The 53,817-nt window shown below is 41.2% G+C and carries 53 protein-coding genes and 1 tRNA gene; 34 read left to right on the plus strand and 20 right to left on the minus strand.

Features of this window, described 5'->3' with window-relative positions; genetic code table 11:
• Positions 1-566 precede the first annotated feature (566 nt).
• The 8 genes from H5183_RS15810 to H5183_RS15845 all read left to right on the plus strand — a co-directional run bounded on the left by H5183_RS15810 (position 567) and on the right by H5183_RS15845 (position 10,037).
• Positions 567-1,772, plus strand: a complete 1,206-nt coding sequence (locus H5183_RS15810; RefSeq protein WP_149980483.1) for an aspartate aminotransferase family protein — start codon at positions 567-569, stop codon at positions 1,770-1,772.
• 88 nt (positions 1,773-1,860) lie between these two features.
• Positions 1,861-2,877: an arginine N-succinyltransferase gene (gene astA / locus H5183_RS15815; protein ID WP_145238033.1), complete on the plus strand. Its 1,017-nt coding sequence runs from the start codon at positions 1,861-1,863 to the stop codon at positions 2,875-2,877.
• Between the two features lie 15 nt (positions 2,878-2,892).
• A complete protein-coding gene (gene astD / locus H5183_RS15820) occupies positions 2,893-4,362 on the plus strand; it encodes a succinylglutamate-semialdehyde dehydrogenase (RefSeq protein WP_145238036.1) in 1,470 nt (489 codons plus the stop codon).
• 140 nt (positions 4,363-4,502) lie between these two features.
• Entirely contained in the window at positions 4,503-4,850 is a 348-nt protein-coding gene (locus tag H5183_RS15825; RefSeq protein WP_149980484.1) for a DUF3802 family protein, read from the plus strand.
• Positions 4,851-4,931: 81 nt separating this feature from the next.
• Positions 4,932-5,345 carry an OsmC family protein gene (locus tag H5183_RS15830; RefSeq protein WP_145238042.1) on the plus strand — a complete coding sequence of 138 codons (414 nt, stop codon included), beginning with the start codon at positions 4,932-4,934 and terminating at the stop codon, positions 5,343-5,345.
• An 88-nt stretch (positions 5,346-5,433) separates the two neighbouring features.
• Positions 5,434-6,246: an adenosylmethionine decarboxylase gene (gene speD, locus H5183_RS15835; RefSeq protein WP_145238045.1), complete on the plus strand. Its 813-nt coding sequence runs from the start codon at positions 5,434-5,436 to the stop codon at positions 6,244-6,246.
• A 220-nt stretch (positions 6,247-6,466) separates the two neighbouring features.
• Entirely contained in the window at positions 6,467-7,957 is a 1,491-nt protein-coding gene (locus H5183_RS15840; protein WP_182732157.1) for an NAD(P)H-hydrate dehydratase, read from the plus strand.
• A 187-nt stretch (positions 7,958-8,144) separates the two neighbouring features.
• Positions 8,145-10,037 carry a methyl-accepting chemotaxis protein gene (locus tag H5183_RS15845; protein WP_259397354.1) on the plus strand — a complete coding sequence of 631 codons (1,893 nt, stop codon included), beginning with the start codon at positions 8,145-8,147 and terminating at the stop codon, positions 10,035-10,037.
• 45 nt (positions 10,038-10,082) lie between these two features.
• Here H5183_RS15845 and H5183_RS15850 read toward each other — a convergent pair whose 3' ends face one another.
• The 6 genes from H5183_RS15850 to H5183_RS15875 all read right to left on the minus strand — a co-directional run bounded on the left by H5183_RS15850 (position 10,083) and on the right by H5183_RS15875 (position 14,338).
• On the minus strand, positions 10,083-10,367 hold the full coding sequence (locus H5183_RS15850) for a hypothetical protein (protein WP_149980487.1): 285 nt from the start codon (positions 10,365-10,367) through the stop codon (positions 10,083-10,085).
• Positions 10,368-10,498: 131 nt separating this feature from the next.
• Positions 10,499-10,897, minus strand: coding sequence for a VOC family protein (locus H5183_RS15855; RefSeq protein WP_149980488.1), 399 nt, complete (start codon positions 10,895-10,897; stop codon positions 10,499-10,501).
• A 237-nt stretch (positions 10,898-11,134) separates the two neighbouring features.
• Positions 11,135-11,548, minus strand: coding sequence for a nucleoside diphosphate kinase regulator (gene rnk, locus H5183_RS15860; protein WP_182732159.1), 414 nt, complete (start codon positions 11,546-11,548; stop codon positions 11,135-11,137).
• 178 nt (positions 11,549-11,726) lie between these two features.
• Positions 11,727-13,373, minus strand: coding sequence for a chaperonin GroEL (gene groL / locus H5183_RS15865; RefSeq protein WP_182732160.1), 1,647 nt, complete (start codon positions 13,371-13,373; stop codon positions 11,727-11,729).
• A 47-nt stretch (positions 13,374-13,420) separates the two neighbouring features.
• Complete coding sequence (locus H5183_RS15870) at positions 13,421-13,708, minus strand: co-chaperone GroES (RefSeq protein ID WP_054204533.1); 288 nt, start codon at positions 13,706-13,708, stop codon at positions 13,421-13,423.
• A gap of 153 nt (positions 13,709-13,861) precedes the next feature.
• Complete coding sequence (locus H5183_RS15875) at positions 13,862-14,338, minus strand: FxsA family protein (protein ID WP_182718924.1); 477 nt, start codon at positions 14,336-14,338, stop codon at positions 13,862-13,864.
• 211 nt (positions 14,339-14,549) lie between these two features.
• Here H5183_RS15875 and cutA point away from each other — a divergent pair, with 211 nt between their 5' ends.
• The 15 genes from cutA (at position 14,550) to H5183_RS15950 (ending at position 30,111) form a co-directional block, all read left to right on the plus strand.
• Positions 14,550-14,870, plus strand: coding sequence for a divalent-cation tolerance protein CutA (gene cutA / locus H5183_RS15880; RefSeq protein ID WP_182732161.1), 321 nt, complete (start codon positions 14,550-14,552; stop codon positions 14,868-14,870).
• A complete protein-coding gene (locus tag H5183_RS15885) occupies positions 14,870-16,699 on the plus strand; it encodes a protein-disulfide reductase DsbD (RefSeq protein WP_182732162.1) in 1,830 nt (609 codons plus the stop codon). The genes cutA and H5183_RS15885 overlap by 1 nt, the downstream gene beginning before the upstream one ends.
• A gap of 227 nt (positions 16,700-16,926) precedes the next feature.
• Entirely contained in the window at positions 16,927-17,379 is a 453-nt protein-coding gene (gene aroQ, locus H5183_RS15890) for a type II 3-dehydroquinate dehydratase (RefSeq protein WP_145238079.1), read from the plus strand.
• 33 nt (positions 17,380-17,412) lie between these two features.
• On the plus strand, positions 17,413-17,874 hold the full coding sequence (accB, locus tag H5183_RS15895; protein WP_182732163.1) for an acetyl-CoA carboxylase biotin carboxyl carrier protein: 462 nt from the start codon (positions 17,413-17,415) through the stop codon (positions 17,872-17,874).
• 26 nt (positions 17,875-17,900) lie between these two features.
• A complete protein-coding gene (gene accC / locus H5183_RS15900; RefSeq protein ID WP_145238085.1) occupies positions 17,901-19,241 on the plus strand; it encodes an acetyl-CoA carboxylase biotin carboxylase subunit in 1,341 nt (446 codons plus the stop codon).
• A 128-nt stretch (positions 19,242-19,369) separates the two neighbouring features.
• Positions 19,370-19,843, plus strand: a complete 474-nt coding sequence (gene tsaE / locus H5183_RS15905) for a tRNA (adenosine(37)-N6)-threonylcarbamoyltransferase complex ATPase subunit type 1 TsaE (RefSeq protein ID WP_182732164.1) — start codon at positions 19,370-19,372, stop codon at positions 19,841-19,843.
• A 29-nt stretch (positions 19,844-19,872) separates the two neighbouring features.
• Positions 19,873-21,216: an N-acetylmuramoyl-L-alanine amidase gene (locus H5183_RS15910; RefSeq protein ID WP_145238092.1), complete on the plus strand. Its 1,344-nt coding sequence runs from the start codon at positions 19,873-19,875 to the stop codon at positions 21,214-21,216.
• Positions 21,217-21,232: 16 nt separating this feature from the next.
• Positions 21,233-23,080 carry a DNA mismatch repair endonuclease MutL gene (gene mutL, locus H5183_RS15915; protein WP_182732165.1) on the plus strand — a complete coding sequence of 616 codons (1,848 nt, stop codon included), beginning with the start codon at positions 21,233-21,235 and terminating at the stop codon, positions 23,078-23,080.
• Between the two features lie 10 nt (positions 23,081-23,090).
• Positions 23,091-24,008, plus strand: a complete 918-nt coding sequence (gene miaA, locus H5183_RS15920) for a tRNA (adenosine(37)-N6)-dimethylallyltransferase MiaA (protein WP_149980497.1) — start codon at positions 23,091-23,093, stop codon at positions 24,006-24,008.
• 79 nt (positions 24,009-24,087) lie between these two features.
• Positions 24,088-24,351: an RNA chaperone Hfq gene (hfq, locus tag H5183_RS15925; RefSeq protein WP_064668197.1), complete on the plus strand. Its 264-nt coding sequence runs from the start codon at positions 24,088-24,090 to the stop codon at positions 24,349-24,351.
• Between the two features lie 16 nt (positions 24,352-24,367).
• Positions 24,368-25,651 carry a ribosome rescue GTPase HflX gene (hflX, locus tag H5183_RS15930; protein ID WP_149980498.1) on the plus strand — a complete coding sequence of 428 codons (1,284 nt, stop codon included), beginning with the start codon at positions 24,368-24,370 and terminating at the stop codon, positions 25,649-25,651.
• Positions 25,652-25,757: 106 nt separating this feature from the next.
• Positions 25,758-26,924, plus strand: a complete 1,167-nt coding sequence (gene hflK / locus H5183_RS15935; RefSeq protein ID WP_145238104.1) for an FtsH protease activity modulator HflK — start codon at positions 25,758-25,760, stop codon at positions 26,922-26,924.
• A 5-nt stretch (positions 26,925-26,929) separates the two neighbouring features.
• Positions 26,930-27,808 (plus strand): protease modulator HflC, encoded by an 879-nt coding sequence (gene hflC / locus H5183_RS15940; RefSeq protein WP_145238107.1) that lies wholly within the window; start codon positions 26,930-26,932, stop codon positions 27,806-27,808.
• Between the two features lie 217 nt (positions 27,809-28,025).
• Positions 28,026-29,339, plus strand: a complete 1,314-nt coding sequence (locus H5183_RS15945; protein WP_145238109.1) for an adenylosuccinate synthase — start codon at positions 28,026-28,028, stop codon at positions 29,337-29,339.
• 148 nt (positions 29,340-29,487) lie between these two features.
• Positions 29,488-30,111: a tetratricopeptide repeat protein gene (locus H5183_RS15950; protein WP_182732166.1), complete on the plus strand. Its 624-nt coding sequence runs from the start codon at positions 29,488-29,490 to the stop codon at positions 30,109-30,111.
• A 66-nt stretch (positions 30,112-30,177) separates the two neighbouring features.
• Here the strand turns inward: H5183_RS15950 and H5183_RS15955 are convergent, their stop codons facing one another.
• On the minus strand, positions 30,178-32,040 hold the full coding sequence (locus tag H5183_RS15955) for a sodium:proton antiporter (protein ID WP_145238113.1): 1,863 nt from the start codon (positions 32,038-32,040) through the stop codon (positions 30,178-30,180).
• Positions 32,041-32,959: 919 nt separating this feature from the next.
• On the opposite strand from H5183_RS15955, the gene proB reads away from it, so the two are divergent.
• Positions 32,960-34,066, plus strand: a complete 1,107-nt coding sequence (gene proB, locus H5183_RS15960) for a glutamate 5-kinase (RefSeq protein ID WP_145238116.1) — start codon at positions 32,960-32,962, stop codon at positions 34,064-34,066.
• Positions 34,063-35,310, plus strand: a complete 1,248-nt coding sequence (locus H5183_RS15965) for a glutamate-5-semialdehyde dehydrogenase (RefSeq protein WP_182732167.1) — start codon at positions 34,063-34,065, stop codon at positions 35,308-35,310. The genes proB and H5183_RS15965 overlap by 4 nt, the downstream gene beginning before the upstream one ends.
• 193 nt (positions 35,311-35,503) lie before the next feature.
• Here H5183_RS15965 and H5183_RS15970 read toward each other — a convergent pair.
• A tRNA-Ala gene (locus H5183_RS15970) sits at positions 35,504-35,579 on the minus strand.
• Positions 35,580-35,754: 175 nt separating this feature from the next.
• Here H5183_RS15970 and H5183_RS15975 point away from each other — a divergent pair.
• Positions 35,755-36,144: a hypothetical protein gene (locus H5183_RS15975; RefSeq protein WP_145238122.1), complete on the plus strand. Its 390-nt coding sequence runs from the start codon at positions 35,755-35,757 to the stop codon at positions 36,142-36,144.
• Positions 36,145-36,645, plus strand: a complete 501-nt coding sequence (locus H5183_RS15980; protein WP_145238125.1) for a prolyl-tRNA synthetase associated domain-containing protein — start codon at positions 36,145-36,147, stop codon at positions 36,643-36,645.
• Here the strand turns inward: H5183_RS15980 and H5183_RS15985 are convergent.
• Positions 36,612-37,754, minus strand: coding sequence for an MFS transporter (locus H5183_RS15985; protein WP_145238127.1), 1,143 nt, complete (start codon positions 37,752-37,754; stop codon positions 36,612-36,614). The two genes, H5183_RS15980 and H5183_RS15985, sit on opposite strands and share 34 nt — an antisense overlap.
• Before the next feature lie 485 nt (positions 37,755-38,239).
• Between H5183_RS15985 and H5183_RS15990 the strand changes: the two genes are divergently transcribed.
• The 4 genes from H5183_RS15990 (at position 38,240) to H5183_RS16005 (ending at position 41,377) form a co-directional block, all read left to right on the plus strand.
• Entirely contained in the window at positions 38,240-38,779 is a 540-nt protein-coding gene (locus H5183_RS15990) for a DUF2058 domain-containing protein (protein ID WP_149980503.1), read from the plus strand.
• A gap of 142 nt (positions 38,780-38,921) precedes the next feature.
• Positions 38,922-39,245: a c-type cytochrome gene (locus H5183_RS15995; protein WP_182732168.1), complete on the plus strand. Its 324-nt coding sequence runs from the start codon at positions 38,922-38,924 to the stop codon at positions 39,243-39,245.
• Positions 39,246-39,405: 160 nt separating this feature from the next.
• Positions 39,406-40,173, plus strand: coding sequence for a class II aldolase/adducin family protein (locus tag H5183_RS16000; protein WP_145238137.1), 768 nt, complete (start codon positions 39,406-39,408; stop codon positions 40,171-40,173).
• Positions 40,174-40,201: 28 nt separating this feature from the next.
• Positions 40,202-41,377, plus strand: coding sequence for a mandelate racemase/muconate lactonizing enzyme family protein (locus tag H5183_RS16005; protein ID WP_064668182.1), 1,176 nt, complete (start codon positions 40,202-40,204; stop codon positions 41,375-41,377).
• 149 nt (positions 41,378-41,526) lie between these two features.
• Here H5183_RS16005 and H5183_RS16010 read toward each other — a convergent pair whose 3' ends face one another.
• From H5183_RS16010 to zapB, 9 genes are all read right to left on the minus strand, one after another.
• Positions 41,527-41,907, minus strand: coding sequence for a hypothetical protein (locus H5183_RS16010; protein WP_182732169.1), 381 nt, complete (start codon positions 41,905-41,907; stop codon positions 41,527-41,529).
• 31 nt (positions 41,908-41,938) lie between these two features.
• Entirely contained in the window at positions 41,939-43,510 is a 1,572-nt protein-coding gene (locus H5183_RS16015; protein WP_182732170.1) for a S41 family peptidase, read from the minus strand.
• Positions 43,511-43,558: 48 nt separating this feature from the next.
• A complete protein-coding gene (locus H5183_RS16020; protein ID WP_145238147.1) occupies positions 43,559-44,401 on the minus strand; it encodes an amidohydrolase in 843 nt (280 codons plus the stop codon).
• Positions 44,398-45,126 carry an SDR family NAD(P)-dependent oxidoreductase gene (locus tag H5183_RS16025; RefSeq protein ID WP_182732171.1) on the minus strand — a complete coding sequence of 243 codons (729 nt, stop codon included), beginning with the start codon at positions 45,124-45,126 and terminating at the stop codon, positions 44,398-44,400. The genes H5183_RS16020 and H5183_RS16025 overlap by 4 nt, the downstream gene beginning before the upstream one ends.
• A gap of 9 nt (positions 45,127-45,135) precedes the next feature.
• The gene (locus tag H5183_RS16030; protein WP_182732172.1) at positions 45,136-45,624 is read right to left on the minus strand and encodes a peptidylprolyl isomerase; all 489 of its coding nucleotides are present in this window, start codon (positions 45,622-45,624) and stop codon (positions 45,136-45,138) included.
• A gap of 76 nt (positions 45,625-45,700) precedes the next feature.
• Positions 45,701-47,191, minus strand: a complete 1,491-nt coding sequence (locus H5183_RS16035; RefSeq protein WP_182732173.1) for a LysM peptidoglycan-binding domain-containing protein — start codon at positions 47,189-47,191, stop codon at positions 45,701-45,703.
• A 54-nt stretch (positions 47,192-47,245) separates the two neighbouring features.
• A complete protein-coding gene (locus H5183_RS16040) occupies positions 47,246-48,265 on the minus strand; it encodes an MBL fold metallo-hydrolase (protein WP_182732174.1) in 1,020 nt (339 codons plus the stop codon).
• 107 nt (positions 48,266-48,372) lie between these two features.
• Entirely contained in the window at positions 48,373-48,672 is a 300-nt protein-coding gene (locus H5183_RS16045; RefSeq protein ID WP_145238162.1) for a cell division protein ZapA, read from the minus strand.
• Positions 48,672-48,902, minus strand: a complete 231-nt coding sequence (gene zapB / locus H5183_RS16050; protein WP_145238165.1) for a cell division protein ZapB — start codon at positions 48,900-48,902, stop codon at positions 48,672-48,674. The genes H5183_RS16045 and zapB overlap by 1 nt, the downstream gene beginning before the upstream one ends.
• Positions 48,903-49,136: 234 nt before the next feature.
• Here zapB and H5183_RS16055 point away from each other — a divergent pair, with 234 nt between their 5' ends.
• On the plus strand, positions 49,137-49,976 hold the full coding sequence (locus H5183_RS16055) for a 23S rRNA (adenine(2030)-N(6))-methyltransferase RlmJ (protein ID WP_182732175.1): 840 nt from the start codon (positions 49,137-49,139) through the stop codon (positions 49,974-49,976).
• A gap of 51 nt (positions 49,977-50,027) precedes the next feature.
• Here H5183_RS16055 and H5183_RS16060 read toward each other — a convergent pair whose 3' ends face one another.
• Together H5183_RS16060 and H5183_RS16065 are read right to left on the minus strand one after the other, a co-directional pair.
• Positions 50,028-50,840 carry an META domain-containing protein gene (locus H5183_RS16060; protein ID WP_182732176.1) on the minus strand — a complete coding sequence of 271 codons (813 nt, stop codon included), beginning with the start codon at positions 50,838-50,840 and terminating at the stop codon, positions 50,028-50,030.
• Positions 50,841-50,988: 148 nt separating this feature from the next.
• Positions 50,989-51,555, minus strand: coding sequence for an alkylphosphonate utilization protein (locus H5183_RS16065; protein WP_145238171.1), 567 nt, complete (start codon positions 51,553-51,555; stop codon positions 50,989-50,991).
• A 255-nt stretch (positions 51,556-51,810) separates the two neighbouring features.
• On the opposite strand from H5183_RS16065, the gene H5183_RS16070 reads away from it, so the two are divergent.
• Both H5183_RS16070 and H5183_RS16075 read left to right on the plus strand, forming a co-directional pair.
• Positions 51,811-53,085, plus strand: a complete 1,275-nt coding sequence (locus tag H5183_RS16070) for an EAL and HDOD domain-containing protein (RefSeq protein WP_182732177.1) — start codon at positions 51,811-51,813, stop codon at positions 53,083-53,085.
• A gap of 47 nt (positions 53,086-53,132) precedes the next feature.
• On the plus strand, positions 53,133-53,741 hold the full coding sequence (locus H5183_RS16075; protein WP_145238177.1) for a paraquat-inducible protein A: 609 nt from the start codon (positions 53,133-53,135) through the stop codon (positions 53,739-53,741).
• The last annotated feature ends 76 nt before the right edge of the window (positions 53,742-53,817 follow it).

The raw sequence follows: 53,817 nt of genomic DNA on the forward strand, positions 1-53,817 counted from the left end.
AAGGCTGTACTTAATATTTTTCTTAAGTACCTACCTATGACATGGATGTAAGTAAGGGGCGTGAGCAGGACGCGGAAGCTTTGCTCAATTTTTACTTAGCCCACTAGGTTACAAATCTCGCGCCGTGATTAAATCGCCCCTAATTTGAACAAATTTTAATCCTGAAAGGTCAACACGCCCTTATTTCATAAATTTTTTGTTAATTTTTTTACGACTATTCATTCATTATTAATATCTACTCTTACCCATATTTTATCTTGCAAAGCTCTGCCTGGTGGGTGGTGGGGCAGCGATATAGAATAAACAACCCCATAATTCGTTATTCAGATAGTTATTCACTATCTCTGAAATTATATCTCAAAGCCTTTAATAACAAGGGCTACATGAAAGTTTTATAAGAGACAATAACGAAAAACTCTGAAATAATGATTATCTGAAAATTGAACCAGAGAGTATTTTTTGGCGATGTGAGCTATGCTGATTTACGCCAAAGGAGATGGTACAACAGTCTATCATCAAGCCTATTTTTTAAACTTTCTGTAGGATCACAATTAAGAGGATATAAAATGACAGTCAATCGCGAATTATTTGATCAAGTAATGGTTCCTAACTACGCACCTTCAAGCGTTATTCCTGTTCGTGGCGAAGGCTCACGTGTATGGGATCAGCAAGGTCGTGAATATATCGATTTTGCCGGTGGTATCGCTGTTAACTGTCTAGGTCATTGTCATCCAGCATTGGTTAAAGCATTAAAAGAGCAAGGCGAAAAAATCTGGCACCTATCAAATGTAATGACTAATGAGCCAGCACTTCGTTTAGCTAAAAAATTGGTAGATGCTACATTTGCTGAAAAAGTATATTTCGCCAACTCAGGCGCAGAAGCAAATGAAGGCGCACTAAAATTAGCGCGTCGTGTTGCGCTTGAAAATTTTGGTGAGCAAAAATCGCAAATCATCGCTTTCAATAAAGGTTTCCATGGCCGTACATTCTTTACTGTAACCGTGGGCGGTCAAGCTGCTTACTCTGATGGTTTTGGTCCTAAGCCGGGAGATATCGTACATTGTGACTATAACGATTTAGCCGCATTTGAAGCACTAATCTCTGATAACACATGTGCGGTAATGATGGAGCCATTACAAGGAGAAGGCGGCATTATCTCTGCTACTGACGAGTTTGCTCAAGGTGTACGCCAGTTATGTACTAAACATAACGCATTACTTATTTTTGATGAAGTACAAACTGGTGTCGGTCGTACTGGCGATCTTTATGCATACCAAGGGTTAAATGTAGTACCTGATATTTTAACTACTGCAAAAGCACTTGGCGGCGGTTTTCCAATTGGTGCAATGATCACCACGACAGAGATTGCTAAGCACCTTAAAGTCGGTACTCATGGTTCTACTTATGGCGGCAATCCGTTGGCATGTGCTGTTGGTGAAGCAGCCTTTGATACTGTGAATACACCAGAAGTATTAGCTGGCGTAAAAGCAAAGTCAGCATTGTTTAATGAATTACTAACTGCAATTAACGATAAGTACAACGTTTTCTCGGAAATTCGTGGTCAAGGTTTATTAATTGGTGCTGTGGTTAATGAGCAGTTTAAAGGTCGTGCTAAAGAGTTTTTAGTAGCAGGAACCGCTGAGGGTGTGATGTCGTTAGTCGCGGGTGCCGATGTGGTGCGTTTTACTCCATCTTTAGTGATCCCTGAAGCGGATATCCGTGAAGGGATGGCGCGCTTTGAAAAAGCCGTAGCCAACGTTGTGAACGGTTAATCAACACCTCTAATCATAATAAGGGCAAGTAGCAAGCTTGCCCTAATATTCTTAATTTACCGTTATTTATAAGGGAGCAAGCGGACTCATGATGATCCTTCGCCCAATCCAGCAATGTGATTACCCAGCTTTATTGAAAATTGCCCACGAATCAGGACATGGTTTTACCTCTTTACCTAATAACGAAGAGTTATTACAAAAGAAGATAGCTCATTCAATAAGCTCATTCGCAAAAAGTGCATCTCATCCGGGTGATGAAGGTTACTTGTTTGTTCTTGAAGATAGCGAAACAGGTGAAGTAGTCGGTACCTCAGCAATTGAAGCTGCGGTTGGTTTAGATGATGCGTTTTATCACTATCATTTAAGTAAAGCTATTCATTCATCTCGTACATTGAATGTTTATAAAGCGGTTGATATTTTAACCTTGTGTAATGATTACACTGGAGCAACTGAGCTTTGTACGCTGTTTTTAAAAGATGGTTACCGTAAAAATAATAACGGTAAGCTGCTTTCAAAAGCACGTTTTATGTTTATCAAGCAGCACCAAGAACGCTTTGCTGAAACCGTAATTGCAGAAATGCGCGGTGTTTCTAACGAACACGGCAGTAGTCCATTTTGGCAATGGTTAGAAGAACACTTTTTCTCGATGGATTTTCCAACAGCTGATTACTTAACCGGTATTGGCCAAAAAGTGTTTATTGCTGAACTAATGCCAAAGTACCCAATTTACGTCAACTTATTAAGTAAAGAGGCGCAAGCCGTGATCGGCAAGGTGCACAATAATACGCGCCCTGCGATTGAACTACTGAAAAAAGAAGGCTTCACCTTTAATGGCTACGTTGACATTTTTGATGCTGGCCCAACGGTAGAAGCAAAAGTAGATAATATTGCAACTATTCGTAATGCCAAAAACTTTACCGTAAAAATCGGTGAAAACAGCGGCGAGACGGCTATCATGCTAGCGAATGACAAACTCAATGATTTTAGAGCAACCGTTGCACAACTAAACCTTGATGAAACAAGCTCTGAGTTGACTTTGCCACAGGCAATGGCCGATGCACTGCACTTACAAGCTGGCGATATAGTTACCGCAACACGTATATAATTTAGGAGAAAGTACATGACTCATCCTGCACAATTTATTAATGGTCAATGGTCGCAAGGCCTAGGCGATGCATTTAATTCAGTAAACCCAGCCAATAACGAAATTATTTGGCAAGCAAACTCAGCCACCAGTGAGCAAGTAGACACCGCTGTTAACTCTGCGCGTGCAGCATTTTATAGCTGGGCTGATAAATCATTTGCAGAACGTTTAGCGATTGTAAAAACTTTTGCCGAAACCCTAAAAGAGCACAGCGAAGAGCTTGCTGTTGTAATAGCCCAAGAAACGGGTAAGCCGTTATGGGAAACTCGCACTGAAGCGGGTGCTATGGTCGGTAAAATAGCTATCTCTGAAAAAGCATTTTTAGAGCGCACTGGCGACGTAGAAAACCCAATGCCGCAAGGTCGTGCAATGATCCGCCACAAACCACATGGTGTAGTGGCGGTATTTGGCCCTTATAACTTCCCTGGTCATTTACCTAATGGCCATATTGTGCCTGCACTTTTGGCGGGCAATACCGTGGTGTTTAAACCATCGGAGCTAACTCCAGCTGTTGCTGAGCTAACGCTTAAGTTATGGGAAAAAGCAGGTTTACCAGCAGGGGTTATTAACCTAGTACAAGGCGAAGTAGCCACAGGTAAGGCTCTTGCTGCTCACAAAGGTATTGATGGCTTATTCTTTACCGGTTCATCACGCACAGGTCATATTCTGCATGAGCAGTTTGCCGGTCAACCAGGTAAAATCTTAGCATTAGAAATGGGTGGTAACAATCCACTGATTATTACTGATGTTGCTGATACCAAAGCCGTTATTCACGATATTATTCAATCAGCATTTATCTCAAGTGGCCAACGTTGTACCTGTGCACGCAAGCTGTTTTTACCAGCAGGTGAGCAAGGCGATGCAATTTTAGCCGGTTTAATTACCGCGACTAAAGCCATCAAAGTGGGCAACTACGATGATGTAGAGCAACCGTTTATGGGCTCGATGATCTCATCAGCTGCGGCCGCTGGTATGGTAAAAGCACAGCAACAACTCGTTGAGCTTGGTGCTGAAGTATTGGTTGAGCTTAAGCATACTGAAAATACAGGTTTTGTAACGCCTGGTATTATTGAGTGCACAGATGTTGCTAACTTCCCAGATGAAGAGCACTTTGGTCCACTATTAAAAGTATTCCGCTTTACAGATTTTGATAGTGCGATTGATAAAGCCAACGATACCAGCTTTGGTTTGTCTGCGGGTTTACTCAGTGATAATGCGGCAGATTACGACCATTTTTTACGTCGTATCCGTGCTGGTATTGTTAACTGGAACCGCCCAATCACCGGTGCCTCAAGTGCAGCTCCTTTTGGTGGTATTGGTGCATCAGGTAATCATCGTGCAAGTGCTTACTATGCAGCTGATTATTGCGCATACCCAGTTGCCTCTGTTGAACTTGAAAAAGTAGCAATGCCAGCAACATTAAGCCCAGGCTTAAAAATCGATTAATCGATTTTGGTCAAATAGTAATAAATAACTAAAAAAGCAGCCAAGGCTGCTTTTTTTGTATTGGTTAATGCTCAAAGGTAGCAATTAAAAGCGCTTTCTGCTTAAATCAATACAGTCGTTTTAATTAGGTGTGGATAATTATGGTTTTAGATAGGCAAGGATATGATGACCTCATCATGTATCTTACTCAAAATTTAGCATTATTTGAGAAGTCCGGCGAAATAAAACCAGGCGCTCCTACTATTATGGAGCTAATAGAAGATGATATTGCTGAAAATGTTATGTTGTTATGCCAGCAACACACAGAGCTTTCTACTGAACAACGTAGTCAAATCGTGCGTGAAGTAGATGGCATTGTATACGACTTACAAGAAGTCCTCAGCAGCGTCACCAGTAATCAAGTGACAATAGAGCAACATGCATTTATCGATGAATTTGCCGCATTGGTAAAAAACCTCTTTGATAGCGCAGTTGTCGAAAGTGCCTGATCATTCCAATTATCGTTTTTAATTTGCAACTGCGTGTGACTTCCTTACAATCAAGGAAATAACTTCTTTGAGAGTAATAAAATGCAAGCGAATGTGAAATGGGTTGAAGGCGATACTTTTTTAGGGCGTTCTAATTCTGGTCACAATGTTGTGTTTGATGCTGGTAGCGATAGCGCCGCACCAAGCCCAATGGAAATGGTATTAATGTCAGTTGGCTGCTGTTCATCGGTTGATGTAGTCAGTATTCTAAAAAAAGCTAAACAACAGTTTTCAGATGTGCAAGTGCAATTGAGTGCTGAACGCGCAGAGTCCGCTCCGCGAGTATTCACTAAGATTAACTTACACTTTGTTGTGACTGGCGATAACGTTTCAGAAAAGCACCTTGCGCGTGCCGTTCAACTATCTGCAGAGAAGTATTGTTCAGTAGCATTAATGCTTGATAAAACAGTAGAAATTACCCACACACACGAAGTTATACAAGAACAGGGAAAATAACGCTTTTTCCTGAGGTGAAATTCGTATAAAATCCGCGAACTTTTCATTCTGCTCTGGCAGATTTCACTTGTTTATAGGTTGGTTTATCATGAACAAACCCTTCGATAAAATTAAACTTCATGGCTTTAATAACTTAACCAAAAGTTTAAGCTTTAGTATTTACGATATTTGCTATGCAAAGACTGAGCAACAACGTAAAGAATATATTGAATATATCGACGAACAGTACAGTGCTGATCGACTAACCGATATTTTAGGTGAAGTAGTAGACATTATCGGTGCGAATATTTTAAATGTTTCGCGTCAAGATTACGATCCTCAAGGTGCTAGTGTAACAATTCTGATCTCAGAAGAGCCAATTGAGCAGCAGCAAACTTATGAAGTTGATGAAGCACCAGGACCATTACCTGAAACAGTTGTTGCTCATTTAGATAAAAGCCACATCTGCGTTCATACCTATCCTGAAGCTCACCCTGATGATGGTATTTGTACTTTCCGTGCCGATATCGAAGTATCGACCTGTGGCATTATTTCGCCATTAAAAGCGTTAAACTTCCTAATTCATAGCTTAGAATCAGATGTTGTAACAATTGACTACCGAGTACGTGGTTTTACCCGTGACGTAGATGGTGTTAAGCACTATATCGATCATGCGATCAACTCAATTCAAAACTACATGACCGAAGATACCAAAGAAGCGTACCAAATGATGGACGTGAATGTGTATCAAGAAAACTTGTTCCACACTAAGATGATGCTAAAAGAAACAGACCTAAATACTTATTTATTTGGTGTTACTACGAGTGATTTATCTGAAGACGAAGAAGAAGCAATTCGTTCTAAATTAACACGTGAAATGCAAGAAATCTTTTACGGCCGTAACCTGCCGGAAGCAGAATAAACTCACTTAATTAGTAAGTTTTAAAAAACGGCGCGCAATGTAAATTGCGCGCCGTTTTTTATTAAAGTTGCTAAATGCAGCAACAAAAGCAAACGAAAAGACCATCCTTCCTAAGTATACCTCCTAAATTAGCCTGAAAATGTTGGTGACGACATTCCTTGACGCTAGCAGCTGTGGCTAATAGTCTAAGTAAACAGCCCGTCTTCCATTATGGATCAATATGCAGAATCAAGGCCTAGCACAGCAACTATTTTTGGCAAAGCAGGTGAGGGAGCACGAAGCAAAAGCAGCGACCTTGGCAGGCGTTAGCATGTTCACTTTGATGGAGCGCGCAGGGCATGCGGTATTCTCGCAGTGTATCGAGCATTTTCCGAATGCTCAGCGCTACTTTATTCTGGTCGGTTATGGTAATAATGCGGGCGATGGCTATATTGTGGCAAGCCTTGCCAAGCAAGCCGGTAAGGAAGTCATTGTACTTGCAGCCGATACCAGTAGACATCTCACCGGGGATGCGCTTACAGCTCAGCAACGTTGGCAAGCATTGGGGGGCGAAGTTGAAAGTTACACGCAAGGTCGCCTCAATAATGCCGATATTATTATTGATGGTTTGTTAGGTACCGGAATTAATAGTCAAGTTCGTCCGCCATTTTTAACGATGATTGAAGATGCCAACGCGCAACCTAGCGCAATAGTGGCAATTGATTTACCTTCAGGCATAGACGCCGACACCGGGCAGCCACTTGGCATCGCTATTCAGGCTACTATTACCGTTACTTTTGTGGGGATTAAACAAGGCTTAGTAACCGGTGCCGGGCGAAGTGCTGCAGGAAAAATCATTTTTAATGATTTAGGGATCGCAGAATCATTTACCAAGTTAGTGGATGCTAGCGCAACACTTATCAATATCACTAGTTTTAAACCACTTGCTGCACGAAGTCGCAATAGCCATAAAGGGAACCACGGCAAGCTGTTATGCGTCGGTGGGAATCAAGGTACTAGCGGGGCCATTCGTTTATCAAGTGAAGCAGCACTTCGTACAGGCGCTGCAATGGTGCGTGTTTATACTCATCAAAGCAGTGTACAAGTCGTTAGTAGTGGTCGCCCTGAATTAATGGTCAGTTGCGACAGTTTATCCGCAGCCCTTGAATGGGCAAATTGTGTCATTATTGGTCCAGGTCTTGGTCAGGATAGTTGGGCGAAAACGACATTTGAGCAGGTTATACAATATTGCTTAGCAAATAATTTACCATTAGTTATTGATGCTGATGGTTTAAATTTGTTGGCTAAGCATGCTTTAGAGTATCGCCTTAAAAATTGCATAATAACCCCGCATGCTGGTGAAGCCTCACGGCTAATGAAAGTTTCAATTGCTGAGATTGAAGCAAATCGTTTTCAATCTGCTACGGATTTAGCTAAACGTTATACCAGTACCAGTGTGCTGAAAGGCGCGGGTAGCCTGATCGCCAACGGGCAGCAAACTTGGTTGTGCGAAAATGGTAATCCAGCGCTTGCCGTTGGTGGCAGTGGTGATGTGCTTACCGGCATCATAGGTGCGTTACTTGCTCAAGGTTTCGCTGTTGATCAAGCCGCATGTTACGGTGTGACATTGCACGCTAAAGCAGCCGATATTTTGGCAGAACGCGAAGGGGAGCGCGGTATGTTGCCAAGTGATTTATTTGCTATTGTTAGGCAGCTCATTAATGGTAAATAGCGGTTAAATATACTTTTTGGTCACTATTTTTAGGAACTCGTTTTGCTAAATACAGCACAGTCCCTATACTCTAATTTGCGCGGCTATTATTTACTACTGAGGTAAAAAGAAGATGTTGATACAAAAAAAAATGTACCTAGGGAGTTTTCTGCTGCTGTTGTTTGCTTTAATTATTCTGTCAGGAATAATGCAGCTAGTTGTTACGCCAATCATTAAAAATGACGCTATATCCAGCGCAAAATTACAAGCAAAGGTGATCGGCGAATCGTTAGCAAAAGATTTAGCTAAAAGTGCCACCTTAACGCAAAGCTTAGCCGTGGTAGCCGAGACTTTGCCATTGCAGCAGGCGGCCTTTATTGAAAATATTGCTCCTTTGATTGCAAGTGGCAAAGGTATTGCGGGTGGTGGTATTTGGCCTGAGCCGAATAAAATGCTGCCTTCAGCAGCAAAGGCATCTCTTTTCTGGGCGAAAACAGGTAATGGCCAATATAAACTTTTAGATGATTATAACCAGCCCGACAGCAGCGCGTATCAACAAGAAACCTGGTATAAAAATGCCATTAACGCTAATCGGGGTGAGTGCGTTTGGTCCGAAGCTTATGTAGACACGGTATCGAATGTACCGATGGTTACCTGTTCCGTGAAAATAATCCGTGATAACCAATTTTGGGGGGTTGCCACCTTAGACGTTGAACTGGCATCTATCGAAAGCTCATTGATCGCAGAGAACAATGCTACGGGCACCTATAACTTTATTTTAGATAGCGCCGAGCAATTAGTATCGATTCCATCGATACGCAATACTAACTTAGCAATGATGAGCCTTACTCAGGTTGCCAGTAAAGACAGTAGCTTAAAGCCGTTGGTCAGCGCCTTGCAAAACAGCAATACAACTGTTGCTGAATTTTCGAGTGGTGTGGTTAATAATGACGAATCTATTTTAGTAACTTACTCATTGGCAGAGCAAAATTGGCGCTCAGGGGTTATTATTCCTGCCGCAATTGCCAAGAAAACCGTTAACACCCTCACTTATTATTTATACAGTTCATTTATCGCCCTTATTCTCGCTTTTGTATCAGTATTACTGATTTTTGGTAATCGCCTGGTGCAGCAAATTAACACCACCACAGAGCAAGTTAGAATGTTGGTGCAAGGTCGCACGAATTCAAAACTGGCCGTGCGTGGAAGTGATGAAATGAGCCACTTATGCGAAGCGATTAATGATTATGGCGATCATCTGATTAAGATTTTAGAACAGATCCAAGCAGAAGCCGCTGCGGTTAAAAACAACGCTGAAGCGATGGATAACTTAAGTAATAACAGCCAAATTCGTACGCAAGAGTTAATGGAAGAAAACAACATGTTGGCTGAGGCAATTCATGAAATGTCGGTAGCAGCCTCATCAGCCTCACAAGATGTTTTGAGCGTTGCAGATATTACTACGCAATCAGCTGATTTAGTGAATTCTGGTTTTGATGTTATTGAGAAGAATGCCGAATCAATCCAGTTATTATTTGATAAATTAACGGAATCATCAGATGCCATTTCACGGATTGCACAAGACTCAAAACAAGTGGGCTCGGTGCTTGATGTGATCATGAATATTTCAGAACAAACTAATCTACTTGCGCTTAATGCCGCCATTGAAGCTGCTCGAGCAGGTGAATCAGGGCGTGGTTTCGCGGTAGTGGCTGATGAAGTTAGAACTTTGGCACATCGTACTCAGCAATCGGCTGGCGAGATTGAAACCATGATCAGCCAATTGCAAGAAGCCGCTAGTCGAGGGGTTAACGTTATTGGAGAATGCCGTGAATACTCTGAAGTAGTGAACGAGCGCTCAGCAACAACACGTGCACAGTATGAAAGTATTGTTACCGCGTTTAATGATATTAAAGAGCGTTCATCAAGCATTGCCGTAGCGACTGAAGAGCAATCACAGGTAACCGAAAATGTGAAAAACTTGGCAGAGCGAATTCGTGAGATCTCTGTGCAAAATGCCAGTGATGCTGAAGAATTTCGTAGCGTCAGCAAAGATTCAAATAGCCAAGCACAGCGTTTATATCAAATTAGTCAGCAATAATGTGATTCATTGATAGTGTTTTTCAAGCATCGTTAGCTGAGAATCTCAGCGCGATGCTTCACCTTCGTCCTCTTCTGGTGGATCGCCGGAGTCTTCTTTGCGTTTACGTTGCTCTTGTTTGGCTTTTTGTACATTCTCAAATTGCGGGGGTGGAATAGGGAATAACGAAATAAGCGGAAAGAACGACAAAAATAAAAAAGCCCCTCGTGACATGGTTTTACCCCACACAACTATTTTTACCATTGACCACAATATCACCAGTAACAATAACGTCACTACACCAAGGTGAACTAATAATGTTTCAATGCTAACTTTGTTTAATAAATCCATTTGTTTTTAATATGGTTACTAATAGTTAGTTAATGAGGGTTAATTGAACAATATCAAGTCAACCAGAGGTTCCATATTAAGCGCCAGTAGGTTGTGATTTATCGCGATTAGTGACCTCTCACAGACTGCTTTTAATTTAATTGTAGTAAGTCCCATTTATTACCATACAAATCTTCAAATACCACAACGGTGCCGTATTCTTCTACGCGGGGCTGTTCATTAAAGTTAACGCCATTTTTTTGCATTAATTCATAATCTCGCCAAAAGTCATTGGTATGTAAAAATAAAAACACTCGGCCCCCAGTTTGGTTGCCCACAGCCTCTAACTGCTGTTGAGTACTTGCTTGTGCGAGTAATAAATTAGTGCCATTAGAGTTAGGTGGTGATACTAATACCCAGCGTTTGCCATTACCCTGATCAGTATCTTCGATTAAATCAAACCCCAGTTTTTGAGTGTAAAATGCAATCGCATCATCATAATTCCCTACAACTAATGCCATGCTACCTATATGCTGTTTTATGTTTGTCATTGTCCTACCTTGAAATAATGCAGTGCTTAAAGATGCTTTTTAGCATATAAGAAAATATAACCCGAGGACAAAAGGCTGGTACGTTAAGTGCGGTGCTAGATTTATCAGTAGGTCTGACTTCAGCCAGAAAGCTTTTCCCGATAAATCTGGACTTACGTGTGGCTGGCGCTAGGTTTTAAACTTATTATCTTTAAAAACAAAACCCAGCTTTCACTGGGTTTTTAATAACACTAAATATTATCGATGTAACTCACCGGCTCGTTCTGGCTGATAAGTGATTGCTTTTATTTTTACTTTTATGAGACCGCTACTTGGTTTTGGCCATTCAATTTCATCACCTTGCGATAGACCAAGTAAGGCGCTACCAACAGGGGCTAAAATTGATATTTTATCAGTACTTGCATCAGCATTTTTTGGATACACTAAGGTCTTAGTGAATTCTTCTTTAGTTGATTCAACGATAAAGTTTACCGTTGAGTTCATAGTAACCACTGTCGAAGGCACATCTTTTGGCTCAACGATTGTTGCGCGGCCAAGTTCAGCTTCAAGTTCTTTTTCGCCAGCAAAGCTTCCTGCTGGTAATGATTCCATTAAATCATACAATCTATCAGCATCGAGTGACGAGATGATCAGTTCAGGCTTTTTATTCATCTTAATATCCTTAATTATGGCTTATAAATAAAATTAACTCTGAGTATGGTTTTGGCATACAGTTAAAAAGCACTGCAATACGCTGGAGTCATTTTATTTGCTACTTTATCGTTGCTCTTAAAGCTAAAAACCCAGCCGAAGCTGGGTTTTTATTTTAGCTAGATGGTTAGGAGATGAATTACATCATGCCGCCCATACCACCCATGCCGCCCATGCCTCCCATATCAGCGCCGCCAGCTTCATCCTTTGGGATTTCAGCTACCATTGCTTCAGTGGTGATCATAAGGCCAGCAATCGAGCCTGCAAATTGTAGTGCAGAGCGCGTTACTTTTGTTGGATCTAGGATACCCATTTCAATCATGTCGTTGTATTCGCCAGTTGCTGCGTTGTAACCGAAGTTACCCGTGCCGCCTTTAACTGTGTTAATAACAACAGACGCTTCGTCACCTGCGTTGGTAACGATTTGACGAAGTGGTGCTTCCATAGCACGTAGTGCTACTTTGATACCGTGGCTTTGATCTTCGTTGTCACCAACTAAATCAACAAGTTTGCTTGCTGCACGTACTAGTGCAACACCACCACCAGGCACTACGCCTTCTTCAACCGCAGCGCGAGTTGCATGAAGTGCATCTTCAACGCGGTCTTTTTTCTCTTTCATTTCGATTTCAGTAGCAGCACCTACTTTGATTACCGCAACACCGCCGGCAAGTTTAGCCATGCGCTCTTGTAGTTTCTCTTTATCGTAGTCTGATGTTGCTTCTTCGATTTGTGCTTTGATTTGCGCAACGCGACCGTTGATGCCAGCTTCTTCGCCTGCACCATCGATGATAGTTGTATCATCTTTAGTGATAACTACGCGCTTTGCAGTACCTAAATCTTCAACTGTTGCTTTTTCAAGTTCCAGGCCGATTTCTTCAGAGATAACCGTACCACCAGTTAATACTGCGATATCTTGTAGCATTGCTTTACGACGGTCGCCAAAACCAGGTGCTTTAACTGCTGATACTTTAACGATACCGCGCATGTTGTTAACAACTAGAGTAGCTAGTGCTTCGCCTTCAAGGTCTTCAGCAATGATAAGTAATGGTTTGCTTGCTTTAGCAACGGCTTCTAATGTAGGTAGCAACTCACGAATATTAGAGATTTTTTTATCTACAAGTAGAATAAATGGGTTATCTAATTCAACAGCGCCTTTTTCTGCGTTGTTGATGAAATACGGAGATAAGTAACCACGGTCAAACTGCATGCCTTCAACAACATCTAGTTCGTTTTCAAGTGATTGACCTTCTTCAACAGTGATTACACCTGAATTACGGCCTACTTTTTCCATTGCTTCTGCAATGATGTCGCCAATTTCTTTATCAGAGTTAGCTGAAATAGTACCCACTTGAGCGATTGCTTTTGCATCGGCACATGGTACTGAAAGTTCTTTTAGCTCAGCAACAGCTGCGATGATTGCTTTATCAATACCGCGCTTAAGGTCCATTGGGTTCATGCCCGCAGCAACCGCTTTTAAGCCTTCGTTTACAATTGACTGTGCTAATACTGTTGCAGTAGTTGTACCGTCACCGGCTGCATCGTTTGCTTTAGATGCAACTTCTTTAACCATTTGTGCGCCCATATTTTCAAACTTGTCTTCAAGTTCGATTTCTTTTGCCACTGATACACCATCTTTAGTGATCACTGGAGAGCCAAATGATTTGTCTAGGATTACGTTACGGCCTTTAGGACCTAAAGTTACACGAACTGCGTTTGCTAAGATGTTTACGCCAGCTAGCATTTTAGCGCGTGCGTCACCTGCAAAAAGTACTTCTTTTGCTGCCATGATTAATTTCCTCTGAATTCTGAATGTTTGTTAAACGAAAAGTAGCTTTAGCCTACAATGCCTAAAATATTGTCTTCACGCATGATCAGGTACTCTTGACCTTCGATCTTTTCAGCTTTTTCAACATATGAGCCGAATAACACAGTGTCACCGACTTTAACTTCTAATGCTCTCACATCACCGTTATCTAGAGTACGGCCATTACCCACTGCAACAACTTTACCGCGGGTTGATTTCTCAGCCGCAGAACCAGTTAATACAATACCGCCAGCAGATTTGGTTTCTTCTTCTAGGCGCTCAACGATCACGCGATCATGTAAAGGACGAATGTTCATTTTATTTAGTTCTCCTAACAGTTTCTGAACAGGACAGAAAAAAGCTTTATATGTACCAGTTCGCATTAAACCCTGTGGTTCAAGGCAATTGATTTAGTTGTACTCAGTAATGGGGGTATTGCTTCAAAACCCAAGTGATAAAAATTAAAATTTTTAATCTTTTCTCTCGTACTCACCATCAATAGTGGTCGGCTCGCTCATTTTGCGAGGTTCTGGCTCTGCATGAGTGTGCTGATTAAATGCTGTTGGACCTTGTTGCATGCCTGCACTCATACGTACAGTTGCTTGACTAGCAAGGCCTGCAGCTAGTTTATTGCGAATGGCCGGGGTCAATAATAAAAAACCGAATACGTCGGTCATAATGCCTGGAGTTAGCAATAATATGCCGGCAATAATCACACATAAACCGGTAAATAATTCTTTGGCTGGCATTTGCCCTTGCGCCATTTGTGTTTGCACATTTTGCAGTGCGCCCATACCTTGTGTTCTAACTAATTTTGCGCCGAATATTGCGGTTACAATAACCAGTGCAATAGTGGCGAATCCACCAATTACATCAGCTACTTGAATTAACAACGCAATTTCAATAATTGGCACGAGAATAAATAATAAAAACAAAAATCTAAACATAAGGCTCTCTAAATAGTGATCACTCAGTTGAGTTGATGAAATATAAATATGGGTTATCAGGTCTTTTTTCAAGGCTAGTGGTAAAGCAGTGTTGGCTAAATAGCCTGAACTCTGATTAAGCGATTTATTATCCGCAGTTTAGGTTAACTACACTTTGCCTTAGCTATCAGCTACTATGGCATTGGGCAGAGCAATCAATCAAAGGTTCAATATGACGACTCATTTTCGACTTATTTTTACCACTTGCGCAGATGTAAGTGAGGCACGCTCCATAGCTGAGCAATTAGTTAAGCTTAAATTAGCTGCGTGTGTGAACATTCTGCCAAATGTGGAATCTGTTTATATGTGGCAAGGAGAGGTTGCTTATGCAACCGAGTGTAAATTATTAATTAAAACAAAGTCAGAAAAAATGAATGAATTGATTCAAACTATCAAGCAATTACATAGTTATGAAATTCCTGAAATACAGGTTATTGATGTGGCCACTGGCAATTTAGCCTATTTTAATTGGATGGATGAGGTACTTAATTAATGCGTTGTTTTCTTTTATTGCTTTGTGCGCTGTCGTTAATGCCAGCAAAGGCTGCAACTAATAATTTATTAAGTGATTTGCTGCAGCCCGCAGAGCAAACATTTTTACCTGTTGATCAGGCATTTTCATTTGATTTTGATCAGCAAGGCAGCACACTTTTTGTTGGTTGGGATATTGCGCCGGGTTATTACCTATATAAAAAGAAGCTAGAAATTATTGGTAAAGGTGCTGATATTGAAGTGCCTGATCTTGGTAAAGGCGTGATCATTGAAGATGAGTTCTTTGGCAAAACAGCAGTGTTTTTTGATTCACTCAGTGTGATCAGCAAGCTAAGTAATATAGCTGAAGATGGCGTAATTAAAGTACGTTATCAAGGCTGTGCTGAAGCAGGGCTATGTTACCCGCCAGAAATCATCACCATTCCATTGAGTATGATTGCCGGTGAAATCCCTGCAACTGATAATGCAACAGCAGGCAATGCATTAGCTGCGCTTAGCGCTGAATCAGCGGCTGCTACAGAAGATGTTGTAACGCAAGAAGATGACTTAGAAAAAGAATTAAACTTTACTGAAAAACTGGCCTCGCAAGGTTTGTTAGCGAACTTAGCGATTTTCTTTTTGGTCGGTATTGGCTTGGCATTTACGCCATGTGTATTTCCGATGTTTCCTATTTTGTCGAGCCTAATTGCAGGACAAAAAAATCTTTCCACTAAAAAAGCTTTTGCGCTTTCTTTTGTTTATGTGCAGGGTATGGCCGTTACGTATGCGGCGCTGGGCCTTGTGGTTGCATCACTTGGTGGTCAAGTGCAAGGTTATTTGCAGCACCCATATGTATTGATTAGTTTTAGTTTATTATTCGTTTTACTCGCTATGTCGATGTTTGGTTGGTACGAAATAAAGCTCCCTAGCGGCATGATGAATAAGCTCACACAAGTAAGTAATAATCAAAAAGGCGGCAACTACATTGGCGTGTTTTTAATGGGGGTTTTATCGGGCTTAATTGCGTCACCTTGTACCACTGCACCGTTATCAGCTGCGCTATTGTTTGTTGCGCAAAGCGGCGATTATTTAGTTGGCGGCTTAACTTTGTATGTGCTGAGTTTAGGGATGGGTATTCCGCTGCTGTTATTAGGCACTTCCGGCGGTAAATTATTGCCAAAAGCAGGCGGCTGGATGGAACAAGTTAAAACCCTGTTTGGTTTTATCATGCTGGTAGTGCCATTGATCTTGCTTGAACGTATTGTCGATGCAGACATCATATTACTTATGGCGGGCTTATTAGCATTAGCAACGGCCTTGTATTTACATCATTGGCAGAGCGCTCAAACACAAGGTAAGTTAAAAACTGCATTGTGGTTTGTTGCAACGTTATTAGTTGTTAGCGGTGTGAGCTTAACTAAAAACTATATATGGCCAACAGCGCAAGTTGTTAGTGCCGCAAATGGCGAGCAACAAGAGCGCGGCTTTAAATTAGTTGCTGACTTAGCTGAGCTCAAACAAGCAATAAATGATGCAAACAGTGATGGTCGTTTAGTGATGGTCGATTTATATGCAGATTGGTGTACTGCGTGTAAAGAGTTCGAGAAATACACTTTTCCTGACGCTAAAGTACAAGGTGAGTTTGCAAACTTTGAGTTGTTAAAAATTGATTTGACCGAAAGTGATGATAAAACAATTGCTGTAATGGAAGAGTTTACGGTATTTGGTTTACCCAGTATTTTGTTTTTTGATACACAAGGTGAAGAGCTTGCAGCACAGCGTGTGACGGGCTTTTTAAATGCCAAGGACTTTGCTGAGCATTTAGCTAAAGTGAGAAATAGCGCTAAATAAACGTTTTTCGCACCGCTATTTTAAACGCCACTTTATATGAGTGGCGTTTTTGTTTTTGTGGTGGCTACTAGTGATTAGACCAGTATTTTGCTGCTATTTACATCGAACTGGCTATAATAGGTGGTTAACGTGAGAAATACTTGCTATTTTAGTTTTTCCCCTCTACATTTTGCGGGGATTTCTAATCAAAATGGCTTAACTCATTATTTATAGGATTATCGCGTATTATGGCTGCAAAATTTAAACTTTTAGTTATAAATGGCCCTAACTTAAACATGCTGGGTAAGCGTGAACCAGAAAAATACGGTTTACAAACACTGAGTGAGATTATGAGCGAACTAACTGAGTTTGCGCATGGTCTAGATGTTGAGCTAACGCATTTTCAAAGTAATAGTGAGCAAGCTTTAATTGAGCACATACATAGTGCATGGCAGGTCATTGATTACATTATTATCAACCCAGCGGCATTTACGCATACAAGCGTGGCTTTACGTGATGCGTTACTGGCTGTTGATATCCCGTTTTTTGAAGTGCACTTAACTAATGTGCACACGCGGGAAGCGTTTCGTCATCATTCATATTTTTCTGATGTGGCGCAGGGCGTGATATGTGGATTAGGCGCAATGGGTTATCGCGCAGCACTTGAAGCTGCGGTCAATCGGTTGCAAAACTCGAATTAATTTTAAACTAACAAACTAACAGGCGGGTCGTTCATGGATATTCGCAAGATCAAAAAACTAATTGAACTAGTAGAAGAATCAGGTATTGCTGAATTAGAAATCACCGAAGGTGAAGAATCAGTACGTATCAATCGTAATAATATGAGTGCAGGTCCTGCTTACGCTCCGCATTATGCACCACAGTACGCACCAGCACCGGCTCCAGCCCCTGCAGCTGCACATGTTGCAAGCGCAGAAGCGGCAGCACCTGCCGCTCCTACTGGCCATCAAGTATTATCGCCAATGGTTGGTTCTTTCTATACAGCAGCTTCTCCTGAAGCGCCTTCATATGTAGAAGTGGGTTCACAAGTTAAAGTAGGTGATACGCTTTGTATCATCGAAGCGATGAAAATGATGAACCAAATTGAGTCAGATAAAGCGGGCACCGTGAAAGCGATTTTAGTTGAAAATGGCGAGCCAGTAGAATTTGATCAACCTTTATTCATCATTGAATAATAGCGCAACCTAAAAGGCCAACTCTAATGTTAGATAAAGTAGTCATTGCAAACCGAGGTGAAATTGCACTTCGTATATTGCGCGCCTGCAAAGAGCTTGGGATCAAAACGGTTGCTGTGCATTCAACGGCGGATCGCGATCTTAAGCATGTATTGCTTGCAGATGAAACAATATGTATTGGTAGACCTTCTGCCACTGAAAGTTACTTAGACATTCCGCGCATTATTGCGGCAGCTGAAGTAACCGATGCAGTTGCTATCCACCCGGGTTATGGTTTCCTTGCAGAAAACGCTGATTTTGCTGATCAAGTTGAACAAAGTGGTTTTGTGTTTATTGGTCCGCGCGGCGACACGATTCGTCTAATGGGCGATAAAGTATCTGCAATCGAAGCAATGCGTAAAGCTGGCGTACCATGTGTACCAGGTTCAGATGGTCCGGTATCGGATGATAAAGACCGCAACATGCAAATCGCTAAACGTATCGGTTACCCAGTGATCATCAAAGCCGCTGGTGGCGGTGGTGGTCGTGGTATGCGGGTTGTTCGCAGTGAAGCTGAGTTAATTGACTCAATCGCTTTAACGCAACAAGAAGCAAAACAGTTCTTTGGTAATAGCATGGTTTACATGGAAAAATTCCTTGAAAACCCACGTCATATCGAAGTTCAAGTATTGGCTGACGGGCAAGGTAATGCTGTTCACTTAGGTGAACGTGATTGTTCTATGCAACGTCGTCATCAAAAAGTAGTCGAAGAAGCGCCAGCACCAGGTATTACTGCTGAAGTGCGTAAGTTTATCGGTGAGCGTTGTACGCGTGCATGTATCGAAATCGGTTATCGTGGTGCGGGTACATTTGAGTTCTTATACGAAAATGGTGAGTTCTATTTCATTGAAATGAACACTCGTATTCAGGTTGAGCATCCAGTGACAGAAATGGTTACCGGTGTTGATTTGATCAAAGAGCAGTTAAAAATTGCAGCGGGCCAACCACTATCATTCACGCAAGACGATGTCGTTATTCGTGGTCATGCAATTGAGTGTCGTATTAATGCTGAAGATCCTGAAACGTTTATCCCGTCACCGGGTAAAATTACGCGTTTCCACCCAGCAGGTGGTTTAGGTATTCGTTGGGACAGCCATATTTATGCTGACTACACAGTGCCACCACACTATGATTCAATGATCGGTAAATTAATTACTTACGGTGAAAACCGTAATGTAGCAATTGCCCGTGCACGTAACGCATTGAATGAGCTTGTGATTGACGGTATTAAAACTAATACGTCATTACATAAGCGCATCTTAGCGGATGAAAACTTCCAAAATGGTGGTACTAATATCCACTATCTTGAGAAAAAATTAGGTCTATAATCCTAATTACAAAAAAAACCGGCAACTTTGCCGGTTTTTTTGTGTCTATAAGTGTCGATTCTCGCCTTAGCAAAATAATCTGGTATGATTAACAAGTTATCGTTTTTAATACTATCCATGAGGTTAGAATGACGCACTGTGTTGGTTTTCAACTCGCTGATGAAGCTGCAACGGTTAAAATGGGCAATCAACTTGCTGTGCTAATGGAGCAAGGTGCAGTTATTTACTTACACGGTGATTTGGGAGCAGGTAAAACCACTTTAACACGTGGTGTGATCCAAGGCTTTGGTCATCAAGGTAAAGTTAAGAGTCCAACTTATACGCTGGTGGAGCCATATGAGTTGGCAACGGCCAATGTTTATCATTTTGATTTATATCGTTTAGGCGACCCAGAAGAATTAGAATACATGGGTATTCGAGATTATTTTTCGCCAACAGCTATTTGTGTGGTGGAATGGCCTGAAAAAGGCGGCGAGTTTATCCCAACACCAGACTTAGATATTACTTTACGATATGTCGGCGATGCACGAGCAATTGAGATCCAAAGCATTAGCCCGCGTGGTCACAGTATCGTGGATAAACTCAAAAACCATAGTGAATAACAACAAATAACAAGGGTGTGAAGATACCGATGAGTCGAGTTGTCATAAAGTGGATGGGTGCTTTTTTGCTGTTAGCAATCAGTGCTAATCTCTATGCACAAAATACTATCAATAGTGTACGGGTGTGGCCATCGCCAGATAGTACGCGGGTAGTATTCGACTTAACGGATAAGCCCGACTTCAGTTATTTTATGCTAAAAAATCCACTGCGCTTAGTGGTCGATTTAGAAAATACAGATAAAATAAAAGACCTACCAACTATTCCCAGTAAGCATCAAATCGTCAGTAAACTACGTTACTCGAAAGCGAAAAGCAGCCAGGGGGTACGATTTGTTTTTGAGCTTACAGGGGCCGTTAAACCGGTGATTTTTGCACTGGCGCCAACGGGACCTTATAAAAATCGTTTAGTGGTCGACTTATATGACAAAAATCAAGCCGAGCCAGTAGCTGCAACGAGTAATACTGCGGTTAAAAAGCGTGAGCTTAATCAACAACGCGATATTATTATTGCTATTGATGCAGGCCATGGCGGCGAAGACCCTGGGTCAATTGGCCCCTCTGGTACTTATGAAAAAGATATCACACTACAAATTGCCAAACGCTTAGAGCGGATGATTGATGCTGAGCGCGGGATGATTTCGCGAATGGTGCGAAGTGGAGATTACTTTGTCAAACTTAATACCCGCACTAGCCGTGCAAGGCAGAAAAAGGCTGACTTTTTAGTTTCAATTCATGCGGATGCATTTACTAGCCCGCAACCAAATGGCGCCTCTGTTTGGGTGTTATCACTTCGTCGTGCTAATTCAGAAATTGGTAAATGGATAGAAGATAAAGAAAAACATTCAGAGCTACTCGGTGGTGCTGCTGGAGTGATTAAAGACACGGCCAGTGAAAAGTACTTGGCGCAGGCGCTGTTGGATATGTCGATGGATCATTCGATGAAAACCGGTTTCAGCGTTGCTGAAGGCATGGTTCATGAGCTTAAAAAGGTCGCTAAGTTACATAAAAAAGAGCCGCAAGCGGCTAGCCTAGCGGTATTAAAGTCACCAGATATTCCATCTATTTTGGTCGAAACTGGGTTTATTTCAAACCCGCGAGAAGAAAAACTATTAAAAAGTGCTAATCACCAAGAGCGCTTAGCGAAAGCAATATTTACTTCTATCAAAAGTTATTATCTTAAAAATCCTCCGGATGATTCGCTGTTTGCGTCGTTAAAATCGCAATATCCTACTAAACATAAAGTTCGCCCTGGTGAGTCGTTAAGTTTGTTAGCTAGTCGCTATGGGGTATCTGTAGGTAAGCTTAAACAAGTCAATCAATTAAAATCTAATACCTTGTTTATTGGTCAAGAGTTAGACATTCCGCAAAGTTAAAATCGTTAGGATCAGTATGAGCATTGAAATATTACCCGCGCGATTAGCTAACCAAATTGCTGCGGGCGAAGTGGTTGAGAGACCCGCATCTGTGGTCAAAGAACTCGTTGAAAATAGCCTAGATGCAGGCGCAACACGTATTCAAATTGATATTGAGCGCGGCGGTCATAAGCTTATTCGCATTCGTGATAACGGCTCAGGCATTGATAAAGACGAGCTCACGTTGGCGCTTTCTCGTCATGCTACTAGTAAATTAAAGTCCCTTGATGATTTAGAAAATATTTGTTCTTTGGGCTTTCGCGGCGAAGCATTGGCGTCCATTAGTTCGGTATCGCGTTTGACGCTTAGCTCAAAAACCAAACAGCAAGAGGCGGCTTGGCAAGCATTTGCACAGGGGCGAGATATGGCGGTGCAGATTAAACCCACTGCTCACCCTGACGGGACCACCATTGAAGTTAAAGACTTATTTTTTAATACGCCCGCTAGACGTAAATTTTTACGCACCGAAAAAACCGAATTTACTCACATTGATGAGTTAATAAAGCGTATTGCCCTGAGCCGTTTTGATGTGTCAATTACCCTCACCCATAACGATAAAGTAGTGCGTCAATATCGTGCTAAAACCGACCCTGCACAGGCTATTGCTCGGGTCGCTCAGGTTGCAGGTAAAGCCTTTGCTGAGCAGGGGTTATATATTGAGTCAGGCGATACAGGCTTGCAGCTACATGGTTGGGTGCTACCAGTTGGCTCGAGTAATACTACGCAATATACCTATGTAAATAATCGTATGATGCGCGATAAGCTTATTTCTCATGCCATTCGCCAAGCGTTCGAAGAAGTCGCAGGCCAAGAAGAGCTACCGGGCTTTGTTATTTATATCGACATTGATCCGCGTCAAGTGGATGTAAACGTGCATCCTGCGAAACACGAAGTGCGTTTTCATCAAGGTCGCTTAGTGCATGATTTTATTCTGCAGGCAATTAAACAAGTCGTGGTGCCGCTTCAAGATGAGTTTGCTGGTGTTACTCAGCATGTTGATTCGCAACACAGCGATGCTAAAGCAGCGCATACAGCAACACCCGCTCACTCCAGCAATACAGCAGGCAGTTTGTTTGATTATCCTAAGTCGCACTTACAACCAGCGGAGCAAGCTCGCTACGGTGCTAATTTAGCACCTAGTGGTGGTGGATATACAGGTTCAAGCGAGCGAAGTAAGCAAGCGAGCCGGACAAATCATCAAGATGTGAGTGCGTTTTATCAAGGGGTCAATGAGCAACACGCCAGCCATTTTGATCAACCTATTGGCGTTACTCAAGAAGTAGCACCATTGTTACAGACGCAAAGTGCGCAGCCGTTGCTGGTACAAAGTGATGGCGGTTGTGTATTTAGCCTGCAACAGCAATTATATTGCTCACACTTTAAATATTTATTAGTCAATGATTGGCTTGAGCTTATTGCTGAGCAAGGCAGCTTAGAAGGAAAAGCCTTACTATTGCCTGTGCGAGTTAATATCAGTAAAGAAGACAGCCAAAGCTTAACACAGCAACAATCATGGTTTACCTTGCTGGGCTTTGAGTTATTGATTGAAAAGCAATTTGTGATGGTTAAAAAGTTGCCACAGAGTTTGTATCTGCTTGATGTGAGCCAAGCCGTAGATGCGCTATTAAAAGCCACTAAGGCTGAGCTTAATAGTGTGGAGCAATGGCTAAACTGGCAGCTTAGCCAAGTGCCCGAGCGCTTTTTTGCCAGCCAAGCTTTTGCCTTGGCGGTTACGCGAATGCAAAATAATCCGCAAACAATCCAGCGTTTATCTGCAAAAGCAGTTAAAATAGATTTAAGTTATTTTTTAGCACAGTTAGATTAAGGTTATCGAGTTGAGTAATTTACCGGTCATTTTTTTAATGGGCCCAACCGCTGCAGGCAAAACTGCATTAGCAATCGCCTTATGCCAACATTTAAAAACTGAAATAATCAGCGTCGATTCAGCCTTAGTGTATAAAGATATGAACATAGGTACGGCAAAACCTGATCAACATGAGTTAGCGCTTGCGCCACATCATTTAATTGATCTAATCGACCCTAGTGAAAGTTACTCAGTAGCTGATTTTCGTCGTGATGCAATTGAAAAGATTGACCAATTTCACCAACAAGGTAAAGTGCCTGTATTAGTTGGTGGTACAATGATGTACTTTAAAGCGTTAATTGATGGATTATCGCCATTACCTGAAGCATGCCCAGTGGTACGAGCAGAGCTTGAGCAACAAGCCAAGCAACATGGCTGGCCGGCACTTTATAAAGAGCTTGAGATAATTGATCCGCAAGCGGCACAAAAAATGAGCGAGAATGACTCGCAACGCATTAACCGCGCCCTTGAAGTTTACCGATTAACGGGTAAAACAATGACTGAATTACAAAAAAGTAAGCAGCCGAGTTTACCGTATACTTTTCATCAATTTGCTATTGCGCCTGATGATCGCGCCGATTTACACCAGCGAATTGAACAAAGGTTTAAAATAATGCTTGAGCAGGGGTTTGAAAATGAAGTTTCATCCCTATATCAACGTAAGGATTTACACCCTAACTTACCTTCCATTCGTTGCGTGGGTTATAGACAAATGTGGGATTACATTGCTGGCGAGATTGATTACGATGAAATGGTCTTTCGCGGTATTGCAGCAACACGACAGCTTGCTAAGCGTCAATTGACGTGGTTAAGAGGTTGGCCCGATGTAACGTGGTTAACAACGGGTGATGAAGAAAACTTGCAACGTGTTGTAAGTTCGCTAAGCTAGTAGTAGTTGAAATTTTTTAGCTTTGTTAAATGAGTTCAGCCACTTAATTATAATAACACCTAGAACGAAGGAAAATAACATGGCAAAAGGCCAATCGTTACAAGACCCATTTTTGAATGCGCTACGTCGTGAGCGTATTCCAGTATCAATCTTTTTGGTTAATGGCATCAAACTACAAGGTAAGATCCAGTCATTTGATCAATTTGTTATTTTACTAGAAAACACCGTGAATCAAATGGTGTATAAACATGCGATTTCTACCGTAGTTCCTGCTCGTGCTGTTAACTTCCAAGGTATTCAAGGAAGCGAAGACGGTGAAGAGCCTGAAGCTGGAAATTTTTAAATTAGGAGCATAATGTTTGTTTGACCGTTATGAAGCCGGCGAACAGGCAGTCTTAGTTCATATCGACTTTCCAAAAGAAGGGGATCGTGAAGATCTTCATGAATTGGAAATGTTGGTATCTTCTGCTGGTGTTAGCAGTTTGGCGGTTGTGCAAGGCAGCCGTCAAGCACCACATCCGAAACTATTCGTCGGTACCGGAAAGGCTGAAGAAATCGCTGAGATTGTCAAAATCCACAACGCAGATGTCGTCATTTTTAATCATCAACTCAGACCGTCACAGGAACGCAATTTAGAACGCGTTTGCCAATGTCGTGTGCTTGATAGAACGACGCTTATTCTTGATATTTTTGCGCAACGTGCACGTACCCATGAAGGTAAGTTGCAGGTTGAGCTAGCACAATTGCGTCATATGTCGACGCGTTTGATCCGAGGCTGGACGCATCTTGAACGCCAAAAAGGCGGGATCGGTTTGCGCGGGCCTGGTGAAACTCAGCTAGAAACAGATCGACGTTTATTGCGAGTTCGTATTCAAAGTATTCGCGCGCGTTTAGAGAAAGTGGCAGTGCAGCGTGAGCAAGGTAGACGTGCTCGTAACCGCAATGAAATTCCTACGGTGTCGTTGGTAGGGTATACCAATGCGGGTAAGTCGACGCTATTTAATCGCATTACTAACTCTAATGTGTATGCTGCTGATCAACTGTTCGCGACGCTTGATCCAACTTTACGCAAACTCGAAATAGAAGATGTTGGTTCGATAATTTTAGCCGATACCGTTGGCTTTATTCGTCATTTACCCCATGACTTAGTTGCCGCATTTAAAGCGACGCTAACCGAAACTCGTGAAGCTGATTTACAACTTCATGTGGTCGATGTTGCGGATCATCGTCGTAAAGAGAATATTGAACAGGTACAATCGGTTCTTAAAGAAATAGAAGCTGATGAAGTGCCGCAATTGTTGGTTTACAACAAAATTGATGCGCTTGAAGATATTGAACCACGTATTGACCGTGACGATGAAGGCATGCCTATTAGAGTATGGTTGTCGGCACACAGTGGCGCAGGGTGTGAACTATTGTCTGAAGCTATCAGCGAGCTGTTAGCAAAGAAAATGTTTGTTCATACGCTTAAATTAGCTCCGCAATATGGTCGTTTACGTGCTGCGTTGTTCAATTTAAATGCCGTGCATCAAGAAGACTTTGATGAACAGGGTCATTGGTTACTTGCTACTCGACTGCCTATGGTAGAATGGAATCGTTTAAGAAAAGAGTTTGGTCCTGAAATCGACGCTTTTATTTCGTAATTCGAAAAAACTACTGCACAATGTCATTTTTAGTATGAGAACTGCGGTATTTTTGTTAGATTTAACGTAATTACCTAAATTATTTAGATAACAATGGAGTATAGCTATGGCCTGGAATGAACCGGGTAATAATGGCAATGACAAAGATCCGTGGAACAAAAAAGGCGGACGTGATCAAGGCCCACCTGACTTAGACGAGGTGTTTCGTAAATTCAGCAGCAAGTTTGGTGGCTTATTTGGCGGTAATAAATCCGGCAATGGCGGCGGCGGACTTGGTGGAGCTGGTCTTTCATTTGTACTGATCATTGCTGCAATTGTATGGGCATTGAGCGGTATTTATACCGTGAAAGAAGCAGAGCGCGGCATCGTTTTACATTTTGGTCAATTTGACCGCATTGCAGATCCAGGTCTGCGTTGGAAAATGACGTTTATTGAAACGGTAATTCCGGTAGATATTGAAGCCGTTCGCTCATTATCGACGTCTGGTTTTATGCTCACTGAAGATGAAAACGTGGTAAGCGTTGAGTTTCAGGTGCAATACCGTGTAATTGACCCTTTCCTATACAAATTTAGTGTAACTAATGCTGATTCTAGCTTAGAAGAAGCGCTAGAGAGTGCACTGCGTTATGTTGTTGGTCATTCAAAAATGGACCAAGTCTTAACAAATGGCCGTGAGGTTGTGCGTCAAAATACCTGGGATGAACTGAATAAAATCATCGAACCGTATAACTTAGGCTTGATCGTAACTGACGTTAACTTTAAAGACTCACGCCCACCGGCTGAAGTTAAAGACGCGTTTGATGATGCCATTGCCGCACAAGAAGATGAACAACGTTTTATTCGTGAAGCTGAAGCATACGCGCGTGAAATTGAGCCACGTGCTCGTGGTCAAGTTACCCGTATGACGCAAGAAGCTGAAGGTTACGGCGAGCGCATTATTTTAGAAGCACAAGGTGAAGTCGCGCGTTTTGAAAAGCTATTACCTGAATATCAGGCTGCTAAGCGTGTAACCCGTGAGCGTTTATATATTGATGCCATGGAAGAAGTGCTAGGTAACAGTTCAAAAGTGTTAGTTGATGTTAAGGGCGGCAATAATATGATGTATTTACCGCTTGATAAAATCATGGATAAGCAAGGGAACGCAACCCGTGTTGCATTACCTAGCTCAAGTGATATTAACGACTTACGCAATAAAGTTAATACATCGCGCAATAGCACTGTGAACTCAAGTTCAGACCGCTTTGGTGCTGATCGCTTTAACGACGGGAGATAAGCGCAATGAAAAACTTTAGTTTAGTTATATTACTAGCGGCCGTTGTGTTGTCTTTTTCGTCAGTGTTCGTAGTACCTGAAGGGCAAAAAGCAATTGTTATGCTATTCAGCAAAGTGCAAAAAGACAGTGATGATAAAGCAATTGTTTATGGTCCTGGCTTACAATTCAAAGTACCTTTCTTTAGTCAAGTACGTCGTATTGATGCGCGTATTCAGACATTAGATGGTGCACCGGATCGTTTTGTTACTAGCGAGAAAAAAGACTTAATAGTTGATTCGTTTGTAAAATGGCGTGTTAGTGATTTTAGTGCTTTTTACTTACGTGCCCGTGGTGATAAGCAATACGCTGAAGCACTACTTAAGCAAAAAGTAAATAATGGTCTACGTACTAACTTTGGTTCACGTACTATCCGTGAGATTGTTTCCGGTGAACGTAGCGAGTTAATGGAAGAAGCATTAGTTCAAGCTTCTGAAAGTGCTCAAGAGCTAGGTATTGAAGTACTTGATGTACGTGTTAAGCAAATCAATTTACCGTCAGAAGTGAGTAATTCGATTTACCAACGTATGCGTGCAGAGCGTACTGCTGTTGCTAAAGAGCATCGCTCTGAAGGTCAAGAAAAAGCCGAAACGATTCGTGCTGACATTGACCGTCGTGTCACAGTAATGCTGGCTGATGCTGAGCGTAATGCCCGTACCGTTCGCGGTGAAGGCGATGCAAAAGCTGCGGCTATTTATGCCAATGCGTACAATAAAGATGCTGAATTCTTTGGTTTTGTACGTTCATTAGAGGCCTATAAAAAGACCTTTAAAGATAAGCAAGACGTAATGGTATTATCACCAGACAGTGACTTCTTTAGATATATGAAAGGTGCTGCAGCGCAGTAATCTTTTTCTAAATCTAGCACAAATCCAAACCCTGTGTATGCAGGGTTTTTCTTTTAGTAAGATGAATTTTTATGAGTAACTTAATGTTATTCAACCAGTTAATTTTTATTGCAAAGGTCGTTGTACGACTGCGCAGAAAAAATAACCTAAACGGGGGTGATCTTTCCCCTCATTATCTGGTAAAATCTCGTCCTAATTTTTTCTAAGTGAATTTACAATGGGTAAAAACGTTGTTGTATTAGGCACCCAATGGGGTGACGAAGGTAAGGGTAAGGTAGTTGACCTCCTTACAGACAAAGCATCTTTAGTAGTTCGTTACCAAGGTGGCCATAACGCTGGTCATACACTGGTAATCGAAGGTGAAAAGACAGTTTTACACCTTATTCCATCGGGTGTATTACGTGACAATGTTAAGTGTGTGATTGGTAATGGTGTTGTTGTTTCACCAGAAGCGCTAATGAAAGAGATTGGCATGCTTGAAGAACGTGGCGTACCAGTACGTGAACGTTTATTGATCAGTGAAGCATGTCCGCTTATTTTGCCTTTCCACATCGCATTAGATGTAGCTCGTGAAAAAGCACGTGGTAATAAAGCGATTGGTACAACAGGTCGCGGCATAGGTCCTGCTTATGAAGATAAAGTAGCCCGTCGTGGTTTGCGTATCGGTGACTTATTCAACCCTGAATTATTCGCTGCGAAGCTTAAAGAAGTATTGGAATACCATAACTTCACTTTAGTAAATTATTACAAAGTAGATGCGGTAGATTTCCAACAGACGTTTGATGATGCAATGGCTGTTGCAGATATCCTTAAAGCAATGGTTGTTGACGTAACTGAGTTACTTGATCAAACGCGTTTAGCGGGCGACAACATCTTGTTTGAAGGCGCGCAAGGTACATTACTTGATATCGATCACGGTACTTATCCATATGTAACGTCTTCAAATACCACTGCCGGTGGCGTTGCTACAGGTGCTGGTTTTGGTCCGTTAAATCTTGATTATGTACTAGGTATTATCAAAGCTTACACCACGCGTGTTGGTTCTGGTCCTTTCCCTACCGAGCTTTACGACGGTTTAGAAAAACAAGACCCAGTTGGTAAGCACTTAGGTACCGTAGGTCATGAGTTTGGTGCAACGACTGGTCGCTTACGTCGTACTGGTTGGTTAGATGCTGTGGCTATGCGCCGTGCAGTACAAATTAACTCTATCTCAGGTTTTTGTTTAACTAAACTAGACGTGTTAGATGGTCTAGAAACACTAAAAATCTGTACTGGTTATCAGTTAGAAGATGGCACTATCACTAATGTGACGCCACTTGCTGCTGAAGGTTATGATAAAGTAACGCCAGTTTATGAAGAGATGCCTGGTTGGACTGAAAATACAGTGGGTGCTACTACTGTTGAGCAGCTACCAAAAGCGGCACTTGATTACATCAAACGCATTGAAGAAATCACCGGTGTACCTGTTGATATTATTTCTACAGGTCCTGACCGTGTAGAAACTATGGTATTACGCAGTCCGTTTGCATAATTACTAATAGTACTAAAAAAGCTGCCTTGTGCAGCTTTTTTTGTGTCTGGGGATAGTGTTTATAATAAATAAGCTATTTATAAATTTCATTATGGAACGATCTTTGTATAAACTTTAGCAAGATGGTTTTTAATTTAAAGTGACCTAAATGCGTTTGTTAACTTGTTTATCATTAGTGCCGTTATCGTTTTTGCTGGCAAGCCACGCCAAGTCTGAAGAGACCATAGCTGCCGTGCCACTATATACAGAAACTGAGCTGCTTGCTTTGATCAATAGTAATACACATCTTGCGCGTGTAAAGGCAGATGACTGCCAGTTAGTACAAGATATCGAAGCACGAGCCAATAAAATGGCACTGCCTTCTTATCAATTTTTATATGGCGATATGCTGGCGTATGCGGTGTGTGTTGATCGTAATGTAGAGCTTGGTGTGTATTATATGCGTCAAGCAGCGCAGCAAGGCTTAGCGGCGGCATTAGAGCAACTCGGGCGATACTATGACACGGGTCGATTAGTGCAAAAGGATAAAGCGCTTGCTGTGACTTACCTACGTGAAGCTTCATCACAAGGTAATTTAAAAGCACAATTGCGGTTAGTTAATTTATTTAATCAAGGCTATGGCAGTCCACGTGATTACGAAGACGCATATCGTTGGCTATTTCATAGTATGGTTGCAGATAAAGCAACCCATAAAAATATTGAACGCTCGCTAGCCCAATTAGCGCAAAAAATGCCCGATAGTGTTGTCGCGCGAGCACGCTTGCCGATGTAGGTATGAGCTGATCAGTTAGCAAGTTGAAAGTAAAAGGGCTAGGTGTGATACCTAGCCCTTTTCGTTTTACTCTTTTATTTCTTTCGGTTCTTTGTTTTTGCCATTATTAGGATCTTTCAATACCGACATTTTTGGTGGCAGCATCGCGACGACACGTTCACCTTCTTGCGGCGGTTTTTCCATATTAATAGTAAACGGACGCAGTTTGATAGGGCTATCATCATCACTGTCTTTGTCACCATTGAGGATGAATAACGGAATTGCATCGCTGTTCATCTCTTGGTATTTGCCCCAGTTAAACTCTTCAGAAATTCGCGTTACACTGACCTTGCCGCCTTTGGCAATTAAGCTACTTAAACGTGCATAAGAGCCGCTGTCACCAAACAAAATTTGCCGAGATAGAAACGTCGCGCTGTCTTTGTTTGCTTTGGCGTGAGAGGTAGAAGAACGCAATGAAAAGACGTTCTTTTCATTCAATAAATGTGAAAAATACTGCACGCCTAGCGCGTTATGATGGCGGTTTGGCGAAAGCGCCATTACGCTGCGTAGAGTTGTCAGGGGTAAGTAACGTTCAGCATGTTCTGATTGCGGGTTACCATAATAACAAGGCAGCCCATCCATACGTGCCATGCGGCAGTTTTCCCAAGCTGGATCTGATAAGTGTACTTGAATATTTTGCTCTTTTAGCCCACAAGCAATGGCACGAGCGACATGGTTTGCACCAATGATCAAAATAGTATTAGGTGAAGGCTGACGAACACCTAATAGCTTCGCAATCGGAATCGCAGTTAAGCTTTGCAGAACTACTGTGATAATGATAACGGTAAAAATCAGTGGCACCATTTTCTCGGCGTCAGCAACACCAGCTTCCATCATACTAATAGCAAAAACAGAGCCTACCGCTGCTGCGACAATACCGCGCGGAGCAATCCACGCGAGTACTAAGCGAGATTTAATTGGTAGCTCAGTGCCGAAAGTGGAGATCGCAATACACAATGGGCGAGCGATAAATAATACGATAGCCAAAAAGATAAACACATCGGCATCAAGCATCATTAAATCAGCTAATTCTAAACGCGCAGCAAGCAAAATGAATAAGGTTGAAATTAAGATCATAGACAGATCTTCTTTAAACTCTAAAACAGAATCAATTTCTAAATCGTCTTGGTTCGCTAACCAAATACCAAATACAGTAACCGCTAATAGACCTGACTCATGGCTCAAATGATTTGAGACTGTAAAGCTAATAAGTACCAGAGCTAAGATGCCGAATTTATGTAATTCAAATGGTAGCCATTCGCGGCGGATCAGTAACGTTGTAAGCCAACCTGCGACCACACCAATAGATAAACCGACTCCTAAGGTTTTAAACAAGGCGATTACGGTATGGATAAACACTTCACCTTGACCAACTAGCATTACCGCTTCAAATACTAAAACCGCAAATAAAGCACCAATTGGGTCAATAACAATGCCCTCCCAGCGTAGTATGCGATCAATGTCTTGGGTTGGCCGCATTGAGTTTAATAGCGGTGCAATAACTGTTGGGCCAGTAACAACCAATACCGCACCGAGCACCGCTGCTACACGCCAGTTGAGTTCTAAAATCCAATAGGCACTGAGGCTTATCACTATACAAGTCGTAATCATGCCAATAGAGCACAAGTTACGGACTACCTTGCCAATACCTTTGAGCTCTCGAAAGTGTAGAGTTAAAGAACCTTCAAATAAGATCACCGCAACACTGAGCGAGACCACAGGGAAGAGTAAATCACCAAGCAGTGCATCTGGATCAAGTAAACCCGTAGCAGGGCCAAGTAACAGGCCGGTAAGTAACAAAAATAAAATAGCTGGGACACGAAAACCCCATGCTATCCATTGGGCGAGAACCGAACATAGAGCGATCCCTGCGATATAAATAGCTGACATAGATGAAGTATTCCTTATTTATTACAACAGTTAGGAGTAAACCTTTCGATACTTATAATACAGGGGTATACACGTGTATGTTAATTTTTCCTAATAGAATTTTAGCTGTTTACGAACTTATTTGTAGAAGAAATGATAATTTATTGGTTTTGAAATATTTGAAACAAATTAAACTCTGTTTAACTAACTGAATCTTATAGACTTTAAAATTTATTAGCTGCAATAGTAAGCCGAGTGAATAAAATATAGTCTTGATCTTTAGGCTAAAAGTAGCGTAATATAGTTAGTGTTCAAACAATTAGTCATCTAATTAGTTACTTGTTAGGTCTAAGCGAATACATATAGTTATTTTTAAGTTGCTTTAAATTACAACAACTTAGATTGAGGTCACTATATTTATATGCTTAAAAATCAATTTGTTAATTGTTTTGAATGCAGTTTGTACAATTTTACTCATTTTTAGTAATTAGTTAATTTGAACATAAATTACATTTTATTGTGATTCATATTGTTTGAGTTGAACTGTTACTTACTCAATATTTGACACCCATCGTGGTGAGCAAATCTCGGTCCTTGAGTCATCACCCTATCTGTTGGTGTACCAGACTTTAGAGGCTCTATGTATGTTGTTAATAAAAAAGCTTCACACAGCTTTTTACAGCGATGCATAAACAACACTTTTTATTTACTTTATAACTGTTCAGTCTTAATGATTGAGCCAAAGTTATGCTATATCTAACGCACTTTGTTAATTAACTAAGTGAGCGTTTCCGGCTGAGTATTAAAAAGTGATGGCTAAAGAAAGTGAGCAAAAGCAAGTGCAAATTGTTAACTCGTAACCTAGGTAAACACTAGGTGGTTGTTTTCAGATTTATCCAAACTAGGGTAAGTCACAGTTAAAATGGAAAGTTGAACATTTATGCAAAAGTTAAATTGGCGACGTATCGTATTAAAAGTAGGTAGCGCATTGATTGCACCTGATCAAGATGGTTGTCGCTCACGCTATTTATTAACCATCGCTCAGTTTATTGTTCGTTGTCGTAGTCAAGGAATTGAAGTTATTTTAGTTTCGTCAGGCTCAGTTGCCGCTGGCGCGCATTTATTTCCGAAGACACAAGAGCGCACTGTGGCAATGAAAAAAGCCATGGCAGCAGCAGGGCAAACCGAAATGATGGCTATGTGGGACCGCTTTTTTGATTTCCCATCGGCGCAGATTTTATTAACTCATGGTGACTTACGTGACCGTGAGCGTTATGAGAGTATTAGAGAAACTGTTTTCACTTTGTTGGATCATGGTGTGCTGCCAATCATGAATGAAAATGATACGGTGACAACTGATGATTTAAAAGTCGGTGATAATGATAACTTATCGGCAATGGTCGCTGCAGCAGCTGATGCTGATGCATTGATGATTTTTTCAGATGTGGATGGGCTTTATGATAAAAACCCTAATCTGCACGATGATGCAATATTACTGCCTGAAATTAAATCAATTGATGAATCAATCTATGCTATGGCAGGATCTGCTACCAGTGCGGTTGGTACAGGTGGTATGAAAACTAAAATTGAAGCAGCTGAAAAAGCGACTTCACATGGTATTACTACTTATATAATTAATGGTTTTAAAGAGCAGACATTTACAAAACTGCTGGAAGGTGAGAACCCAGGTACTATTTTCTTACCATACGAAAAACCGATGCAAGAAGCTGTTCACTGGATGACTCATACTGCAAGTGAGCAAGGTGAAGTCGTTGTCGCAGGTTCATACGATGAATCTTTAGAAGGTGAAACTGGCTGTATCCGTGGCGATGAAATTGTCGCAGTGCATGGTGAGTTTGCAATTGGCGATACCATTTTGGTACGTAGCAGCGACGGCACTCGATTAGCCAAAGCAACTGCAAATTACAGTAGTTGTTTATTGAATTTTATAGCTGATAACGAACAAAGCGAATTTAGCGACAAGATGCAAGATTCGATTGGTCCCGTTATTTCAGAGAAAGATATCGCATTATTGGAGAAGTCATGAGTTTAATTACAGATATTTCACGTCAGGCAGCAAAAGCGGCACATCAGTTAGCCTTACTCGATACCGAGACTAAAAATCAGGTGCTACTGGATATGGCTGCAGCATTACGCCAACAAAAAGCATTTATTATTAAAGAGAACGAAAGTGATTTAGCCGCAGCCCGTGATAACAATCTAGCAGCCGCTATGATTGACCGTTTAACGCTTAATGACGAACGTATTGAAGCGATGGCTGAAGGCATTGAAGTGATTGTAAGCCTTGATGATCCGGTGGGTCAATTACGCGATATTACTGAACGTCCTAACGGGATTAAAATTCGTAAAATGCGCGTACCACTTGGTGTGGTATGTATGATTTATGAAGCGCGTCCAAATGTAACCGCTGATGCTGGAGCGTTATGCTTCAAATCAGGTAATGGGGTTATTTTACGTGGTGGTAAAGAGGCGCTTAAAAGCTCGCAAGCAATTGCTAGTGTTATGCATCAAGTATTAGAGCAGCATAATTTACCGGCAGCGTTAATCTCCGTTATTCCAGATCCAGACCGCGGATTATTAATGGAATTGATGCAGCAACGTGACAGCATTGACTTAATTATTCCACGCGGCGGCGAAGGGCTAATTAACTTTGTAACAGATAACAGTACAATTCCTGTGATCCAGCATTTTAAAGGTGTATGTCATTTATACGTAGATAAAGACGCTGACTTAGAAGTGGCGATTAACTTGCTACTGAACGGTAAAACTCAGCGTACTGGCGTATGTAATGCATTAGAAGGACTTGTCGTTCATCAGGATGTTGCAGATGAGTTTTTAAATTTATGTGCTGTTGTATTACGCCAAGAAGGTGTAAAAATAAATGCAGATAGCCAAGCCGCACAATATTTTGATGATGCAACAGTGCTTGCGCCAGAGGAATTTGGCGAAGAATATTTAGATTTAGAAATCGCGATTCGTGTAGTACCAGATTTTGCTGGTGCAATTGAGCATATTGCGCAATTTGGTTCACACCATACGGAAGTTATTTGCACTAAAAACCAAGCCGCGGCTGAATTGTTCCAGCGCAGTGTTGATGCCTCAGTAGTGATGGTTAATACCTCATCACGCTTCTCTGATGGTTCACAGTTAGGTTTAGGTGCAGAGATTGGTATCGCAACGTCAAAACTACACGCTTACGGTCCAATGGGCTTAGAATCATTAACGACGGAGAAATACCTCGTCAATGGTGTAGGTCAAATTCGCGAATAATTGGTAGTCGAATAACCAAATTAAAATGCCGAGTTTATGCTCGGCATTTTTGATCGTAAATACCATGCAGCGCACAACTGATAGCTAAAAAATAACTAACATAAAATAAACAGTTTTTTGATTAAAATGACAAAGATTTAAAAATTGAATTTGGCATGAGAGCCATAGTGATAAAAATTGAAGAGTAGGAAAGTGGTGGAGCTAAGCAGGATCGAACTGCTGACCTCCTGCGTGCAAGGCAGGCGCTCTCCCAGCTGAGCTATAGCCCCACATTCCTAAAGTTACAAATTTCGTAACCTACTTGAGGTTCCGTTTCAAGCGGGACGAACTTTAATGAGATTTCTAAATTTGGTCAAGTATTATTTATATATTTTTTGAATTTTTACGCAAACAATGAATTTTTGGTAGACTAACGGTCACTGGATAACAGGAATGATACTAATAATGAAAAAATACGCGTTGATGTTACTCGTTTTACTCTGTGGTTGTGCTAGCCAAAGTGATGAGCCGCCTTTTGAAATTAATAATAAACAGTTACACACTAAATTAGATGAGCAAGGTAATAAGATTTTTGCTTATGTGGTATCGGTTAAAGCCAATAGTCGCGCAAATTTAAACTTAGATCGACCACTGACACGCCAGCAATTTAAAAACTTTGCAGAGCAAGAATATTTTGAAGAATCAAATAGCTTAAAATTAGAATTAGAAGATCAAGCCGTGCACTTATTAAAACAAGAGTTGCATGACAAAAAATATTGTCGCAACGATAAATATGAGATAAATGAAGTATTGTGGCGAGATTTAAGTGTACGCTTGATGGGGCGTTGTTTATAAATGTTAGCGGATAAAAGTAAATTAGCGGCGCTGTTAGCGCATTTAAATATCAATTATGACGTTATCGAACACCCTGCATTACATAGTAGTCTTGCTGCAGATGAATTAATGGTGGAACGGCCCGGAACGCGATTAAAAAACTTATTTTTGCGTGATAACGAAGGTAAAAAGCATTTTTTGGTGATCACCGCACATGACAAGCAGTTAGACTTAAAATCACTGGCTAAATATCAAGGCTTGTCACGCTTAGGGTTTGCCTCTGATGAGCGCTTAGCACGCTTTTTAAAAGTCGCACCTGGATGTGTATCTATGCTTGCTCTGATGAATGATAAGCAAAATGATGTCACTTTATGGCTTGACCAAGACATATGGTTTGGTGATCTATTTCATTGTCATCCATTTGAGAACACCCAAACATGGTTATTAAAAAAAGCCGATTTAGACGCTTTTTTTGCCACCACAGGGCATCAGCCTAAAGTGGTTTTTTTACCCGCTAGATAAGCCGAACTTACTAAAATTAATCCGCATATACAGACTAATAATAACGAGGCCATAAATGCGATATGGCCAAGTTGTTGATATACCAAGCCTGGTACAAAAGAGCCTAAAGCCCCGCCACTATAATAAAACGACACATAAGCACCATTAGTGACACTCGGTGGTGCACTGCTTATTTTATTAACCAGTGGCGCTGCGGTTGAATGAATAATAAACATCGCGCCGCAAAAACCAGTGAATGCCAGTAAAAAAATCACTAATTGTGAGCTCATCAAAAATACTAGTGTAGTGCTGTAAAAAGCAAATATAGCAGACAATAAATGCCACGGTGAAATACTCTTTTTTAATAACCAAGGAGTCGCAATAGAGGCGAGGGCGCCAATCAAGTAACCGCTATAAACTAAGCCAATATCACGGGTATTAGTAATTAAAAAAGTGTCTTGTAAAATGAACGGTAAATAATTTAATAACGCAGCAAAGCAAAAAAACATACAAAACACCGCACCATATAATTTTAATACCGCAGCATTCGCGAGCTGTTTTAAATAATTTAATGGGGAAAGAGTGCTGTTAACAATGGCTGTTTGATTACGTGGAATACTCAGTGCAAAGCTAATTAAACCTGCGGCAATAACAAAATAGAAGCTTTGCCAAGTCCATAAATCAGCAAAAATAGCCGCTAACACTCGGCCAAAGTAACCCCCAGCAATTGTACTGCCAATATAGAAGGTCATATTCTTTTGCAAACTATCAGCTTGATAAGTGCTGCCTATGTAAGTGGTCATTGCGGTGAGTGCGGCAGGCAAGGTTAAACCTTGTAAAAATCGTAGTAACAGTAATAACTCAAAACTGGGGGCATAGGCAAAAGCAACACAGGTAACAGCTAGTACTAGCATCGCGTAGCGAAGAATTGTTAAAGGGTTACGTTTAGCTAGTAATAAGCCGTATACCAAAGGAGCAATCGCCAAAGGGAGCATAGTTGCCGTCATCAAGCTACCTGCGGTTGCAGGACTAACTGAAAATTGCTCTGCAAATAAGCTTAATAATGGCTGCGGTGCATAGAGCACAAAAAAGATAAACAGCGAGCAAACTAATAAATGACCGAAACGCATTTTATTGGCCCTACTACAAAAAACACAGCTTAACCTGATTGATATTAAATTCAACCTCAACGCGTTCTTTAAGTGGTTACTTTTATTCTAGAAATAAGTATTTATTGCGCTAAATCAGGTTTTCAATCACAACACTTTGCTAGATTAATGGCCACAGCACTATGATTTGTTTTAATTGGTGATTATACCCAAGCCACCTCAAAATGCAGAATTCAGCGTTTCACAGGGGCTTAATATCAAGGCGTTACTTTGCAAGAATGGCAGTCCCTTTTAAGAAGTAACAACGCTGAGAGTAAGTTCCTGTGAAACGCCCAACGGGTTGGTTTAAAAGCGATTTATACTACGTTATTGATTTTAGCAATAGACCCACTATTACTTGCAATCAATGCCTTGCCTAAATCGCTTTTAATTCCAACTGAAACTCGCATCTTGGGGTGGTTTGGGTATAAAATAAAGCTAATATCAGTTTTTAATGGAACAAAGCTATGGGTTCATTACAAGACCAATTGCTACAAGCAGGATTAACCACATCACATAAAGCTAAAGTTGCTAAAAGTGAAAAGCGTAAGCAACAAAAAAAGCCAAAAAAAGGGGCGACCAGTAACCCTAGTGATCTGCAAAAGCATATTCAGCAAACAAAGTTAGAACAGCAGAAAAAAGCAGAAGAATTAAATCAAGCTCGCCAAGGTGAGTTAAAGCAACGTGAGCAAGTTGCCCGCGTAAAGCAGATATTAGAACATCATAATCAAGATTCGATTCGTGGTGAGCGGACTTTCAATTTTACTTACGAAAATAAAGTCAAAGAGCTCGACGTAAATGAACAAACGCAAAAAGCCTTGTCAGGTGGCCGACTGGCAATTTGTGTATTGGAAGGGCAGTTTTTTGTACTTGAAGATGAGCCAGCCCGTAAAGTGGCAGAAGTTGATGAAAAGTACATCGTGTTTCATGTAGAGCCTGAAGACAAAGGCAAAGATGCTGATGACCCATACGCTGATTTTGAAGTACCAGATGATTTAGTATGGTAGCCTAAGAGATGACTTGAACAGCGTGTTTGGTGATCTACTTGGTGTATAAATTACGTACATATGTGATGTACAAAGATCCGTTATTATGGTCTACAATTAAGCTAATAATTTTTATAAACCGTCAAAAAGAAGAGAAAATACAATGAGCAAGATAACAAAATTACTCTTAGGTGCAAGCCTCTCTATGGTTGCTAGTATGTCATTTAACAGCATGGCTGCCGATGGTGCTGCGCTTTATACAGCAAAAATGTGCCAAACATGTCATGGCCCTGAAGGTAAGGCACCGATCATGGCAATGTATCCTAAACTAAATGGTCAGAATAAAGAGTATTTAGTAGCGCAAATGAAAGACATTAAATCAGGTGCGCGTAACAATGGCATGACTGCAGCGATGAAAGCGATGGTGGCTACTGTTACTGACGAAGAATTTGAAGCTATTGCCGATTACTTAGCAAACGTAAAATAATTTTTGCTGAGTGTGAGTTATCACTGGGCTCACAGAAAACAGCCACACCAATTCGGTGTGGCTGTTTTGTTTTAAATATTGATCATCCACGCACACTACTTTAGACTTCTATCCATCTATATCGTGTTTTGCTTTTAACGCGTTTAAATAAGGCCCCATAATGTTTGATTTACCACAACTTGATTTAAAAAATAAAGTCTCTGCACAAGAATGGCAGTTACGAGTTGATTTAGCCGCCTGTTATCGGTTGGTTGAGCATTTTCGTTGGGGTGATTTGATTTACACACATTTATCGGCGCGTTTGCCGGGGACTGACCATTATTTAGTGAATGCGTTTGGCCTCACATTTGATGAAGTAACAGCTTCTAACCTAGTCAAAGTGGACTTGGCCGGAAATATTTTGGATGACACGCCATTTGCAATCAACCCTGCTGGTTTTACGATTCACAGCGCGATTCACGAAGTGCGTGATGACGCTCATTGTGTTATTCACTTACATACTAAAGAAACGATTGCCGTTGCCACGCAGCAAAATGGTCTGCTGCCACTTAGTCAGTATTCAATGTTTTCACTGCCGTCATTGTCTTATCACGGCTATGAAGGCTTAGCAGTTAATAGCGATGAGAAAAAACGTTTACAAGATGATCTCGCTAATACTAATCATATGTTGTTAGTAAACCATGGTGGTTTAACTGTGGGGCCAACGGTGGGTGATGCATTTATGCGTTTTTATGACTTACAGCGTGCTTGTGAAATACAGCTGGCTTTACAAGCCAGTGGCCAAGCTGTTACACCAGTACCTCAAGCCATAATCGATAATATTTATAATCAAGCGAATGTAGTGCACAGCGGTAGTACCGGTGGGCAATTAGCTTGGCCTGCGATGTTACGTAAGGCCCATCGTCTTGATCCTAGTTTTGCAAAATAACCTAAGCCTTGGTTAATAAGGAATTGTCATGAAAGTTAATCGCGTTGAAGTTTTTGATATCCACTGTCCAGACAGACCTGCTTGGACTCCTGTATTTGTCCGTATTCATACTGACGAAGGTATTAGCGGGGTTGGCGAAGCTGGCCTTGCTTATGATTTAGGACACAGTGCTGCCGCTGCTATGATCAAAGAAATGGCTGATGCTTTCTTAATTGGTCATGACCCATTTCAAACCGAAAAATTATGGTCGCGTATGCTGCGTGAAAGCTTTTGGGGTTTAGGTGGGGGCCCAGTAGTCTATGCAGCAATGAGCGCGATAGACACTGCTTTATGGGACATTAAGGGTAAAGCACTAGGTTTGCCTGTGTATCAGTTGCTAGGCGGTAAAGTTAACGACAAGCTGCGTACTTATGCTTCGCAATTACAGTTTGACTGGGACACTGAGTTTAAAGCTCTGGTACATCCACAAGAATACGCAGAAGCAGCGTTAAAAGCAGTGGCTGAAGGCTACGATGCCGTTAAAGTTGATCCGATCCAATATGATAAAGACGGCAATACCTATTACGACCGCACTAACATTATTTCACGTGCTGAAATGAAGCTATATCGCGCCCGTATGCAGGCAATTCGTGAAGCTGTTGGTGATGAAGTCGATATCATTTTTGAATGCCACAGTTTACCGGGTGTTACCTCTGCTATTCAAATCGGTGAAATCGCTAAAGAATTTGACTGTATGTTTTATGAAGAACCAGTTAACTACTTAAATCATTCGTTACATGCCAAAGTGGCAGATAAAGTATCAGTGCCAATTGCCGGTGGCGAGCGTTTATATAATCGTTGGGGTGTGCGCCCTTACTTAGAAGATCAAAGTATTAATGTATTACAGCCAGATATCGGTTTATGTGGTGGTTTTACTGAAACTAAAAAAGTGTGTGATTACGCTGATATTTTTGATGTGCGTATTCAGGCTCACGTCTGTGGCGGCCCCGTTGCAACCGCAGCATCATTACATTTAGAAACGGCTATTCCAAATTTCTTAATTCATGAGCATCACACTTATGCAATTAAAAAGTGGAACCGTGAGTTATGCTTGCAAGATCCACAGCCTAAAAATGGTTTCTTTGAAGTGTCTGAAGAGCCGGGTATTGGTATTGAACTTAACGACGAAATAGTGATGCGCTCTCAGCGTGTTGAGATCAAATAAAATCATAGGCTACGAGCTATGAATAGCGAGCTAATTCCTGCTCGCTATTCATTAAGTTTATCTACTTTGACCTTTGCAAATTTAAAACTATTTCTTACTAATTCAAAACTATTTTTTACTAATTCAAAGCGTTAAAATTTTCCTAGCACCTAGATATCATTCACCTTACATTGTACATCCGGTAGCGGCTCGGTGGCTTTGCTATCGAGATGACGTACAAAGCATAGGTTGTTTTTTATCAGTAATTCAAAACGGTCTGGCATGTTTAGCTGTTTACCCATAATAGGGTTGCCAAGCTCGTCGGTTTTAGTGACGTTATCAACGACCATCAAGCTGCGCTTCATAAACACATCATTAGCTACTGCAATCTTCTCTGAGCGCATTAGGCGAGCAATTCCTTGAGCAATCAGTTCACCTTGTGGCTCTATTAGTAATGCATGCTGTAATTTTGGTGTTGGTTTTTCATTTTGTACAGAGCAGCCGCAGATCAAGAGCGCGGCTAGTATTGATGATGAACATTCTTTTAGCATAACAATTCTGCCTTGAGTTTAATGCTAACGCTTAATGCGAAGGCAGTATTTTATTTTGCTCAGCAAGAGATCCAGCCCGCGTATCTAATACTGCTGGGGTGTCACCAAAGCGTGCAGGTGCAAAACCTTGCTTACTGGCTATTGAACTGGCTGCTGGACAACTACCATTATCACGATAACCCAACGCGGCTTTTAGTACCGCTTCTTCAGGATCGCCTAACTGGTGGCTAAAGTCATCAGCAACGGCGCAACCGGCTATGCGTACTGGTAAGCGGGCATTGTCAGTGGTGTTTTGCGGCGCAAAACCATCTGAATATTCACCAAAACCTTTATTGTTTTCGCCAGTAAATTGAATGCTAAAGTAAGTCGTATCGCAGTTATCGGTGGGATAAAAACCGTATGGTTTACCGCAGGTACCAGAGCCAATTTGAATTACCTCAATATCTGCACCGCGTAAACCATTTATTATCGCTTCGCTGGCAGAGCAAGTGCTGGCGGTAGTTAACAAGTACACGCGTTCTAAATTTAAGGTTGGTAATGGCGTGCCAACAACTAGAGCAGGATTATCAGCAAAACCAACAAACTCATTGGTAAACATGACGGGTTTTAAGCGTTGTCCTGTTACTGGATTAAATGTTGGGTGTTGATCGTTAAAAATGGTTTTTTCGAAAATTTTACCGTTGGTATTCGCGGGGCCTGCGATCATATAAGCAACTTGACTAGCCATTTGTAAAAAACCACCGCCATTGTAACGAATATCAATAATTAGGTCAGTGACATTACTTGCTTTGAGATTATTAAAGGCATCATAAAGCGGTTTTTCAGCAATTGCATTGTGGCTATTAAATTGAAAGTAACCAACAGTGCCATCAGCTAAGGTCTTCACGTTTGTGACTGGCCTAGAAGTAATCGTTTGCGAGTTTAAAATAACTTCGCGGGTTTCATCGGTATTTATATCTTTGAATACAAAGCTGGTGCTTTTACCAACTTTAGTTGGATATAAACCTGCGTTGAGGGTATCTACTTCAGCTTGCGTATTGGCATTGATAAAATCAACACCATCGATTTCTAAAATCTCAAAGCCGCGGGCAAGATTTTGCGCACTTGCAGGTGAGTTAGGTTCTGTATAGCTGATCACACCTTGGCGTGGTGCTGTAGGGCTTATTAATTTAACGTTAAAACCATAGCCGAAGGTTACCCCTGATTGGCTTTGGGCTCTCCATTGTGCGGTCGGCAGACTGGAGTGAAAGTTATCTTTGTTTGCGCCTGACTCGGTAATTTGCTCGGTTTTTAGTAATTTAAAATATTCACTTACAGCAGGGGTCAGCGCTGGATCACGATCGATAATTTCGTCATACCAAAGATAGGTTTCTTTACTCCATGATCGCAGCCAGTGCTTTTCGTTTAATACTTGGCATTGTTGATAAAAGTTACTAGAGGGCTGAAATACACCTTGCGTCCAATTGATACTGCTACCAGTGTCGCCACCACCATTGCTGTTGTTGTCGGTCATTGTACTACCGCCACCACAGCCAGAAAGAAACGCTAGAAAAGAAACATTGAAAAACCCAATAGTGAGCTTTTGAATAGAAGAGATAGCCATGATGATGCTCTGTTTTTATACAATATAACTCAATATAGCGGTTTTTTATTAAACTTGGTAGCAGTGCTGAGCATTTTTGTAGCTGAGTTTTTGCCATAAATTATGAGTGTTACAAAGCTCAAAATGGTTTGACCAACGCTGTTGATAACTCGCGTTGATTTGACATACAGGGAAATTACTAGCAAACATAACGCGGTGCTGGCCAAAGTGCTGCAGGATAAAGTTAAAACACTGCTGTTGCTGAGCTTGCATCTGCGCGGTGAGTAGCTCAAAGCCTGAAAATTTAATCCAGCAGTTAGGTAGTTGCGCTAATTGGCTGATCCCATGCTGCCAAATTGACAGATTATTGGGTAAACCCGCATGGTTTATTATTAATTGTAAATGCGGAAGTTGTTGGCAGTAGTTGATTAGCTGTTGGGTAATCGTAAGCTTTTCAACTTCAAATTGAGCCTCAAATATCAGCTGCTTACTGGCTAATAGCGCTAAGTTATCATGGCATGTAGCATCGCTTAAGCGCATGGCATCAGCGCCTTCGGTGATATCTCTAATGCCCACTAAGCTTGGGTGTGATAAAGCGGTAATTGCATTATTAAAATCGTCGGGATGACTGTTAATATTGGCAAAGCTGATAGCTTTATAATTGTGGCCACTTAAGTGCTCAGCTAGCCAGTGCAGTTCATTGATGGGGTGCTGGTTATCAAAGCCTGCTTCAATGTGTACTAGGCCAGCAATTTCAAACTGACTTATATGCTGTAATTGGTTAACACTTATGGGCGCTTTAATCGTATCTAAATTTGGCCAAGGCACAGGATTGTTACCTTGTAGCCAATCATATTGCCCTTGGACTAAATTAAAAAAGTGTACGTGGGGGTCAATAATACGTTCACTCATTGCGCGGTGTAACCACCGTCAATGGTTTGCAAACTGCCGGTAATAAAGCTGGCATCATCACTGGCTAAAAACGTAACCAATGCTGCGACTTCATCAGCTTGGCCTAATCGTCCGAGTGGCTGTAATGCGCCTTCTTCGGCAACTATAGTGGCTTTGTCGGCGCCACTACGAGTACAATATGCATCGATAGCATTATGAAAAAGCGGTGTTTCTATGGTGCCTGGGCACACTGCATTGGTACGAATATTAAACTGGGCATAATCCAATGCGGTGGTTTTTGCCATTGAGGCTAACGCATGTTTGGTCAGGTTATACGCAAACGAGTTGTTTTTAGCTATGATGGCTTGATCTGAGGCAATTAAAATAATTGCCCCATTTTGTTGCGCTTTCATGCTTGGTAACACGCTTTGAATTGCCGCGTAGGCACCTTTTACATTAAGTGCAAACAAGCTATCGAAGGTTGCTTCGTCAGTGTCTTCAATTGTCGCGCTTAGATGACGGCCGGCATTCGATACCAACACATCTATACATTTGCCATTACTGGCAATTTTTGCAATAACCGTTTTTACTGCGCTAACATCACTCACATCGCAGTGGTGCCAAGTGCCTAAATTTGCAGGTTCTAGATCAAGGTTATGTACTTGGTAACCATTATTTAGAAAACGCTTTACAACAGCAAGACCTATACCTTTACTGCCGCCTGTAACGATAGCAACCTTTGACATGGAATTTCCTTAGTGGTTGTGACCACAACCGCCTTCGCTATGGACATGGCCGTGTGATACTTCTTCGCTGGTTGCTTCACGTACGCTAAGTACTTGCACATCAAACGTTAGAGTTTTGCCTGCAAATGGGTGGTTTAAATCACAATCAGCATTGAAACGACCTACTTTCACGATCGTTACTTGATGACGGCCTTGATTAGAGCTAACCATTGCTGTCATACCTGGCTTCCATACTTTAGTGTCACCTTGAAGGTGTTTAAGAGGAATACGTTGAATAAGATCATCAACACGTTCACCGTAAGATTCACTCGGTGTAAGTGTCACGCTGAAGCTATCGCCAGCAGCCTTGCCTTCAAGAGCCGTTTCAAGACCTGGAAGCATACCTTCCAAACCATGAATATATGTTAGCGGCTCACTGCCAGTACTTGTTTCTAGTTGCTCGCCCGCTTCACTTAATGTGTAGTGAAATTCAACTGCCGAGTTTTTGCTAATTTGCATGCCGATCTCTTTAATTTAACTGTAATGAAAAGCTAATTTTACGCTAAATAAGCCGGATTATAAACTACTGGTTCGGTTAGTGTGGTTGCTTTAAGGTTCTTGCAAGCTCTGAAAGTAAACCTTCGTCATGCAATTGTGACACGGCCTTTGTTGCTTGCGGCAAATGTAGCACCAGCTGCGTGCCAGGCGTTAAAATACTCGAGGCACTAAGTTTATTCCACCGGGCTAAATCACTATGCGGCACATCATAAAGTTGGCTAATTCCCCAGATAGTATCACCAGGCTTTACCTGATATTGAATAGCGATAGTGGGGATCGCTATTTCAGTTTGTTCAAGGTAAGGACTGATTTTATAATTGATAGTTAACGAGTCTGGCATGGTGCGAGGTTGGCCAACCATCAATGCTTCACCAATACCAATTAAATTAGAGGTTTTGTTATTCATCGCTTTTAGTTTGTTAACTGATAATCCAAAACGACGAGCAATCGAGTACAAAGTATCATTTTTTTTCACTGTATATTCGCCAGTGAAATTATTTTTAAAGAACTGGCTGCTTAATAAGCTTTGCTGTTGCAGTGGTAGTAATAAAGTATGGGGACCATTAGGTGAGCTTTGGTTTTTTAAATAGCCAGGGTTGAGTTTGTGTAGTTGGCTGCGACCAATACCAGATAAATTGGCAATCACCGAAAAATCAAATTGCTGGCCAACGTTAAGCTCAGTTGTAAGGGCTTTGTTGGCAAGTTTAGGGCGGTATAGTCCGTGCTGAGGGTTTTGTATTAAGTAGCTTAATGCCATTAGCTTTGGCACGTATTCAGAGGTTTCTTTGGGTAATTTCAACGACCAGTAATCAGTGCTTTTGCCGCGCTTTTTATTTTCTGCGATGGCGCGCTTTACACGTCCTTCGCCACTATTATAAGCCGCTAATGCATGTAGCCAGTCGCCATCAAAGCGCTTATGTAAATACTCTAAATAGGCCAAAGCTGCATCTGTTGAAGCGAGAACATCTTTGCGCCCGTCATACCATTGATCTGATTTTATGCCGAAATGATGAGCCGTCGCACCGACTAATTGCCATACCCCAACAGCTTGTTCTGATGAGCTAACAGTCGGACGAAAATCACTTTCCACAAAGGGCAATAAGGCTAATTCCATGGGTAACTTACGTTGTTCTATTTTACTAACAATATGATAAAGATAAGGCGCAGCCCGGGCACTGACAATCTGTAAGTATTTTGGTTGCTTGGTATACCAGGTAATCCGTTTATTTAGTGCTTTGTTTAGGTAAATGTGAATGGTTAAGTTGTCGGCTATATGTCGCCATAAATCTTTATTGCGAGTGTGCGCTTGAGGTGATGTAGCGGCTTGTTGCGCTGGAGCTGTTAATGTTATTTTTTGTTTTTTATGCTTGGCATCTGTGGGCTGTGCCGAGTTATTCGATGACGGTTTAACGTGATTAAAAATAACCGGAGTTTGCATAGTATCATTTGGCGCTGAATGCGGTTCAGTTGTTTGGCAACCAGATAGTAAGATTAAAGTCACAAACAGGGCAAAGAGGTAACAGCGCATAAAAATCACTAAATTAATATCCTTTTAAAAGTCTAGCACATCCGTGTGCGAGCGCTATTTTGACTGTTTAACTCGTTTAAGTCCAGCCTCTAGAAACAGCGGGTAAGCTTTTCGTGCTATCTCATCAACTTGGTAGTCTTTCGCAAACTGCTGATTAAAGCTTTGCTGTAATTGCACTAAATCTTGCTCTGGATAGTTTGTTACATGCTGTTGTATCGCGTGCAAAAAGTTTAATGGTTGCTGTAAATCGTCTCGTTTTAGTACGCTTCCGTGGCCAGGAAGGATTATCTTGATGCGCTTATCTGAGTGAAGTTGCGTGAGTATTTGCAACCAGTTATTAAAATTACCATGGCCGGGATAAGGTAGCCAATCAACCACATCAGCACCGACTAAAATGCGATGATTTTCGGCGCTGAGAGTTAAATCACCATTAGTATGGGCTTGGTGTGCGTTAATAGTGACCGGGTAGTTGCCAAGTTCAATGGTTAAGCTATCAACAACGTAAGTTTGTGGTGGTTGTAGTTGATATTGGCGCCATCGTAATAATCGCTGCTTAGCTAAGTTGAGTTTGTTTTGCCAGTGCTGTTGTTGCGCTTCGGGCTGCTGGGCTAAACGCTGTAAACTCAATTCTATACTTTTTTCATAACTATCAAGTTTATTAGTATAGGTTTGTTGGAGTTGACTAAATTCAGTAGCAAGTTGTTGATGGACAATTAATTGAGCATCAGGGAAATGATGCTGCAAAATAGCCATGCCCAGTAAATGGTCGTCGTGGAAGTGACTAGCAACTAAGTAACACAAAGGGGTTTTTAAGGTGCTTTTTAGTTGCTTAACGGTTGCTTCAACAGCGGCAAAGTCGCCACTGGCATCAAACATTAGCGCGCATTTATCACCTTCAATGAGCACTTGGTTTGAGTCATAAAAGCGTAGGGCTCGTTGCTGCTCTAAAAATTGTACGTTAGGGGAGATTGTTTGCCACTGTGTTGCTGCAACAGCAGAGCGGGGTGCAACAAGACTAAAGCTTAGCAATAAAAGTGCAGTTAACTGAGTGGGGATATAAAAAGGGTGAGTCATAACCGTATTGCCAAAATAGAGAAAATAAAATAGGCAAGTTAGCTGATTTTGTTTTTAATTGATACTGGAATCCACGAGATAATAAAAAAAGCGCGAGTGCGCTTTTTTTATTCGGCTGACGATTGCCCTAAGTAAGCACTGAGCTTATCGATGAGTTGATCCTGCTGCTGTTGGGTAACGCTTTGCTGTGTTTTTGCTTCGAGTAACTCATGGCTAATATTCAAGGCTGCCATTAATAAGGCTTTTTGATCATTGCGCACTGTTGAGCGCTGCTTCATTTTATCAACCAAATCATTTAAGTATTTGGCTGATGCAATGAGTGCATCCTCTTGCCCAGCTGGGCAAGCAAATTGCTGCTCTTTACCAAGCAACTCAACTGTGACTCGCTGGTTTTGCAGCTCAGACATTAGTTAGCCTGTTGGGCGCTTTGTAGCTTCTCAAGTAAACCCGTTAAAGTTGTGCTGGTGTCTTTTTGTTTTTCTTCACTTTCAAGTACTTCAAGTTGAAGAATTTCATTTTCATCGATTAGCTTACTATTTTTATCTTTAAGCTCGCTAACCTGAGTTTGTAGCTGTGAATTTTGGCTAATTAATTGGTCGATCAATTGTTCTAGTTGAGAAAGGGTATCGTTATTCATAAAGGCGCTCATAAAACTGTGATTATTGTCATGCAAATGTAAAGCAAAGTTGCTTTATATGCCAGCATTTACGTGTGTTTTGGCTGATTTTTATTTAATGTTAATAAGCTGTTCAGGCTAGCGACTAATTTGTTCATAAGTGGTTCACTTAATGGCCAGCAATTTATGACCCTTGGCGTTTTATGTTGTAGAATATAACTAACTTCAATGAGTTTATTTAAGCGAAATTATATTATGCTCAGTTACAGACACTCATTTCATGCTGGAAACCCAGCCGATGTCGTTAAACATTTGGTATTAGCTCAGGTATTAAGTTACCAGACGCTCAAAGATAAGCCATTGGACTATATCGATACTCACTCAGGAGCTGGCTTTTTTGAATTAGCCAGTGCTGATGCACAAAAAACGCAAGAATACCTTAATGGCATTGCTAAGCTTTATCAACATCGCAGTGAGCATCAGGAACTAAATGATTATATTGATTTAATTAAATCATTTAATGACACAGAACAATTAGCTTTTTATCCGGGCTCGCCGAAAATTGCTGAGCATTTCTTGCGTCGCCAAGACAAAGGTTGGTTTTTTGAACTACATCCGCGAGATTTGGCATTACTACAAGAAAACATGAGCGGTAAGCGCTCAATTCGTGTCCGCGGCGAGGATGGCTTTACGGGCCTAGTGGGGTTATTACCCCCCGCTTCGCGTAGAGCATGTGTACTCATTGATCCACCTTATGAAATTAAAGACGATTACGACACTGTGGTAACAACATTAACGAAGGCTTATCAACGCTTTGCTACTGGCACTTACATGATTTGGTATCCGGTGGTCGACAGAGAAAGAATTGAGCGTATGGAAGAGGGATTGATTGCTTCAGGTATGCGTAATATTCAGTTATTTGAATTGGCGACTGAAGCAGATACTGACGTGCATGGCATGACTGCATCGGGGATGATAGTGATTAATCCACCGTGGAAGTTAAAACAAACTATGGATAAGGTATTACCTGAACTAGTTAACTTATTAAGCGATTCATCAGGCTTTTATCGCAGCGAACAATTAGTTGCCGAATAAACATCGAAACGCCCAGTTTACTGGGCGTTTAATTACAGAGAGTGATTAGAGTTAATTAAAATACACGGCTTTAAATGTTGCCAGTACTTTACCTTGCTTATCTTTTAAGGTGAGTGATTCACCATTAATATTCCACGTCGCAGTATTTTCTAGTACGCCAGACATTGCAGTTTCTTGTTCCATACCTTGAGAGCACATTTTTCTAGTACTAGCTTGCGGGCTGAATGTCAGTGCTTGTTGATCTACTTGATAACTACCAGCAAAATTATTGCAGCCTAAAAAGCCATGGCTTTTGTTATCTTTACTAAATTGAATAAAGGGTTCTTTTGTTTCAACAGTGACTTGCACGCCATTTATAGTAACAGCTTTAAAATACGTATTTACTAAATCGACATTGGGCTTTTGCGGCGCAACTTTAGACACGACGACTTCAAAAGGTGCTTGTTGTGATTGCTCAAATGGATTGTTATGTGTAGTGCTTACATATAATAGTTGGTCTTGATTGGTGATCCGTGCCATCAAACTATAGCGATGACGTTGAGCAATTTTTCTTGTGTCATAACTAAGCTCTACCGTGTAAGGTGGTGCGCCATTGATATCAATAGTTTGTTGACTAATTATTTCTGCTTCAGTATCCATCTTTGACACATCAGCTAAAGTCACTGTGAGTTGTGATCCCGGACGTAGCATACTACGATCAAGGTAGCTAACTTGAGTTGTTAAAGTGGCCATAGCTGCATCATCAGTCATTTGTTTAGTTGGCTCAGATTGATTTTGGCATCCTGAAAGCACAACAGCACTACTGGCTAATAGACTAATACCAACAATCGATTTTAAAATTGCATTTGGTTTGTGTAATAGCATGGCTTATTCCTTGATGTAATTAAATCGGTGAATTCTTAATTACTATAAGTGTACGGGGTAGTTACTTAATCATAGCTTAATTATTCTAAGTTGTTATTTAATAACAAAAAAGGCGCATAAATGCACCTTTTTGTAGGCCGAGATATATTTACTTCTTCACAAACTTGGTCAAAATAACAATGCGCTGACCGTCCACACGTCCTTCAATATGTTCAGGGTTGCTAGTTAAGCCGATATTACGCACAGCAGTACCACGTTTAGCCGTTAAGCTACTGCCCTTAACATCTAAATCTTTAATAAGTGTGACTGTATCGCCGGCTTGCAGTACCACGCCGTTGCTATCAACATGTTTAATATCATCATTTTCAGCAAGTACTTTTTTAGCCCATGCTAACGTATCTTCTTCAAGATAGATCATGTCTAGCGCATCTTGTGCCCAGCCATTATCAGCAGCTAAACGGGTTAGCATACGGTACGCCACCACTTGTACCGCAGGTGTTTGGCTCCACATGCTATCGTTTAAACAATGCCAATGAGTAGGGGTAATATCAGTGGTGCCTTCAACTTGGTCTTTACACGTTTGGCAAGTATAAATACATTTATCTGAATGAGCTTCAGTGACAGGTGGCACTTCGTATACAGAAAGGTTTTCAGTTGCAGTACATAGCTCACATTGGTTATTACTGCGTTCAACTAAGGCTTGTTCAATGCTCATATCAAGGCTCTTTTGGGGGTTAACAGAAAAGTAAGCCCTTATTATACTCAATCATCAGTCAAATTAGAACTTATCCATTATTTTAGTGTGGGTATAGTGAAAACTTTGACTTTACAGATGGTTTGCAGACATTCAATAAAAGGAGCATTATTACTTACAAGTTTAGGCAAGGCGCAAAAACCTTACTATACTGAGTACATAAAATAACAACAATTTAGCTGGCAAGAGTCACTATAGTTATTAGCAGGAAATAATATGCTTAATACGCAGATAACCGCCGAGGTGCCAAAACTTGTTACACAATACATTGCCAGGCAGCCTATTTTTGATGCTGAAACAGGCATTTATGCATACGAATTACTGTATCGAGATTCGATAAATAACGCATTCCCTATTGGCACAACAGATGGTCAGGCTACTGGGCGGCTGTTTTTTAACGCTTTAATGCTTATTGGTATAAATAAACTTACTGCGAACCAACGCGCTTTTATAAACCTATCTTCAGATGCCCTGTTAGATGATTTCCCTAAATTATTGCAACCAGATAGCGCAGTAATAGAAATCGTTGAACGAGCCGACAACATTGATAAAGTGACCAGTCGAGTTACGGCTCTAAAAAAAGATGGCTATACTTTTGCTCTCGATGATTATGATGGAGATGAAAAATGGGAGCCATTATTACATTTAGTTGATTATATAAAGCTTGAAGTTGAAGAGCCCATCATTAAAACCAATATGCTGTTAAAAAAGCTTAAACGCCGTTTTCCTGATGTAAAAATCATAGTTGAACGAATTGAAACGCACGAACAATTTATGCTACTAAAAAGTGCCGGCTGCGATTACTTTCAAGGCTTCTTTTTCGCGCGTCCAGAAATGCTCAGCTACCATAATGTTGAGCCATCTAAATTTGCTGTTTTTGATTTGCTGCGCTGTACGTCGCGCCCAGATCTCGATTTTGATGAAGTCCACCAGCGGGTAGCTAAAGACGTCGGTTTAACTGCTCGTATTCTTAAATTAGTGAATGCACGCTCTGGTAACCAAAATTTAGTGATCACCTCTATTTCACAAGCGGTTATTTATTTAGGTGAAGATGCAATTCGTCAATTTGTAAGAGTGTTGGCCCTTAGTGAACTAGGGGTTGATAAACCTAGTGAACTAACTAAGTTGGGGTTAACTCGTGCGCATTTCATGCAGTTAATGCTAGAGCCTGGCGGTAAGGAAATGTCTCAGCGTGGTTACTTAGTTGGCTTGATGTCAGTGCTCGATGCTATTTTAAATATGGAACTGGATGTTATCGCAAAAGAGTTTTGTTTAGGCGATGATTTATCGAGTGCACTGCTTAACTTTAACGGTATGTTAGGTGCTACTTTGCAGTTAGCTCGCGCGGTAGAGGAAGATAATTGGCCATTAGCAGTTAAATTGTTAGAAACCATTCGGCCAGCTTCTCCCATCGATGTCATTTATAATGCCATGCTCGTAGCACGGCAATACGGCGATGAGGTTTTAGCCTCAATTATTGAAGATACTTAATACCTTGAGTATGATGCGCCATTATCAATATACTTTAAAAGACGACTATGCGTTTATTACTGCCGATCACGACTATTTTAATTGCTCTGGCGTTGTTATTACCTGGCGTTACTCAGCCTGTGCTAACCCTTGAGGGGAAAATTGATAAATCAAAGCTCGCCAAAACAGGCATTGCTATGATTGCTGATGAAGGTGACCGTCATACCCGCAATATGTTAATGATGGCGTCGAGCATGTTGGGCCTTGATAAACTCGAAGGTGAAATTAGTGCTTATAAAAAAACACGGAGCATTTGGGGCACGGTTAACGAACTTGCCAATAATAAAAATTACCTAGTCGCAGCATTGGTAGCATTGTTTTCAATTGTGGTGCCAGCTTTAAAACTGTTGATGCAATTAGTTTATTGTTTAATACCGATGAACAAATTAAAGCATATACTCGGTCAAGTTATACAAGGCTTGAGTAAATGGAGCATGGTAGATGTTTTTGTCATTGCTTTGATTGTGGCTTACCTTGCTGGTAACGCCGATGGCCAGATGGGGGAATTGATCAACATGCATGCCGAATTTGGTACAGGTTTTTGGTACTTTACCGGTTATTGCTTATTTGCCATCGCCGCCAGCAGCTTAATTAAAGTTACGCCAAAAAATAGTTAAACGTTTGTGTTAACTAAATAGTTATCATAAACTTCGCTAGAACCTAGAACCTAGAACCTAGAACCTAGAACCTAGA

The sequence above is a fragment of the Pseudoalteromonas sp. SR44-8 genome (assembly GCF_014163635.1).
In the GTDB taxonomy this organism is placed as follows: Bacteria; Pseudomonadota; Gammaproteobacteria; order Enterobacterales; family Alteromonadaceae; genus Pseudoalteromonas; species Pseudoalteromonas rhizosphaerae.

Bases quoted from the DNA above. Each gene is read 5' to 3' on its own strand.
- H5183_RS15810 (WP_149980483.1), top strand. From the start codon at position 567: ATGACAGTCAATCGCGAATTATTTGATCAAGTAATGGTTCCTAACTAC.
- astA (WP_145238033.1), top strand. From the start codon at position 1,861: ATGATGATCCTTCGCCCAATCCAGCAATGTGATTACCCAGCTTTATTG.
- astD (WP_145238036.1), top strand. From the start codon at position 2,893: ATGACTCATCCTGCACAATTTATTAATGGTCAATGGTCGCAAGGCCTA.
- H5183_RS15825 (WP_149980484.1), top strand. From the start codon at position 4,503: ATGGTTTTAGATAGGCAAGGATATGATGACCTCATCATGTATCTTACT.
- H5183_RS15830 (WP_145238042.1), top strand. From the start codon at position 4,932: ATGCAAGCGAATGTGAAATGGGTTGAAGGCGATACTTTTTTAGGGCGT.
- speD (WP_145238045.1), top strand. From the start codon at position 5,434: ATGAACAAACCCTTCGATAAAATTAAACTTCATGGCTTTAATAACTTA.
- H5183_RS15840 (WP_182732157.1), top strand. From the start codon at position 6,467: ATGCAGAATCAAGGCCTAGCACAGCAACTATTTTTGGCAAAGCAGGTG.
- H5183_RS15845 (WP_259397354.1), top strand. From the start codon at position 8,145: ATGCAGCTAGTTGTTACGCCAATCATTAAAAATGACGCTATATCCAGC.
- H5183_RS15850 (WP_149980487.1), bottom strand. From the start codon at position 10,367: ATGGATTTATTAAACAAAGTTAGCATTGAAACATTATTAGTTCACCTT.
- H5183_RS15855 (WP_149980488.1), bottom strand. From the start codon at position 10,897: ATGACAAACATAAAACAGCATATAGGTAGCATGGCATTAGTTGTAGGG.
- rnk (WP_182732159.1), bottom strand. From the start codon at position 11,548: ATGAATAAAAAGCCTGAACTGATCATCTCGTCACTCGATGCTGATAGA.
- groL (WP_182732160.1), bottom strand. From the start codon at position 13,373: ATGGCAGCAAAAGAAGTACTTTTTGCAGGTGACGCACGCGCTAAAATG.
- H5183_RS15870 (WP_054204533.1), bottom strand. From the start codon at position 13,708: ATGAACATTCGTCCTTTACATGATCGCGTGATCGTTGAGCGCCTAGAA.
- H5183_RS15875 (WP_182718924.1), bottom strand. From the start codon at position 14,338: ATGTTTAGATTTTTGTTTTTATTATTTATTCTCGTGCCAATTATTGAA.
- cutA (WP_182732161.1), top strand. From the start codon at position 14,550: ATGACGACTCATTTTCGACTTATTTTTACCACTTGCGCAGATGTAAGT.
- H5183_RS15885 (WP_182732162.1), top strand. From the start codon at position 14,870: ATGCGTTGTTTTCTTTTATTGCTTTGTGCGCTGTCGTTAATGCCAGCA.
- aroQ (WP_145238079.1), top strand. From the start codon at position 16,927: ATGGCTGCAAAATTTAAACTTTTAGTTATAAATGGCCCTAACTTAAAC.
- accB (WP_182732163.1), top strand. From the start codon at position 17,413: ATGGATATTCGCAAGATCAAAAAACTAATTGAACTAGTAGAAGAATCA.
- accC (WP_145238085.1), top strand. From the start codon at position 17,901: ATGTTAGATAAAGTAGTCATTGCAAACCGAGGTGAAATTGCACTTCGT.
- tsaE (WP_182732164.1), top strand. From the start codon at position 19,370: ATGACGCACTGTGTTGGTTTTCAACTCGCTGATGAAGCTGCAACGGTT.
- H5183_RS15910 (WP_145238092.1), top strand. From the start codon at position 19,873: ATGAGTCGAGTTGTCATAAAGTGGATGGGTGCTTTTTTGCTGTTAGCA.
- mutL (WP_182732165.1), top strand. From the start codon at position 21,233: ATGAGCATTGAAATATTACCCGCGCGATTAGCTAACCAAATTGCTGCG.
- hfq (WP_064668197.1), top strand. From the start codon at position 24,088: ATGGCAAAAGGCCAATCGTTACAAGACCCATTTTTGAATGCGCTACGT.
- hflK (WP_145238104.1), top strand. From the start codon at position 25,758: ATGGCCTGGAATGAACCGGGTAATAATGGCAATGACAAAGATCCGTGG.
- hflC (WP_145238107.1), top strand. From the start codon at position 26,930: ATGAAAAACTTTAGTTTAGTTATATTACTAGCGGCCGTTGTGTTGTCT.
- H5183_RS15945 (WP_145238109.1), top strand. From the start codon at position 28,026: ATGGGTAAAAACGTTGTTGTATTAGGCACCCAATGGGGTGACGAAGGT.
- H5183_RS15950 (WP_182732166.1), top strand. From the start codon at position 29,488: ATGCGTTTGTTAACTTGTTTATCATTAGTGCCGTTATCGTTTTTGCTG.
- H5183_RS15955 (WP_145238113.1), bottom strand. From the start codon at position 32,040: ATGTCAGCTATTTATATCGCAGGGATCGCTCTATGTTCGGTTCTCGCC.
- proB (WP_145238116.1), top strand. From the start codon at position 32,960: ATGCAAAAGTTAAATTGGCGACGTATCGTATTAAAAGTAGGTAGCGCA.
- H5183_RS15965 (WP_182732167.1), top strand. From the start codon at position 34,063: ATGAGTTTAATTACAGATATTTCACGTCAGGCAGCAAAAGCGGCACAT.
- H5183_RS15975 (WP_145238122.1), top strand. From the start codon at position 35,755: ATGAAAAAATACGCGTTGATGTTACTCGTTTTACTCTGTGGTTGTGCT.
- H5183_RS15980 (WP_145238125.1), top strand. From the start codon at position 36,145: ATGTTAGCGGATAAAAGTAAATTAGCGGCGCTGTTAGCGCATTTAAAT.
- H5183_RS15985 (WP_145238127.1), bottom strand. From the start codon at position 37,754: ATGCGTTTCGGTCATTTATTAGTTTGCTCGCTGTTTATCTTTTTTGTG.
- H5183_RS15990 (WP_149980503.1), top strand. From the start codon at position 38,240: ATGGGTTCATTACAAGACCAATTGCTACAAGCAGGATTAACCACATCA.
- H5183_RS15995 (WP_182732168.1), top strand. From the start codon at position 38,922: ATGAGCAAGATAACAAAATTACTCTTAGGTGCAAGCCTCTCTATGGTT.
- H5183_RS16000 (WP_145238137.1), top strand. From the start codon at position 39,406: ATGTTTGATTTACCACAACTTGATTTAAAAAATAAAGTCTCTGCACAA.
- H5183_RS16005 (WP_064668182.1), top strand. From the start codon at position 40,202: ATGAAAGTTAATCGCGTTGAAGTTTTTGATATCCACTGTCCAGACAGA.
- H5183_RS16010 (WP_182732169.1), bottom strand. From the start codon at position 41,907: ATGCTAAAAGAATGTTCATCATCAATACTAGCCGCGCTCTTGATCTGC.
- H5183_RS16015 (WP_182732170.1), bottom strand. From the start codon at position 43,510: ATGGCTATCTCTTCTATTCAAAAGCTCACTATTGGGTTTTTCAATGTT.
- H5183_RS16020 (WP_145238147.1), bottom strand. From the start codon at position 44,401: ATGAGTGAACGTATTATTGACCCCCACGTACACTTTTTTAATTTAGTC.
- H5183_RS16025 (WP_182732171.1), bottom strand. From the start codon at position 45,126: ATGTCAAAGGTTGCTATCGTTACAGGCGGCAGTAAAGGTATAGGTCTT.
- H5183_RS16030 (WP_182732172.1), bottom strand. From the start codon at position 45,624: ATGCAAATTAGCAAAAACTCGGCAGTTGAATTTCACTACACATTAAGT.
- H5183_RS16035 (WP_182732173.1), bottom strand. From the start codon at position 47,191: ATGCGCTGTTACCTCTTTGCCCTGTTTGTGACTTTAATCTTACTATCT.
- H5183_RS16040 (WP_182732174.1), bottom strand. From the start codon at position 48,265: ATGACTCACCCTTTTTATATCCCCACTCAGTTAACTGCACTTTTATTG.
- H5183_RS16045 (WP_145238162.1), bottom strand. From the start codon at position 48,672: ATGTCTGAGCTGCAAAACCAGCGAGTCACAGTTGAGTTGCTTGGTAAA.
- zapB (WP_145238165.1), bottom strand. From the start codon at position 48,902: ATGAATAACGATACCCTTTCTCAACTAGAACAATTGATCGACCAATTA.
- H5183_RS16055 (WP_182732175.1), top strand. From the start codon at position 49,137: ATGCTCAGTTACAGACACTCATTTCATGCTGGAAACCCAGCCGATGTC.
- H5183_RS16060 (WP_182732176.1), bottom strand. From the start codon at position 50,840: ATGCTATTACACAAACCAAATGCAATTTTAAAATCGATTGTTGGTATT.
- H5183_RS16065 (WP_145238171.1), bottom strand. From the start codon at position 51,555: ATGAGCATTGAACAAGCCTTAGTTGAACGCAGTAATAACCAATGTGAG.
- H5183_RS16070 (WP_182732177.1), top strand. From the start codon at position 51,811: ATGCTTAATACGCAGATAACCGCCGAGGTGCCAAAACTTGTTACACAA.
- H5183_RS16075 (WP_145238177.1), top strand. From the start codon at position 53,133: ATGCGTTTATTACTGCCGATCACGACTATTTTAATTGCTCTGGCGTTG.